Here is a 57,105-nt window from a genome sequence, read left to right as displayed (position 1 = left end):
GGCGGCGCTGGATGACGGAAAAGTTCATGGGGAAATGGTTGGCGCACCAGGCGTATTATCACACCGAACAGCAACAGATCGTCGATAACCCCGATCAGCGTATCGCGGAAGATCTCAACGTGCTGACCCAATATACCCTGTCGCTGTCGCTCGGGCTGCTCTCCAGCCTGGTGACGCTGTTTTCCTTTATCGACATTTTATGGCACGTCAGCGGGCCGATGACCTTCGCGCTCGGTCAGCACGCCATCACGCTGCCCGGCTATATGGTGTGGTTCGCGCTGCTGTATGCGGTGCTGGGATCGCTGCTGATCTGGTGGGTCGGCAAACCGCTGGTCATGCTGGGCTTCAACCAGGAACGGTACGAAGCGAACTTCCGTTTCGGCCTGATCCGCATCCGCGAAAATAACGACGCCATCGCGCTGTACCACGGCGAACCGCGCGAGGCACAGCAGCTGGGCGACCGTTTTGACACCATTCGCAGCAACTGGTGGGCAATTATGCGCATCACCCGGCGGCTGAACATCGCCACCAACTTCTACAGCCAGTTCGCCATCGTGTTTCCCATGTTGGTGGCCGCACCGCGCTATTTCTCCGGCGCCATTCAGATGGGTGGCCTGATGCAAATCTCCTCGGCCTTCGGTCAGGTGCAGGGTGCGCTGTCGTGGTTTATCGACGCCTTCAGCGATCTGGCGACCTGGAAAGCCTGCGTCAACCGTTTGGCCGGCTTCAACGCCGCCGTCGATCAGGTGCATCATCAGCCGCGCGGCATTCAGCTGCGGGAAGAGCCCGTCCATCCGTTAACGCTGGATAACCTCAGCCTGCACTTGCCCGACGGCCAACCGCTGCTGGCCGGCGCCGAGATGACGCTGCAACGCGGCGATCGCCTGCTGATCGTCGGCCCTTCCGGCTGCGGCAAGTCGACGCTGCTGCGGGCCATCGCCGGCATTTGGCCTTACGGCGCGGGCGCCATCGGGCTGCCGGCCAACGCCAATACCCTGTTCCTGCCGCAGCGCAGCTACATTCCGATCGGCACGCTGCGCGAGGCGTTGAGCTACCCGAGCCAGGCGACACAATACAGCGACGAGCAGCTGATGCGGGTGCTGGAAAACTGCCGGCTGAAACACCTGCAGCGCTGGCTGGATACCGCCGCCAACTGGAGCCACCGCCTGTCGCCGGGCGAGCAACAGCGGCTGGCGTTCGCTCGCGCCCTGTTGATTCGCCCGAGCATCCTGTTCCTCGACGAAGCCACCAGCGCGCTGGACGACGAAACCGAGCAACTGATGTACTGCCTGCTGGTGGATGAACTGCCGGACGTGACGCTGATCAGCGTGGCGCACCGCAACAGCGTGGCGAAGTACCACCAGACCTGCTGGCGCTTCAGCCGCAGCGAAGATCAACCGGCGCGCCTGGCACTGAGCCCGCTGCCGGTATAACCCGCAGAGCCGGGTGCTACCGCGCCCGGCGTTCGTTCAAATGCCGTCGGTCTGCACGTCTTCGCACTTCACTCGGCGGCGCTCATGCCACAGGCTGGTCAGGCCGCGTTTGCCGCACGCCAGCGCCACCTCGCGAAACTCATCCAGGCTCAACCCGTCGCGCTCCAGCATCATTTCCGCCGCCAGCTGCATATTGACGCCGGTGAGCACTTCGCAATCGCCCTGCTCATCCGCCAGTTCGCAGGCGCTGCGAAACGGCGAACCGCCGAGCATATCGGTCAGGAACACCACGCCGTCCGGCTGCATCACCGCCGCCAGCGCCGAGCGTAGGGCGTCCCTGAGCTGCGCGGTACTCATCTGTTCGGGGAAATCAACCGCCGTGCAGTACCGCTGCGGCCCCACCACCTGTTCCACCGCCTGCAACAGCCCGGTGGCAAAACCGCCGTGGCCGGTAATCACAATGCCTGGCATAGCTCGCTCCTCACAAAATGCCGATAAATTTGCCCACTACGCCAATCGCTACGGTGACGCCTATCAGCTTCACCGGTGAGAATCCGCGCTTCATCAGGAAGAAAATAAGCAGCGTGAAACACAGCGGCAATAAATTGGGCATCAACTTGTCCAGCACGTCGGTCTGCAACGCCACGCTGGCCTTGCCGGCATGCATCACCAACGGCGTGGACAGGTGCACATACGAGGCCACCAGCGCGCCAATCACCGTCATGCCGACGATCGACGCGGCGTGAGAAATGCGCCGGGTGTGGGTCTTCAACAGCGCCAGCGCGCTGGTGCCGGCCTGATAGCCGTAGTGCGCCAGCCCAAAACGCAGGCCGAAGTGGAACAGGTTGAACAGCAGCAGGAAGACGATCGGCCCGAACAGGCTCCCTTCCAGCGCCAACGAAGCGCCTATCCCGGCGCAAATCGGCAGCAGCGTCAGCCAAAACAGCGCGTCGCCGATGCCGCCGAGCGGCCCCATCAGCGCCACTTTCACCGCGCGAATGGTGGAGATTTTCTCCTTGTTCTGCTCCATCGCCAGCACCAGACCGGACAGGAAGGTGACGTCGAACGGGTGCACGTTGATAAATTCCATGTGCATCTTCATCGAGTTGGCCAGATCCTGCGGGTTGCGGTGGATCTTGCGCAGCCCGGGGATCAGCTGATACAGCCAGCCGCCGGCCTGCATGCGTTCATAGTTGAACGACGCCTGCAACAGCAGCGAACGCCAGGCCATGCGGTTGATGTCGCCGCGCGTCAGCGCTTCGGCGGGCTGGCTGTCCAGATAGTCGTCCTGCTCCACCTGGCTGGTGGCCAGCGCCTGCGCCATGCGTTGCTCGGCCTTTTGCGCCAGCAGATCGTCAGAATCGTTAAATGCCATCTTCGGCGTCCTCCTGCGGAGCGGGCCGGGCCGTCGCCTCTGCCGCGCCGCGTTGCGTGTTGAAGAAGTCGATCAGGGCGATCGCCAGGGCACCCAGCGCCACCGCCAGGATCGGCAGCTTGAGGAACGTGACCGAGATGAAGCCAAGGATAAAATAGGCCACGTAGGTTTTTTTCATCATCACCTTCATCAGCAGCGAGAAGCCGATCGCCGGCATCATGCCGCCCGCCACCGCCAGCCCGTCCAGCAGCCAACCTGGCGCCTTTTGCACCATGGCGCTGGCCGCATCGGCGCCGAAGTAAATCGGCAGGAACGCCACCACGAAATAGAAGATGAACAGGATGCTGATGCCGAGGTAATTCACCCGCTCAATGCCGCGCCAGTTCAGCTCTTTCACCATGCGATCGCAGCGGTGCATCATCGGCGAGAACAGCGTAAACAGCAGCGTGATGCAACCCTGTACCGCAATCGAGAACGGTACCGCCACGCCGATCGCCACTTTAGGATCGGCCTTGGTCAGAATGGCGAAGGCGGTGCCGATCACCCCGCCAATCACCACGTTAGGCGGTTGGGCGCCCGCCAGCGGCACCATCCCCATCCACACCAGCTCCAGCGTGCCGCCCACCAGCAACCCGGTGTAAACGTCGCCCAAAATCAGCCCCACCAGCGGCCCCATCACCACCGGCCGGTGGAAGTGGGTCAGACCGTCGAACAGGTCAACCCCCGCCAGCCCGGCCAACAGCGCAATCAATAACGCATCCGTCAACATGCTTTCCCCCAGGCTCAAAAGAGCAGTTTGCCGATCGCCTCACCCGCTTCATCCGGCACCCGGCGCACTTCGCACTCCACGCCCAGCGCCGCCAGCGCGCGAAACGCGGCCACGTCGCCGTCGTCCAGCGACACCGTTTTGTGCACCTGCCGCTTCCCCTCGGCGAAGTGCATATTGCCGACGTTGACGAAACGGATCGGCACCCCGCCGCGCACCAGCGTCAACACGTCCTGCGGTGTTTTGCACACCAGAAAAATCTTCTGCCGATCCGCCGCCTTGTGGATCACGTCGATGGTTTTCTGCAGCGTGAAGTAGCGGGTCTGCACCCCTTCCGCCACCACCATGTCCATCAGGTTCTGCTGCACCGGATCGGCGGCGGCCTCATCGTTGGCCACCACCACCAGGTTGGCACCGAGGGTATTGGTCCAGGTCACCCCCACCTGGCCGTGCACCAGGCGATTGTCGATGCGGGTCATTAAAATGTTCGGCATGTCAGAGGCCCTCCGGGTAACAGGCGGCGTGGTAATCGTCGAGCACCTGCGTCACTTTATGCAGCACCCACTCCTGCGGATCGGCGCTCAATTCGCCGGCATTCAGCGCCCGCGCCTGATCCGGCAGGTACTGGCTGAGCAGCGCCAGCGGCACCGGGCTGCGGCGCAGGTTGTCCAGCAAACCGTCGACCGCCTGTTGCACCTGCGGCTGCGGCCAGTAGTAACGCACCCGATCGCTCAGGCTGTAGTGGCGATCAAGATACTGCTGGTGCGGCGTGCCGTGGTAATAGCGGCTCCACTGCTGTGGCTGCTCGCGCATCACCTGCTCCAGCGTGGCGCACAGCTGCGCCGACTGGCGTTCCCCCAGCCATTCGCGTTCGATGCGATCGAGGGCGAACAGCGCTTCGCGCAGCGCGAAGGTCAGCGCCGGCCCCACCTTCAGGATGGCGAAGTGATCGCGCACCAATTGGCGGTAGGCCTGCGGCGGTTGGTAATCCGTAGAGTGCGCTTCATAGATCATGCCCGGCTGCCGTTCGATGAAATGGCTCAATGCGTCGGCACGCTGCGGCTGGTAATGCTCAACGCTGTGGTGATCGAACTCGACGCCCGGCTGCACCACCAGCGCAATGGTTCGCTGCCAGGCATCATTCAGCTCGGCTTTTTGCCAGGCGATACGATGCGTTTCCAGCGTTTGCTCCACCGCCTGCGGCGTGGTGACCTGCAGACCCGCCAGCGCCTCCTGCGCGCCGCCCGGCACCGGCACTTCGGTGCCGATCACATAGACCGGCGCTTCGCCGCCGCTCTGTGCCCAGGCCCGCTCCGCCACCGCGCACAGGCGCGCCGCACGCTCGGCAACCGTGGCATCCCCCAGGGGCGAGGGATCGCCGGCGCACGACATGGAACAATCGAGGTGAATTTTGCGAAATCCGGCGCGAACGTAATCGTCGATCAAGGTTTCCGCCAGCGCCATCGCCTCCTGAGCCGGGCGATCTTGCCAGGCGTTGGGCCCCAGATGATCGCCGCCCAGCCACACGCGCTCGCGCGCCAGGCCAGCCTCATCCGCCAGGCGCCACAGCGCATCGCGGAACTGGGCCGCCGTTTGGCCGGTATAGCCGCCGAACTGATTGACCTGGTTGGACGTCGCCTCTACCAATACCGGCGTGCCGCGCGCTTTGGCCTGCCGCAGCGCGGCCTTCAGAACCCAGGGATGGGCGGAACAGACGGAAAAGATCCCGACCGGCATACCGGCCTTGTGCTGCTCGACAAGCTGTAACAACTGCTGCATGAAGCCCCCATGCAGGCGCCCTGCTACCGATCGGCGATGATGACCTCCACGCCCAACTCGGTTAACGCCCGCTCGTAATCGTCCGGAAGACGGCTGTCGGTGATCAGCCGATGGATTTGTCCGGCTTCGCGAATCATGCAAAAGCTCTTGCGACCGAATTTGCTGGCATCCGCCACCGCGATAATCTCGCGCGCCACCTCGCACATCACGCGATTGAGGTGCGCCTCACCGGGGTGAGGCGTGGTGATGCCGGCGCTCAGATCGAACCCGTCGACACCCAAAAACAGCTTGTCGAAGCGGTACTGACGCAATTGCTGCTCGGCAGCCGGACCGTAGAGCGAGTAAGAGTTGCGGCGCACGCTGCCCCCCAGCACCATGACCTCCACCCCGTCGTTTCCCGAAAGCTCGTAGGCAATGTTCAGCGCATTGGTCATCACTACCAGATCGCGCCGCCCCTTCAGGAACGGCACAATCTGCGCGGTGGTGGAGCCGGAATCGAGGATCAGCGCATCGCCGTCGCGCACATAGCCGGCCGCCGCATTGGCGATCAGCGTTTTGACGTCGCGATTCAACCGCCCTTTGTCCCGCAGCGGCCGATCGAAAGCGAATTGCTGATTGAGCATTGCGCCGCCGTAAGCGCGCAGCGCACACCCTTTTCGTTCCAGAAAGCGCAGATCGTTGCGGATCGTCACCGTGGATACCGCAAACTGCTTACTGAGCTGTTCCACGCGCACGCTGCCGTGCTCGCATAACAGATCGATAATGTGTTCACGTCGCTTTGCGGTATTCACTGGCATGAGCTGCGGTCCTCAGGTTTCCGGCAACGCCGGGGAGAAGATGGCTTTCGCTCTACTGCGCTGGCATTACAGCAAAGCGAAAGCAATGAAATTGTGATCGGGCTTACAGCCCCGTTTTAGCAAAAAAATCGCCAAAAAACCTTTCGAATCGAAACAAACCGAAAATCAAAAAAGCGGAAAGGGGGAAAAGTGAAACGCCATGACGGGCACGAGCGCCGGAGGGCAACTGCGCGGGCAGCGGGAGAAGTGAAAGTGGAGTGGGCCCCACCTTGTGCCATGACTTTTAGTTCGCTCAGTGACCAGGATCACATAATGGGAATTATCCGGCGGTCGGCGGGGGAAAACCCCCGCCAGCCTACCGGGCAATCCCCTTGTCAGCACGAGCCATCTTCCCTACACTTGCGATCAGATATCGACCACTTGTCGGTACGTAAGCGTTAACGTCAATCAACGCATCACGCCATGCAGCGCTGATTGACTGCATGCCCTGGTGCGAGGAACTCATGCCGCAACCCGCTTCATCCCCAACGTCCACCGCGACCCCGCGTCGCCGTTTACATCGCCCTGTCCTGCTGATCGTCGGCATTATGCTGATCGCGGCCAACCTGCGCGCCGCCCTGACCAGCGTCGGCCCACTGTTGGAACAGATCCAGCAACAGCTGGCGTTGTCCGCCACCGCCGCCGGCCTGATCAACTCGTTGCCGCTGATCCTGTTCGCCGTTCTCTCGCCATTGACTCCGGCGCTGGCGAAACGCATCGGCATCGAACGCACCCTGGGCCTCGCCCTCGCGCTGCTGGTCTGCGGTATCGTGCTACGTTCCCTGCCGCAAGACGCCATGCTCTGGCCGGGCAGCGTCCTGATCGGCGCCGCTATTGCCTTCGCCAACGTGGTGCTGCCAACGCTGGTGAAAAGAGACTTTCCGCATCGCGCCGCCGCGATGATCGCCGCCTATGCGGCGGTGATGTCACTGGTTGCCGCCATCGCCTCCGGCCTGGCGGTGCCGCTGGCTGCCCTGGCCGGCCTCGGCTGGCGGTTCTCTTTGCTGTGTTGGGGTTTGCCCGCCTTGCTGGCGCTGCTGGTGTGGCTGCCGCAGCTGCGGCGCTCAGCCACCCCCGCCACCAAAGAACCGCAGCCGACGGAGCAACAGCGCTACCGTTCTCCCTGGGGCAGCGCGCTGGGTTGGCAAGTGGCGATGTTCATGGGGCTACAATCGATCGCCTTCTACACCATCATCGGCTGGTTCAGCGCCTTTGCCGCCAGCCACGGCACTTCCGCCCAGCAGGCCGGATTCGAGCTGTTTGTTTATCAGGTGGTCGCGATCGTCGCCAACTTTGTCATGGTGGTGATTTTGCCGCGGGCGCGCGATCAGCGGGCAATAGCGCTGGGCAGTTCCCTGCTGATCTTCATCGGCGTCGGAGGATTATTGGTGCAACCCGCCAGTTCCCTGGTGTGGCTGACATTTGCCGGGTTGGGGGCGGGGAGTTCACTGGTGCTGGCACTGTCGTTCTTTGGTTTACGCAGTCAGCATCATCACCAGGCGACGCTGCTGTCGGGTATGGCGCAATCCGTCGGCTATTTGCTGGCAGCGCTGGGGCCCACGTTGTTCGGCCTGCTGCACGATCTGACGGATGGCTGGCGTTTGCCGCTTATCGTCCTGCTTTGCCTGACCATTCTGCAAATGCTGTTCGGCGCACTGGCCGGCCGCAGCCGCGTGATTCGCTAGCGCCGTTGGGCGATGGGCCGCACCGGCTCAGGCGCGCTATCCTGCCACAAGTCTTCAATAAAGGCGCGTTGCTCATCGCTCAACACCCACGAAGGCGGAATTTTGGACTGCGCACGACGCTGTGCGCCCTCACGGTTTTTAGCCTGCTTTTTGTTCACAAGTCGCCTTCCTGCTTAACCTACTTAATTCAGTAACCAATAAATCACGGCGGCGATGAGTAGCCAGAACAGCCCACTCCCGATAAATACGCACAGCCATGCTTTACGTTTGATATTTGATCCATCCTTGCTCACCACAGCGCCCTCAACCAATAGATTAAACCATTCAAATTGAGATTATCGATCTATTTTAACGATCGATAAAGTCGTTTTTTCCTATGGCATTTTAAAAAACTGCTGCTACCCATAGACCTGCACTGCGGCCTCAGTAAGGACGGTACCGTGGATACCCTTGTTATCGGCAGCCGACAACGCGTATTGATAGGCGAACGAATGTGCAGTGTGCCACACCTTGCATGGTCAAAATTAAACCTCTGGTAAATAATTCAACAGTCAATTATTTGACTGGTCATAAGGCAAATCGGCAACAGACCGCGCTGAAGGGAGGAGAGAAAATGAAGCGACGTACTGAAATCCTGCGGAGGAGCACCGGCCCGTTTTGGTCTCGCCCGGGCCGGCGTGAGTTAACCGATTCTGCTGACGGAATCCCGGCTGGCGTGTTCACGCTCAATGCCGGTCAACTCGCGTAAATGGCCTGAGCGCATCTCAAGCAGCCGATCGGCATGTTCGAAATAGTGATCGTCATGGCTGATCGCAAACACCGTTTTGCCCAGCGCACGCAATTCAGGCAACAGCTCGCGATAGAAAATCCGCCGGAACTGCGGGTCCTGATCTGCGGCCCATTCATCCAACAGCAGGATATCGCGCTGCTCTGCCACCGCCAACAGCAGAGCCAGGCGTTTACGCTGCCCTTGCGACAGCTGCGGGTTAGTCACCCTAGTGCCGTCGAACTGCAGTTTGCTTTTCATATTCAACCGTTCGAGCCAGCCGGCGACCAATTCCGCATCAGGTTCACCGCCTTCCGGCCCTTGCAAGCGATCGAACTGATGAAAATCGGTGAAAATTGCCGAAAAAAGCCGACGGTAGTCCGGCATATCCGCCGCGGTTTGTGCGACGCCATCCAGAACGATGTGACCGCTCACCGGTTGATACAACCCGGTCAACAACATCGCCAGCGTTGACTTGCCACTGCCGTTGCCGCCGATCAGAAAGACCAACTCACCACGCCGCAGCGTCAGATTGAGCGGCCCGACGGCAAAACCGGGTTGCTGTTCCGTATCCGCATAGTGAAAAACCACGTCGCGAAGCTCCAGCGTCTGCCAGGAACGGGCGACGGCGGCAGGAAACGCCGCTTGATACTCGGCCAGGCGCAGCGTCTTCAGCTTGTTAAAGGCCACTTCGGCGCTAACCAGCGTCGGAAACGCCCCAACCGCCTGCAGTAATGGCGTGCGTAAGAACAGCAGCGTCAGTGAATAGGTGGCGGCCACCACCGAGTCCGCCCATCCCAGACTGTTAGCCATAAAGAACACCAGCCCAATCGCGCCTAACATCATGATATTTGACCAGTTGAGCGCACTCAAATGGAAGGTATCGGCGCGAATGATATGGTAGCGATAAGCTTGCGCATCGGGCTGATAGGTTTGTTCGTACAGCGCCTGCGCCCGCTTGCGGTTCAACATCAGTTCCTTACGACCGTCAATTACCGACTCATAACGGTGATAGAGACGCTCTTCCGATTCGCGCAAACTGGCCATATGACGATAAACCCGTGACACCAGGCAGCCACTGCCCACGACGGTCACCGCCACCCAGACCGCCGTCACCGCCAGCATTTTCGGCGATAGCCACCCCAGATAGGCTGCCGCCCCCAGGGTCAAAATCACCCCTTGTACCAGTTCAGGCAAGCGAACGAAGGCGACGGTGATATTGCGGATATCGCTGGACAGGCTCGCCAGCAATGAGGCGCTGCCTACCTGCTCGAGACGTTCAATATCGGTATCCAGGATGCGTTTCACCAACTGCCCACGCAGGCGATAGACGAAGTAATGGCCCAATGTCGTCAACGCCAATTGCGAGCCCAGCGTGACCGCCATCAGCAATGCCAGCAGGGCGAGAAACATTGGCAGCACGGCCAATGCATCGCCGCCGGCCTCCATCAGGTATTGATTGATAAATGCAATGATACCGATGCCTAAACCGGCGCTGGCCATGGTCAGCGCCATGACAGCCAGAAATGGCCAACGGTACTGGTGATAAACCACCCGTAGCAGTTCCATGAAAAAACCTCTGAAGTCGCGATCTGGCAGGCATTGTAAGCGGCGTGAGAATGAGATCAAGACGAATTCTCATCACAGTTTATCAAGCACCGCCCTGAGAGAGACGGTATCTCATGGCTGCCTGACGGATACAAACTCTCCACAGGGTTCTTACAGGACGCTAAATATTCGCTAATTAAATAACCTAACGAAACAAATTAAATAACCATATAAAATAAAAAATGCATTCACTTTAAAAATGAAAAAAGAGAAAAGAGAAAAAAATCCATCTATTCACAAATGAAATTATTTATTTCCTTTGCCGCCCATTATGCTCCAATGCTTTAATAAAACTTCATGATAGAAATCGCCAACATCAAAGACGCAGGAAAGAAAAATGAAAAAAAGGAAGTTTCTCAGTCAGGTTGAAATTGAGCAACTGATTGCTGCCGTGCATGAGGGGAAAAATAGCATTCGAGATCGTTGCCTACTATTAATGTGCTTTATTCACGGTTTACGGGTTAGCGAACTGCGTGCTTTACGCCTTGAGGATATTGATCTGACCTCCAATCGGATTCATATATCCCGCCTGAAAAACGGGTTTTCCGTTCAGCATCCGATCCAACCGCGAGAAAGACTGGCGTTGTTAAATTGGCTGGCCCAGCGGGCGAGCTATTCTGACGCAGAAGCGCCATGGCTATTCCTGTCGCGCCACGGCGGAAAAATATCACGTCAGCAGCTGTATCGATTAATGAGAATGTATGGCGAAATGGCCGGTATTAGCGTTCAGGTCCATCCTCACATGTTGCGGCACTCCTGCGGCTACGCCCTTGCGGATAAGGGAATCGATACGCGTTTGATTCAAGATTATTTAGGACACAAAAATATCCAGAATACGGTGATCTACACCGCGACCAACGTAGAACGATTCCGCGCAATCAGCATTTAATCTCACAATGAGAATAACTACGCGGGATCTCGTCCTCTGTTAAACAGCGCATCGAGTACGGTAAAAAACTCAGATGGGAAGATGCAGCCCGGCACGTCATCAACGGCCAACTCCAGCACGACTTTCAACGCCGAGCTGCTTTTCATGCCTCAGCGCCCGTGGCGCACGCCGCACTGGTTAAGCTAGCGGTAAACCTGCCGATAAAACATAACGCCATACCGTTTCATTAAAGCTAGGTACCCTTTGACCATTTCCCCCCCAATTGCCGCGTAATATTGCCGTGCAAAGAAAACAATTCGCTGTCATTCTTCACCTGCAGTTTACGCATGGCGCTGCATTTATGCGCGCTGATCGTCTTGATGCTGCGACGTTGCAACTCGGCGATTTGCCGCAGGCTCATACCGTTAAACAAAAAAGCCAAAACGTCGCTCTCACAGCGGGTCAATTTTCGCGTGGTAGTCGCCTCACCACTAACGGAAGGTGCCAGAACCCCCCCAATCTTCGGGCTCAACACACGTTCCCCCAGCAACACGCGATTAAAAAACTCCGCCACCAGCGGTAAAGCGTCATCTCTGGCAACGATGCTGACATTGTGCTGGTTCAATAAGTGCCCCAACTCTTCTGCATTCTGGCAACGGGTATAGACAATTACCCGCAATTCGGGCTGTTGCGCGCTCAGGGCAAGCAACGTTTCTCTGCCTTGAGCCACCGTCTCATCTTCACCGTCCATCTCGGTAATCAGCACGTCGGCCTGCTGATAGACCACGCTATCCGCCACCGCGCGGACGCTGGTTTCCTTTACGACGACTTTTGCCTGGGTTGGCAGCGTTTTTAAAAAACTCGCCAACCCTTCCAACGTTAATGGACATCTGTCCATTAACGCTATGTTCAGCGGTTGCTGACGCCATAAATGCATAATCTGCTCCTATGCTTGCTTACCCGAGAGGGCGTTCGCGCATGCCTAGCGAACAAAGGATGAACCTTGCGCAGCCATCCATTTCCCCTGAAGGTACAATTCCCCATCGCTGTAAAATCCCAACTTCAACATCGCATTGCGTTTATGGGTGCTGACGGTGCGTATATCACGGCACATCGTTAACGCCACGTTGGTTACGCTTTTACCGGAAAACAGCTGGGTCAACACATCCAACTCCTTCGCCGTCAGAGGCTTGTCGGCCGTCGCTTCATGCAACTGACGTTGACGCACTCGATGGCTGAAACTGCTGCAGCCCGTCAAAACCTGTTGGACGCAGTGAGTCAACGCAATAGCCGGTTCCTGCTTCAACATCAGGCCGCTGATGCCGGAGGCGATCAGTTGCCGTAGCAGCTTCGGTTCATCCAGTGCCGTACAAATGACTATCGCAGTGTCCGGTGAGCTTTCGCGCACTTCAGCGATCAACCGGAAGCCGTCCAATACCGATTCTGATTTACCGCACAACTCCATTACCAATAAGCGATGCGCATGCTGAGTGAATAAGGTTCTCAACGCCACCAGGTTGGTCACCTGCCGAACGTTGTCGGGCTGCAGGCCGCAGGACTCAATCAAGCGATTTCTCATCCCCAACGCCGTGATGAGACAGGGCTCCATGATGGCTACAGCCCCCGTCGTTGCATTACCGGCCGCCAAGGTCGTTTCAGAGGGATAAATACTATTCATATCATCACCTTAAATCTGTCGTTAGCATTCCATTGAGGACGGTCTTTTTGTCTACTGATAGACAAAAGTGACCTGCAGGACACCCTCTATCGAGCCAGGTGTAGAACCGCCATTGGTGCTGTATGCCCTCGCCCGCAAATTGAATTTGGCTTCATGCGTCGCCTGATTAACTGATTGGGTCATGTTCTTGCCATTACCCAGGTTTGCCCCCTGGTTGTTTTGCAATTCAATTTGTACCCGACGAGAGCTGCCGGTGCTTTTGTATAAGCTGGTGCTTTCCTCAGCGGCCGTCCCGCTGAAGGTCGCGACGACAGAGGTGGTGGTGCTCGGGCAATTTTTTAGCGTCAAAGGGAACTCCACCCAAGGGCTAAAGGCCCCGGAGGTCGCCAGAACAGCGGCGGAAATGTCATCCCCCAGATTGACCGAAACCGTGCCGTTCGCACCGTCGATTTCACAGGGCGCGGCTTTGATATTGCCGGTAATCACTATTTTAGATACCGCATGCGCCGCCGGGATCGTCAAAAGCAACATGCTGGCCAGCGCCAGGTTGCAGCCAAAACGATTAAACATTTTCACCATCGTCTGTTCCTTCTCGTAAAACGCAGGGGCCCGTCAGCCCGCTGCCGTTGAAATATCCGTTTATTGGATTTCGGCCTGAATGGTCGCCGTTGCATTGAACTGCCCCACTGAAGGAGCTTGCCCAGTGGTGTTGATCGGATAGATGCTGATCCGTGAACTGCCACTTTGGTTGGGATATTGGAAGTTATCGATTGGCAAGCGCCCGCTCTGAGGCCGAATCACATTGCCCTGCATATCCTTAATCATCACGCCAATGTCGCGATTGCTGGTCTTCAGCGCCTCTGGCATGCTGCCGTCAGCCTCGCCGCGGAATGACAGACTGACCTTGACGCCGGCAGAAATATTGCGACAGGCCAGCGTCAGCGTTCTCTCTTCTGGAGTAAAACGGGGCGGCATCGCGCCCTTGGTTTGGATATTCGAGGTCAAGATGTCGCCAAAATCGACCGTAACCGTTTGCGGGCTGATTTCACAACTCTGCGGCACAGTAACGGTGCCGCTCATTGATATCGTGGAGACCGGCACATCGCTTTTCACGCCACTCGCCACGGAGACGTAGGTGTCTACCAGGCGGGTGCTGGGGATGGTGGTCACGCCAACGAAAGGGCGGCGGAAATACAGATGAATTCGCCCGCGAGCGCCGCTGTTGTAGGGCGTGCTGGCACAGGATTCATCATCACCATCCATATCGGTCTTAAAATTAGACTCATTGGTGAACGGCGCGGCAATAAACTCATTGCGATATCCCGCCACGAAAACCTCGCTGGCAACGCCCAGGTATTCATTCAACGCGTAATACGTTAATCCCCCGCTGCTGAATACCGGCTCGCTCAGCAGCATTTTGGCGGTGACATAAGACGCCGTACGCGTCTGACATTCGCACTTCACCCGATAAGAACCGGGCAAATTCCAGTTACCGCCATCAGCATTCTTAATAATCCGCCCCACCACGTTTTGCGACGGGTCAGTTAAGACCGGGGAAAAAAGGAATGAAAACCCGTGGGTCCCCGAAATAGGGACACACTGCCCGAAAGCCGCCTGTACCTGTGGTGCGCCCAACGTTGCGCAGGCCAATAGCCCACCGACGATGATCCCTCGTTGAATCGATATTCCTGTCGCCATCATATGCACCTTATAAACACTGCCCGTTAACGAGACGAATCCCACCGCTCTCGGGCTGATTAGCCAATTGATAGTTGGCCTGACATTGCTGAGCCGCGTAATGGCCCCACTTCACCTGCAACCGCCCACTCTCCGCCAGGCCGGCCAGATAAACCTGGCCACCGTCGCCGACGATGGCTGCATTGTCAGAAGGGCTGTTGAGCGTGCTGACGGTGGCGCCGAATGGCACCGGATCGCCGCTGCGCGTCAGCAAGGTCAGCAACACGCGGGCTCCGACGTCCGGATTGAAGCGGGCGCGCACCACGGCGCCACGGGTTGGGATCACCGTTTGGCTGCTCAGCGTCATGTCGACATCCTCGGCGAAAGATTCACCGTCCAATCCAACGATGTTGCGCCGGTAAGGCGTCAGGTAAGGGACAACCGCATAGCCGCGCCAGTCGGTGCTGACCCCGGTTTGGTTCAGGACATCCACCCCTGAAGCGCCGGGCGCCTGCACCAACGCCACCGTGTCGCCCAGCGGCTGCGACAGCGTGACGCCGTTTTGATGCACCAGAACACCGCCCTGCACGCCGTAGTTCACCTGCTGGCGATAGCGATCGTAGCCATACCCCAGGTTCCACTCGGCGAGAGCGCCTTTATAGTCCGCCTGAATATTGCCGTTCGCCCCCACATCTCTGCCGGTATAGCCCTGACTGATGCTGTAGTTCAGGTTGTTTCCCGGCAGGGCAGTACCGCTCAACCCAAGGTTGTTGCTGGTGGCGCCATTGCGGCTGGCGTTCATGCTGTAAGTGGCGTAGCTGCCCGGTAACCATTTGCTGAGCGGTACGCTGACGTTGAAAGCCACGATATGGTCGCGAATACTGCTGCGATTGCCGTTACTGTCGTAGCCGTTCTGGCTGAACGTGTAATTCAGCCCGTAACTGACGGCTTCCCAGCTGTTGTTGTAGCTGAGGCTGACCGACTGCGAACGGCGATTGTCATTCCAGTAGTCTTCATTAAACAGGCTGAGCGACAGCGTTCCCCCCAAATCCCACAGGCTCTGGCTCATCGTCAGCTCGGCACGGCTCTTCTTGTGATCGTTATAGATAGCACTGTTGCCGCCGTAGCTCTCCAGCGCCTCTTGCAGGTTATAAAAGCCGCGCGTGGAGTAGCGATAACTGGCCAAGCTAAAGTTAGTGCCGGTCTCAATGAAGTTTTTACCGTAGCGCAGTCGCCATGATTGGCCCTGTTCCTTCGGCCGGGTTTCCTGTTTGGTCCAGGCTTGAGTGACATCGGCAGACAAGGCGCCCACCGCCCCCAGGTTCTGCCCCCACCCCAGCGCCAGAGACTGATATTTACTGGCTGCCTGCACGCCCCCATACAGCGTGGCCCCCCACGGCAAACCGTAGATCGCGGTCGCTTGGCTAAACGGACGTTCATCAACACCGCCGCCGTATGAACGGTATTTCCCGCTGGTCAGGCTGTATTTCAGACGCCCTTCGCGCTGCAATACCGGCACCACGGCATAAGGCACCACAAAATGCTGCTCCTGGCCGTCGGCCTCACGCACGTTCACATTCAGATCGCCGCTGCCGCCCGTGGGGTACAGATCGGTAATTTCAAACGCCCCCGGCGGCACATAGCTTTGATAAATCACATAGCCGTTTTGCCGGATCACGATTTGCGCATTAGTACGCGCGATCCCGCGCACCACCGGCGAATAACCTTTCATGCTATCCGGCAGGATGTCGTCCTCAGAGGCCAACTGCCCGCCGCGGAACTGCACGCTGTCGAACACATCGCTGGACGTTGTGCTGTCGCCCAGCGTCAGGCGGCTTTGCAACGCAACGATATCGCGCTGCAGATAGGTGTTGATTGAACGCCAGGAAGAAGAACCGCCGGTGTAATGGTTCCAGATCGAATAGTTACGCAGGCGCCAGGCACCCCAGTTGATGCCCGACCGCAGATTGAGGTAATAGTTATTGTTGTTTTGCCGTTCGCTGTCGCGCATCTGGCTATTGGCACCGCTGAAGTTGTAATTGACCAACAGCGCCGGTATGCCGGAGTCCCATTTATCGGGGGAAACGTAGTCACGCGCATTCAGACGCAGTGCCGCCTGCGGGATGCTCAAATTCAGCCTCAGCTGATTAAACAGAAATACCGCAGAGGCCTGCGGAATGGCCTGTGCCAGGTTGACGCAGCTATCCCCAGGCACCATCGCCGGAAACATGGCAACCCTCACGCCCAGCTCCGCCAATTTTTCCGTGCTGAAACAAGGCTGCAGCGTTTGCTTCCCGTCGGTCCCCGGCATAAGCCGAAACTCGACGTCCAGGCTGTCGATCTGTTCGCCGTTAAGGTAAAGATCGACCCGGTAGTTCCCGGGCGCCTGGCTGCTGTTCTCCTCAAACACCGAGAGATCGGCGCCGCGCAGCGCCGGATTATCAATTTCCAGCAGCGCCGGGTTGAAATAATCGCGAGCATAAGCCGTGCCGAGCGAGCTCAGCAGCGCCATTTGGCAAGATATCAGGCCGGCAAGAACCGATCGCGCTCCTGGTAAACCAATGCAATTCGGGTTATTCATCCTTTTAACTCCCTGTCCCGATTGGCTCGGCCCGACTAAAACCCGGTAAGCCGAACGCCTGCTCCAGCGTTATCACGGAGCAAAAAAATACGCACCGCGGCCCGGTTATAACGTGCTGGTGAAGGTCTGGCCGGTGCCGCCATAGTCGTTGATGATTTGCCAGCTCAGGCTGCCACCTGTGCCACTCGCCGTCGGCAACGGGAAACTGGCGCTCGCCTGCGGCGCTACCATGGTGTTGCCGGTAATGGCGCGGCCATTCAGCTTCAAATTGAAAAAGGTGAGGTAGTAGGGAGAAAGGTTGGTCACCTGCAAACGATCGCCATTGCGCCGCCATGTCACTTTACCGGCCGCCTCTTCCAGATTGCCGACGAGCCCCTGCGGGCGATAAATCAGCTTGATGCGGGTCTTGATCGCAATTTGCAGCGTGTTTTCTTTCTTTTCCACCGAAGGAATAGCCTTCACATTCAGCCAATACAGCGACTCTCTGTCCGTCGGTAAATTGCCGCCCGCACGTACCACGCGCAGCAGGTTATTTTGGCCTCCGTCTAAACGAAAGAGCGGCGGCGTGATAATAAAAGGCGCTTTCGCGCTATCGCCCTCTTGCGCATCGACCCAGGATTGGATCAGATAAGGCACCGCATCCGGATTGTTGATATTCAGAGCAGACTCTTTTTTACCGCCGTCATAGATGAGGCGCGTTCCACCCACTACCACGCCGGCCTGTACCGGAGCCCAAAGCGTCATCAACAACGCCGCCGTCAGCGCAAAGTATCCAGCTTTCATCTCTTTCTTCCCGTTCCCATCACCGATGAACAAGAGCCAGAGAACACGCCCTCTGGCTCATTTTTCTAACTGTTTCGCCGCCGTGACGGCATAGCCTTACTGATAAACGATGGTGAAGTTGGCCGTAGCGTTGGCGCTACCGACGGAAACGTCGTCATAAGCGAAATAGCGCGCGACAAAGCCCAGGGTGTTTTCTTTGTTCTCTTCCAGCGCATACACGCGGGAATCGTTGCCGATATTGAGCACGTTGCTGCCGTCGTCCAGCAGCTGTACGCCAATACCGCCCGCGACCCCAGCAGTGCCGGCGCCGGTCAGTTGCAACAGCCCGGACTGCCCCTGCACCTGAGTGCCGTCAAAACGCACGGTAGCGCCGGTGACGGTAGCCGGGCAGTTTTTCAGCACCAGGTTGAAGGCTTTGGCACCGGCGGTTTTAGACAGGGTGAATGCATCTTTGGCAATCTTACCCAGAGCGACCTGCTTGTTCTGGGAGTCTGGATCGACGGTGCAAGACTGATCGGTGATGGTGCCAGTGATATTCAGCGCGCCGTCAGCAGCAAATGCAGAGGGGATAAATGCGGACGCGGTCAATACAGCTACAGCCAACAGATTCTTTTTCATCCTACTTTCCTTAAAATTATGCATGGGTTTATTTCCGACATATCCTTAATGTCATTCCTTTTATTTAGCTCCATGAATGTGATGGGCCTTAACCAGACTGATTAATGGCTTCGGGTTTATTCACCCAAACGATTCATTTTGAACTAAAGTGACTCCTTTGGTTTTTAAAACCAATAAGAACCAATTTGACAGAATTTAAAACCAACTAATTGTCAAAGGGATAATAAATCAGACTAAAAAACCAAGGTGCAAACTCGATGATTTAAACCTGCGGATCTTTGATTAGGATTTTACTTAGATGAAGAGGGAGGGCGTGACACGAGAAAAAAACGCAATGCGCTGTTTTTAAACAGGATTAAGCTTAAAGCAGGAAAGAGAGCATGGGAATATTGACATTGTTTTTACGCGTCCTTACAGTATGTTTCAGTTTAGTTCAAAGTGACTCCTTAACGTTATTAACTTAAATCACACTTACCAAATTTCCTTAAAGCGCTGTGCATTGCTGGCGGTATAAATCACCGTATTTTGGATATTTCGGTGTCCGAGGTAATCCTGAATTAAACGGGTGTCGATACCGCGGTCCGCCAATGCAAATCCGCAGCCATGCCGCAGCATATGTGGATGAGCGTTGACCTCCAATTTAGCCACCTTGCTGTAATGGCGAATCAATCCGTAAATACGTTGGCGCGACAGACGGCCACCGCGGTTTGAAAGGAACAGCCACTCTTGATCGGCCCAGCGGTGTCGTTGACGCTTATCCAACCAGCGCCGCAAACATTGCCTTTCGCGCAGATAGAGCGGATGGACGGTGGAAAAGCCATTTTTCAACCGATGTACATAGATATTACCGCCTTCCAGATCGATATCCGATAAGCGCCATCCCCCTATTTCGCTGGCGCGGCACCCATGAATAAAACACATATATATCAAACAATAATCGCGTTCTGGATTCTTTCCCTGCAGCGTGACCTCAAGCAGTCTCTCCACTTCGGAAGGCGTCAGATGTTTACGATTAGACATACAACCTCATTACTTTGATCGGAAAAATGTGGCTGTCATTTTCCTTTTACATCACCACAATGGACACTCAGGGCAGCCCCTGGCTTATGGATAGGTTCCTGCATCCAGCGCGGAGTATAGCGGATTTGCCCAATGCGAACAGCGCGACAGCCGTTATTATCACGGGTGTCAACCGCTCCTGTGAGGCGCTATTGTGAATGGGCTCCGCAGATGCCCGGTATTATCACCGCACAGCTCCCTGTTTGCTTTAGCTTGCGTTATCACTACCGGGCACGATGTAGAGTCAGGTTGATAAATTAACCGGCAAAACAAAGAATACTCCTAAAAAACATCGCCATGTCATTAACACTCGCCATTAATCACACCGCAAAAAAAAGAATAAAAAACCACCGCCACGGATGCATATTCATCTGACGGATAAGCATTAATAATTATGGATATCGATAACAGAGTGAAACAGGAAGGATGAGGGATGAAATGGCAGTAACAACAGACGAAAAACCCAGGCTTGACCTCGACATGCGAGCGCCTGGGGGGATGAAATTATTGGCCGACTATTACGTGGCACAATTCGCCGAGGGTCAATTCAGGGTGATCGATAAACATTTCCGCAGTGAGCGTAATGCCGAATTCTCGCCGAACCGCCAGCATCAACTCCATATAATCCAGACTGTCCAGACCAAGCTGTTGCAGCGGCATATCTGCCGACAGCCGCGTTATCTCCACCCCTCTGGCTTCATGCAACATGCCGCAAATCGTTTCATATAACCGATGATACTTTTCCATACGCCCTACCGTTATTCATTGTGATAACCAAATACCAGCGCCGCATTGGCACCGCCAAAACCGAAGCTGAGGCTCATGACATGACGCAAACGACCGTGCCGATGCCCTTCGCGAATATAATCGAGATCACATTCGGGATCGGCGGCGTGCAAATGGCAGGTTGCCGGCATCACTTGCTGCTGTAATGCTTGCAGACAGACGATGGCCTCAAAGCTACCGGATGCGCCAAGCAGGTGCCCGGTATAGGATTTCGTGCTGGAAATCGGCGTGCGATAAGCATCGTGCCCCAGTGCCGCCTTGATCGCCTCGGTTTCGCTCACATCGTTTTGCAGCGTAGAGGTGCCATGCGCATTGATATAGTCGATTTCATGGCTGCCGAGCCCCGCCTGCTCCAAGGCCCGTTGCAGCGTTTTCACCTTGGCCTGAGGATCCTTCGATGGCGCGGTAAGATCGAAAGCGTCTGAAAAATTGCCGTACCCTTTGATCTCCCCCAGGATCCTCGCACCACGCGCTAAAGCCGCCTCCCGTTCCTCAAGGCATAACACGGCGGCCCCTTCCGCCAGGACGAAACCGTTGCGATCCCTGCTGAACGGGCAACTGGCTTTGGTAATATCCTTCTGCTCCCGGCTCAACAAACGCAACGCATCCATATTCCAGATCGCACCGTTGCCACTCAGCGACTCCGACGCGCCGGCCAGCATCATTGCGGCGCGGCCGCTGCGAATCGCCTCAAACGCATCGCCAATCGCGATGCCGCCGGTCGCACAGGCCGCCGCCGGTGAGCCTTGATAACCCCGTAGCAACCAATGCTGGCCGCACATGGCGGTCGCGATATTGGGCATCGCGTGAAAACAGCCAAACAGCTGGCCCAATCCGGATTGCAGATAGTCCGCATTGTTTTGCATGATCTCATCCTGCCCTCCCCAGCCGCTGCCGATAATCGCCCCGCACTCCAACGACGAATAAAAGTGCGCAGGCCCCCTGTAAGAGGATGAAAACGCCATTTCGATCGCCTCCGCGGCGGCGGCAAGCGCCAACCTGGCGAATCTGGGCAGCCGGCGGCTTACCCGCGCGGCAACGCCCTCCAGCGGCGGTTCGGACTCCAGCAAAGCAAAAAAGCGCGCGTGGATCCCCGCCGCCGATTTATCGTGATAACGATAGGCCAGGCGGCTGGCCATGATAGCCAGCCAGTTTTGCTGCGCGTTGCCTCCCAGCGCGGTGACGGCACCGTAACCGGTGACCACCACTCGTCTTATTTTCTCCATGCTTATTCTCCTTGCCCCGATGCGAAAGCCTCGTTGCCGCCCAGCGCCAGCCACAGCTGCATCGTGGCGTTCAGGTAGCGGTATTGCAGCGCCGACAGCGAATTTTCGCTGATCAACACCGTCTCTTGCGCATCCAGCAGCGTTTGCAGCGCGACGGAACCGGCCTGATATTGATGTCGCGCCAACGCCACGGCTTGCCGGCTCATCGCCAGATGCCACCGCTGGTTGCCGATTTGCCGCTGTGCTTCCAGGCGTTGTCGCATGGCGTTGTCCACATCGGCCAGCGCGCGGTAAACCGCATCGCGAAATTGAATCTCCGCCCGCTGCGCCTGCAACGCCGCTTTGTCGCTGGACAAGCGCATCTTGCGCCATTCGATAAACGGCAGCGTCAGCGTGGCACCCAGCGAACGCGAAGGTTCACTGAACCACCGGCGGAAAAGCCCGCTGCCGGCATCCAACCCGGCGTCCAGGGTCAGCGCCGGATAAAAACTCAACCTGGCCGCCTCCGCACCGGCCAGCGCCGCTCTCAGGCGGCGCTCTGCCGCCTGAACATCCGGCCGGCGTGCAATCACCGCCGCCGGCAGGCGCTGCGCGATAGCTACCTCTTCAAGCGGCAACGAACGCCGTTCGCTATAGCGCAGCAGCGGCGATCGCCCAAACAATAACGCCAGCGAGTTGCGCGCGTCTTCCCGCTGCCGCTCCAGCTCATGCAGCTGATTCTCTCTCGCCAACAGGTTTTGTTCCGCCTGCAACAGCTCGAATCGGCCAACGTCGCCCGCGGTGTGACGTGCCGCCACCAGCCGCAAAGTTTCACGCGCGATCGTCACCATCCGTTGCTGATGGATGACTTGCTGATTCAAATCGGCAATCTGCCAATACCCGCGCGCGGTAGCACCTATCAAGGTCAACGCGGTATTGCGCCGATCCAACGCCGAGGCGACGGCCAGCCATTCGGCCTGTTCACGAATGCGCGCCAGCTTGCCCCATAAATCCAGTTCATAGCTCAGAGAAAGCCCTGCACGGTAGCTTTCCTGCGGCGTAGTCGTGCCCCGTAGCGCTCGGGTATTGCGGCCACTCAGGCTGGCAGCCAGATCCGGCGTCAAATTGCCCTGCGCCAACCCGGCCTCCAACATGGCCTCACGCCACTGCAATCCGGCCAGCGCCAGATCCTGATTCGCGATCAGCACGCCGTCGATCAGCGCGGACAGTTGCGGATCATTGAAGTTTTCCCACCAGGCGATGCCCGCGCGCAGTGAACCGGAGCGTTCATCGACCACGCGCCACTGCGGCGGTAACGACGGTGGCGCCGTAGCGTCGATCGGCCGCCATCCGCAGGCGCTCAGCGACAGCATCACCAGCCCGCAAACCCAAAGTCGGCTCATTCTCGCGCCAGCGCCTCCACCGGCTGCAGGCGCGCGGCGGTGCGAGCGGGAAAGAACCCGAACCCGACACCGATCAACGCCGAGAATCCGCAGGCCAGCAGCAACGGCGGCCAGGTAAAGATCATCGTCACCTGCGGCGCCAATCCGCTCAGAGCCCCTTTAACCAGCGCGGCGCAGGCGATCCCCAACACGCCCCCCAGGCTGCAGATCACCACCGCCTCGATCAGAAACTGCCGCATAATGTCCTTCTCAGCGGCGCCCACCGCCAATCGAATACCGATCTCATGGGTCCGTTCCGTCACCGAGACCAGCATGATGTTCATTACCCCCACACCGCCCACCAGCAGCGAGATGGCGGCAATCACGGTAATCAGCAGCTGCATGGAGTCTGAGGCGCGTTGAATGGATTGCGTCAGCTGATCGTCGGTCAGGGTGAAGAAATCCCGCCGCCCGTGTTCTAGGATCAAACGCCGGGTCGCATCCCGCCCCGCCTCTCCCAGCGTCAGTTTCTCATTCACTCGCATCACAATGGATTCCAGCGGCATATCGCCGGCGATGCGGCCGGTCAGGGAGGTATAGGGCAGCCAGGCAAGCGGTTGAGAGCCGGCGTATTGGGCGCCGCGGCGCTGCGCGACGCCAATCACCCGATAAGGCACGCCCGCTATCAGCAATACCGCACCTAACGGATCTTGCCGAGAGGAAAACAGCGCCTGCTTTAACAAGGGATCAATCACCGCTACCGGTGCGCGCTCACTCAGATCCTGCGCGGTCAACAGGCCGCCGGAAAGCAGGCGAATGCCCTGCGTGCGGAAATACCCTTCGCCGACGCCCATCACGGCGAGTGGCACCTGTTTGCCTTCGCGAACGGCCAGCAGTTGGGTGCCGATCACCGGCGAAACGCTGTCGACGTAAGGCAGCGCCGCCAACAATGCAGCATCCCGCGCGCTCAGCGAACGCGCGAAATCAGGGCGCGATTTTTCCCACCCCAGACCTGGGCGAATCTCCAACGTACTGGTGCCAAGCTGGCTGATTTCATTGAGAATATTACGCCGCGTGCCCTCCCCGATAGCGATGGCGGAGACCACCGCCGCAATGCCGATAATGATGCCGAGCATCGACAACACGGCCCGGACCCGATGCCCCAGCAATGCCCGCCAGGCCATACCGACAGCCTCTTTCAGCGCCATACCCGGCGCCATGCGCTTCAGGGGGGCCGCCAGCGGTAGCGGCCGTTCGAACGTAGCAGGCTGTCGGGAGGCCTCATGGCGACGATCCGCGATGATCTCGCCGTCGCCGATCTCAATGATCCGCCGCGCCTGCTCGGCGATCCGCCGATCGTGTGTCACGATGACGACGGTATGCCCGACCGAGTTCAGCTCGTGCAAAATAGCCATCAACGCCTGACCGCTGGCGCTATCCAGTGCGCCGGTCGGTTCATCGGCCAAAATGATTTCCGCACCGTTCATCAGGGCGCGGGCAATACTGACCCGCTGCTGTTGTCCACCTGAAAGCTGCGCCGGACGATGACCGCCGCGCTGTACCAACCCGAGCCGAGTCAACAAATGCGCTGCCCGCTGGCGGCGCTCTGCGGCCGGCATGGCGGTATACAACGCCGGGATCGCCACATTCTCGCCGGCGGTCAGATAGGGCATCAGATGATAGCGCTGGAAGATAAAGCCGATGTGCCGGCTGCGAAGCTGCGCCAGGCGATCGCCGTCGGCTTGCCCAATCGCCACCCCGTTGATGTACACATCGCCCTGAGAAGGCTTGTCCAGACAGCCGATGATGTTCATCAGCGTCGATTTTCCAGAACCGGAGGCACCGACGATAGCGACCATTTCCCCCCGCTGAATGCGCAGGGAAACGCGCTTGAGGACCGCAATTTTTTGCTCCCCGGCCTGAAACTCACGCGAGACGTTATCCAACGCGATAATGGGCTCGGCGTTAGCTGACATGGCCTTCCTCCGCATCAGGCTGCTGCTCCAGCAGCACCCGTTCCCCTGGGTTCAGCCCTTCCAGCACTTCGGCATAGCGACGATCGCGGGTACCGATACGCACTCGGCGTACCACGGTCTGCTCCCCTTCCAACACCTTGACCTGATAGCTCCCTTCATCCAATGCTGCGCCCAGCGCAGCCATCGGCACCCGCACCACCCCCTGCGCACGTTCGGTAATGATAAATACCTGCGCCGTCATCGAGGTGCGCAGTCGACGTTCGCCGTTGGCGACGGCAAACACGCCGTTGTAATACACCGCCGCCGTTTGCTGGCTTGAATTCCTGCCCAGCGGGTCGGTTTCCAGCGCCTCCGCCGGCGCCTGCTGTATCGCGCCCATAGCCCCCTCATATCGGCGGTTGGGATCGGCGGCGACGTAAAACCAGAGCGGCTGCCCCATCTTCACCTGCAAGATGTCATTTTCCGATATACGGGTATGCACCATCATGGTATCCACGTCTGCCATCACCAAAATGGTCGGCGCGCTTTGCGACGAGACGATGGTTTGCCCTTCCTGAGTGACAATGCCCAGCACCTCGCCGTCAATAGGGGCGGTTATACGGGTAAAGGCCAGATTGGCCCTGGCGGTTTCCTGCGCCACTTCGGCCTGGACGATCTGCGACTCGTTCACTTTCAACTGCGCCAGTTGCGCGTCGCGCTGCGCCTGCGCTTTTTCCAAATCGCTGGCCACGCCGGCGTGGTCGCGCGCCAGCGCCCTTTGCCGCGTCAATTCCAGCTGGTACTGCTTCAGCTGAGCCTGACTCGCCAGTTTCTGCGCCTGCGCGCTGCGTAATTCGGCCTGTGACTTGCGCAACTCGTTAAGCTGCAGCGTCGGATCTATCTCGGCCAACAGCTGCCCCTGGGTCACCCTGTCCCCCTGTTTGACATACAGCTTTTTCAACTGCCCATTGACCTGTGCGCCAACGTTCACCTGCCGGATCGGTTTTAGAATACCGGTTGCCAACACGCTTTTTTCGATGTCACCGCGCTCGACGCGCGCCGTTTGCGGTGGTTGCGTGTCAGGAGGCCGATTCAGCAACGGCAGCCCGCCAGCCAACGCCATCAAAACGATCATCGCCAACGCCACTCGCCGCCAGCGTCTCTTTCCGGGCACGTCACTCCACCGCAGCACAATCATTCATCCTGACGTCGTCGGAAGGCTCGGCCAGCAGCCGCCCCTGCGACATGCGCAAGACCCGATCGAACAACGGCAACAGCCGCGGATTATGGGTGACCGTCACCAGGGTTTTACGATTTTCACGACAATGCGCCACCAGAGCCGACATCACCGCCACCGCGGTCTTTTCATCCAGATTCGCCGTCGGCTCGTCCAGCACCAACACCGAGCAATGGCTGTACATGGCGCGTGCCAGCAACAGACGCTGCCGCTGCCCCAGCGACAGTCCGGCATGGCTCTCCCGCACCAGGGCGTTCACGCCCCCCGGCAGCTGCGCCACCGCGTCCGCCAGCCCCAAGCTGCGCAGCGCCTGTTCCACTTGCCGTTGCTGGCCCGGCGACGACGGCGCGAACAGCGTGATGTTCTGCAACACCGAGGCATTGAACAGAATGTCCTCCTGGCTTTGCAGGAAGAACAACCGCTGCGCGGTGGCATTTGTCAGTACGCGCCCATCCAGCGCCAGCTCCCCCTGCTGCGGCGTCAGCAGGCAGGCGAGCACCTTCAGCAACGTGCTTTTGCCCGCGCCGGAACCGCCGCAAATGGCAATACACTCCCCCCGTTCCAGCGTCAGCGACAAATCACGCAACACCGGTTGGCCGGCGTCATAAGCAAAGGTCACTCCCCGATACGCCAGCCGCGTGTCAAAATGACTCACGCTTTCGTCCTCAGACAGGGCGCGAACGGATACCGCAGGAAACAGATCCCGCGCACGTTCATCGATGACGTGCAGCTGGTTTTTCTGCAAAACGGCAAAAAAGATCTTGCTGCTGTACGAGGTAAAGATTTCACGCAAAAAGCTGTAGGCGAAGAATGCCCCCAGGCTGAGCTCGCCCTCCTTGAGCAGCGGCAGCGCCAGCAGCATGAACAACACCATCTCCAGGCTGCCGATCAGCTGGTAAATGCTGCCCTTTATCTGCTCATAGATCTTTTGCTGCTGCAGGCAATTGAACAGCGAGCGGGCATGTTCGGCGAACCCTTCCTGCCGCTGACCGGCCAGGCCGGCGGATTTGATGGTCGAAAACCCCTGGATGGTTTCCAGGATGAAATCATTTTGCACCGCGCCTCGCACCTGCAACTGCTGGGTGTAATGCCGATCGCGGTAGATGGCCCACACGCTGACCGCCCCCATCAGCAGCACGCCGACAACCGGCACCAGCGCCAGCATTGGACTCAGGTAGCACATCACTGCCAGCGCGATGGCGCCGATGATCCAGTCGGTGCGCAGGCCGTTGTCCAGTTCGATCTTCTGGCCGGCGGCCATCTGCCAACTGGTGAAGCGGCTGAAAATCTCGCCGGGCGCGCGCTTACTGAAGAAGTTCAGCGAATTCTCCAGCAGGCGAGAGAACCCGGCGGCGCCGTGCAACAACACGAAATTTTTGATGAAACGTTCGGTGATAGTTCGCGCGATCAGCGCCAACGCCGTGGACGCCACGAACGCCAATAGATAGTAGGCATAGGGGAACGCGACCTCGCCGGCCATGGCGAACACCTGATTGATCGCGCTGGCGACCATCATCGGCATGATGAATAGCGTCAGTGAGATAAAAAACGTCATCGCCGCCAGGCGATAAATGCCGGCGATGCCGGCGGTATCCTTCAGGCTTAAACTGGCGAAAGTGCTCCGGCGGTCGCTACGCTGGGCCGGTGCGCCAGCCGGTATCTCATCGCGATCCAGCACCAGCGCATAACCGCTGATTTCCGCTTTCAGGGCAGCGTACGGCAGCAGTTGCTGCCCCAATGCGGGATTCATTACGCATACGTACCCTCCCTGGCGATACGCCAACAATACATAGTGGCCTGCGCCGTAATGCAAAATGGCCGGTAAAGGCAGCGCCGCCAGATCCCGGTGTTCAAATGCCACCGGATAAGCCGGTAGCGCCAGTTCTCCCAAAATGGTGCACAGCGCCGCCAGCGACGTGCCGTGCTGCGAGGCGGGATAACGCTCCCGCAGCTCCGTCAACGGCGCGCGAATGCCCTGAGTTTCCGCCAGCATGGCGATGCAGGCCAGCCCGCACTCATTGATTTCGCTCTGCAAGACCGGCGTAGGAAGGGTATTTTCCATACGTAGTGATATCCCTGACTTATTCGTTGATGAAAAATAAAGAGTGCGAATGCCATAACAGCCAATCATCCGCATGCCGCCGGAGGGTTCGCTCGACGAAAGCCGGCATGGCGCGGCCGACCTTATCTGCAGCGACCGGTTCTTCGATGTGAATGCGGATACCGCGATCGAAATAAAGCGAATAGCACACCACCTGAGCCCGTAACGCTCGGGACAGCCGAACGATGCCGCTGTGCAAATGCGCCGGCCGGCCGAACAGATGACAGGCCAATTTGGCCGAAGCATTCTGCTTGCTGTTCAGGGTGTAATCCGGCGTGATGTCCGGGAAGAGGATGATGTTGCGCCGATGTTCCGCCGCTTCCAGCATCGCCTGCGACAAGGTGCCGGCGATGTGCCGCGGATCGTCGTGAATCGAGCAATAGTCGAGCCGCTGCCGCCATTCGCCTTCCGGCGCCCGCCGCACAAATGCCTGTACATCGCCGGAAACGATCACCGTCGCACGCCCGGGATAAACATCCGCGCCGACCAGCGTCGCCAATACGTCGGAGACCGTATGCATCGGCGCCAACAGCACCGGCACGCCCGCGCGATGCAGCGGTTCCACGACCCGATTAAGCTGCGCGGAACAGCGCGCCAAATGATTCATCAACGATGCATTGCGGGCATGGACCGCCGCGATATCCAGCCACTGCCGCCGCTGCATCTGCCAGGCGAAGTCCAGATTGCCGTCGCCCAACAGGCTTTGGCGATTCGCCGCAGCGACGGCTTGCCGGTGGCGAAAGCGACGCTGCGGTCTGCTTCCCCTCAACCGCCGACGCACTTCCAGCCACAGGCGATAATCCACGCGCCGCAGCAGAGCACACGTCAGGCGGTTGCCCATCCCGGCCCCCGTTGCCGATAAGCGAGCCATCGCGTCCAGGCCGTTGCGCCAGGCCAAGTACCCCCGAACCGCGAGCAGGCGCATCAGGGGGCCAGCGGCTTATCGTGCTGCAACAGCGACAACAGCTGCTGACTGAAAGCGGAAAAGTCGCGATCTTGCAATGCCAGCCATTTACGGTTGACGATAAAGCTGGGGGTCGCGTTGACCTGGTAATAACGGCTCACTGCCGTCATATACGCCAACAGCTCTTTGACCCGCTCTGACTCTCTGGCCTGCTGATAGGCGGCCTCATCGATACCGTTGGCCGTCAGCCAGGCGCTGAGCTGTTTGTCATCCGCCAGGTTGAGGTTTTCTTTGATAATGGCGCGATAAGCGGCGGGACGATGCTGTGCTTCGATCCCCATGACCGTCAGCGTGGCGAACAGGGGCGCAAAGGCCGCCATGCCAGCCTGACTGTCGTCGCTAAGGTGCAAGCGCACCAATTTGGCTCCCGCCGGTAAACTTTTTTCCAGTTCGGCCACGCCGCTTTCGTTGACTTCACAATAGTGGCAGGCGTAAGAGAAGACTTCGACAATGGTATTATCGTCTTGCAACGGGCTTTGTTCTATTTTTTCCGGGGAGATAAAAGTCAGGTTTTCTGCCTCCGGCGATTGCATGACGTAATGTTTAAAATAAAACGCGGTCAAAAAAGAAGAGGCAAAAATAATAACAATCGTGTAGCTGATAAAAAGCAAGGGACGTTTATACATAATGGACGCATCCTGCGCATATATTAATACTCACCCAGCAGAGTGAATACATGAAAAAGAGTTGATACCGTAAATAATGAGAACGTGAAGACGCCTTTTTCGCCCGGTATCAGGCGGGACAGCGTGAACGCTGCCCGCCTGCCCACCGCTAATCTAAATGCAGGGGGTTAATCCGCATCAGCTTGGCGTGGTTGGGTTAGACGGGCAGCTCGCCACTGGCGCAGGATGATAAGTCTTTCTTACACCGCCAAACTTATCGGCGCAGGTGGTGACCAGTTGGCAGGTACGGTTATTGCCGCTGCCCACCCAGGCAAATTCCTTGGTACAAACAAAAGTACCGCCGACGATGTTTTCCGCTTCGGACAGATTGATCTTTTTCATTACAATATCCTTATATATATTAAAATATAAACACACTACCCATTACTCTGTCGGCAGACAGAGCAATTCTTCAATACATTTAAAAACCATTTACTAATAACAATGAGAGCGCTTCGTGAAAAAGCATAGCCATCTCAAACGAGCAGATCAATACAATTATTTACACTGCAAGGTAAAGTTAATCGAATAAGTAAGCCGTGAATGCGGGACTTTTCCAATTTAAATTAGGTTAAAAACCAGAAAAATAGATCAAAGCCTATTAAATCAAGAAAAACAAAAAAGGATAATTCTCAATAAAATGAAAGAAAAAATAAGAAAAATTCAGCTCTGACCAGTTGGAGGCGACGTGCGACACGCTGAAAAGATTGCTTCCTGCCGCGCCGGATTTACACTGGGGCAACAGGACTCTCACTCTCCAGGATGCCCATGCTCGCGACTCACGAATACGCCAACGACCTGATTCTGTTCGCCCTGATTGTCGACTGCGGCTCGTTCAGCAAGGCCGCGGAAAGCGCCGGCATCACCAGTTCGGTGGTCAGTAAACGCATCGGGCGGCTGGAGAAATCGCTGGGCGCCCGCCTGCTGTACCGCACCACGCGCAGCCTGACGCTGACTGAAAACGGCCAGGCGCTCTACCAACAGGCCAAAGAGATCGGCGCCAAAGTGCAGGAGGCCCTGTACGCCGTCAGCGAAAAGAGCGAAGAATTAACCGGCACCATCCGCATGTCGGTGCCGACCATTTCGGGCGAGCTGCTGCTGAGCGAGAGCGTGGCGGAGTTTTGCGCTCAGCACCCCAGCCTGAAGGTCGAGATGCGGCTGGAAAACCGCTTTGTCGATCTGGTGGAAGAAGGCATCGATCTGGCGATCCGTACCGGCACCATGCCGGATTCGAGCCTGATTGCGCGGCCGATCTTCGATTCCCGCTGGGTGATCGTCTGCTCGCCGGGGTACCTGGAAAGCCACCCGGAACCGCGCTGCGCCGAAGACCTGCTCGGCCACAACTGCCTGACCTACACCTATCAGGAGAGCGGCACCGCCAACTGGCTGATGAAACGGCCGGGGCGCAACGAAATCTACGAGTTGCAGGTTAACGGCAACCTGTCGGCTAACAATGCGCGGGCGATCCGCAAAGCGGTGATCGGCGGCCACGGCATCGCCATGGTGCCGCGCTGCATGGTGTATGAGGATTTGCAGGACGGCAAACTGACGGAGATCCTGGCCGGCCACTGCGGCAAAGTTTTGGGCATTTACGCCGTCTATCCTTACACCCGCAATCTGCCGTTAAAAACCCGTCTGCTGATCGAACATATCATCGGTTCCTACCAAAATATCGGCCATTACTTTTGAGTTTTCTTCTCTGATTATTTCCCCTCGGCCGCAAAAGACCGCGGGGATTATGGCATTTTTGGACATAATCTATTGAACATTACGGCTTAATTAATGTGATATCGCGCATTCATCACACATAAAAATCTTCTATCAAACTGATTTTAAAGCAGTTGATTTACCCCCTCCCGTCGGCCAATTTCCCACCGCCGGCACCATTCTCCGGTGTTAAAAAATTACCGCATGGCATCGTCGCCATCGTTGTGATTAGAATGAAAATGTTGCGGTAATTAACCTTTCAGCTACATATCTCTGCCCATAAAAATAATAACCCTGAGGATCTTATGCCCCTGCTTTTTAGTATTGCGCCCATCGTCCTACTGATTTGGATGATGACCAAAAGGAATGGCGTGCCCTCTTACCTCGCCCTGCCGCTGACGGCCGCCGTGGTGTATGCCGTCCAGCTCCTGTGGTTCGATGCCTCGCTGCGGCTGCTGCATGCCAATATCATCACCGCGCTGGTGTCGACGCTGACGCCGATCACCATCATCGCCGGCGCCATCCTGCTCAACAAACTGATGCAGGTAAGCGGCGCGGAAAACGTGGTGCGCCGCTGGCTGGAAACCATCAGCCCCAATCCCGTGGCCCAGCTGATGATTATCGGCTGGGCGTTCGCCTTTATGATTGAGGGCGCCAGCGGCTTCGGCACACCGGCCGCCATCGCCGCGCCGATTCTGGTCGGGCTCGGCTTCAACCCGCTGCGCGTCGCCCTGCTGACGCTGGTGATGAACTCGGTACCGGTCTCCTTCGGCGCCGTGGGCACCCCCACCTGGTTCGGCTTTGCCAATCTCGGCCTGTCGGACGCCAGCCTGCTGGAGATCGGCCGGCAAACCGCGCTGATCCACTTTATCGCCGGCTTCGTCATTCCTCTGCTGGCGCTGCGCTTTATCGTTTCCTGGCAGGATATCCGCCGCAACCTGCCCTTTATCCTGCTCAGCGTGCTGAGCTGCACCGTGCCTTATCTGCTGCTGGCCCAGGTGAACTATGAGTTCCCGGCGCTGGTCGGCGGCGCCATCGGCCTGGCGCTCTCGGTGCTGCTGGCGCGCGGCGGCCTCGGCCTCGCCCACAGCGACAAACCGCAGAACGCCGGGCAGGCGGTGCCGTTCTTGCAAGTGGTCAAGGCCATGACCCCGACCCTGCTGCTGATTGCTATTCTGATAGTGACGCGCGTCCACCAGCTGGGCCTGAAGGCGCTGCTCAACAACACCGCGCTGCTGTGGCAGGAAAACCTCGGCTGGCTCGGGGAGCTGCGCATCAGCCGGGCGCTGATCGTCGAACTGCAGCAGGTGCTGGGTACCACCGCCGCCGCCGGCTACAAAACGCTGTATGTCCCGGCGCTGATCCCGTTCCTGTTGGTGGTACTGCTGTGTATTCCGCTGTTCCGTCTGAATGGCAGCCAGGTGCGGCAAATGTTCAGCGAAACCGGCGGGCGCATCGCGCGGCCCTTTATCGCCCTGTTCGGCGCGCTGGTGATGGTTAACCTGATGATGCAAGGCGGCGACAACGCACCGGTGATCCTGATCGGTAAAGCGTTGGCGGCGCTGACCGGCGAGAGCTGGCTGCTGTTCTCGTCGTTCCTCGGTGCGCTGGGCTCGTTCTTCTCCGGTTCCAATACCGTGTCGAACCTGACGTTCGGCGGCATTCAGCAATCGATCGCCCAGAGCAGCGGTCTCGACGTCAATCTGACGCTGGCCCTGCAGTCCGTCGGCGGCGCCATGGGCAACATGGTCTGCCTGAACAACATTATCGCGGTCTGTTCGATCCTCGGGATCGGCAACGCCGAAGGCAAAATCATCAGAAAGACCGTACTGCCGATGCTGGCGTACGGCGGGATTGCGGCCGGTATGGCAGCGATCCTCACGCTCTGACTGAACACTCGTTATCGCAAGCAAGACAAGAAGGTAAACACTATGATCATCTCCGCGTCAACCGACTACCGGGCCGCCGCCCAGGCCAAGCTGCCGCCGTTTCTGTTTCACTACATCGATGGCGGGGCCTACGCGGAGCATACGCTGAAGCGCAATACCGCAGATCTGGCCGATATTGCCCTGCGCCAGCGCGTGCTACGCAATATGTCCGAACTCAGCCTGGAGACCACGTTGTTCGGCGAGCAGTTGGCGATGCCGGTGGCGCTGGGGCCGGTGGGGCTGACCGGTATGTACGCCCGCCGCGGCGAAGTGCAGGCCGCGCGCGCCGCGGCCAAAAAAGGCATTCCGTTCACGCTGTCCACCGTGTCGGTCTGCCCGATCGAAGAGGTGGCGCCGGCGATCGATCGGCCGATGTGGTTCCAGCTCTACGTGCTGAAAGATCGCGGCTTTATGCGCAACGCACTGGAGCGCGCCAAGGCCGCCGGCGTGAAAACGCTGGTGTTTACCGTCGACATGCCGGTGCCCGGCGCCCGTTACCGCGACGCCCACTCGGGGATGAGCGGCCCTAACGCCGCCCTGCGCCGCGTGCTGCAGGCGTTTACCCATCCGCAGTGGGCCTGGGATGTCGGCCTGTTCGGCAAGCCGCACGATCTGGGCAACGTCTCGGCCTACCGCGGCAAACCGACCAGCCTGGAAGACTACATCGGCTGGCTGGGCGCCAACTTCGATCCGTCGATTTCCTGGAAAGATCTGGAGTGGATCCGCGAATTCTGGGACGGCCCGATGATCATCAAAGGCATTCTGGATCCGGAAGACGCCAAAGACGCGGTGCGCTTCGGCGCCGACGGCATCATCGTCTCCAACCACGGCGGCCGCCAGCTGGACGGCGTGCTGTCGACCGCGCGCGCCCTGCCGGCGATCGCCGACGCGGTGAAAGGCGACATTACCCTGTTGGCCGACTCCGGCATCCGCAGCGGTCTGGACGTGGTGCGCATGATCGCACTGGGCGCCGACAGCGTGCTGCTGGGGCGCGCCTTCGTCTATGCGCTGGCGGCAGCGGGCGAAGCCGGGGTGGCCAACTTGCTGGATCTGATCGACAAGGAAATGCGCGTCGCCATGACGCTCACCGGCGCGAAATCCATCGCGGAGATCAACGCCGGATCGCTGGTCAGAAACGCCTGACTCACAGCGGCTGCACGCCCTCCGGGTAGGCGTTGTAGCTCATCTTGCTGATGAATGCCCCGGCCGGGGACACCAACACCCGGCCGGCGGCGTCCAGCCCGAGGAAGGTGCCGGTGCAGCGCCCGGAGATAAAATCGAAGAAGAACACCGAGCACACCGGGATAATCTTTTCCCGGAAGGTGAAGAGGAACATCTCATCCTCAAACTTGTAGTAGGTGGCGTAGTCCATGTCGCCATGGCCGAACTGTTCGCCGCGCAGGTTTTGCCAGGCGTAGCGCTCGGTGTTGACGTAGAAGTGCTCGTAGTAATGGTTGGGGCTGTAGACGTTCAGCGTGCGATAGCCGATCAGCTCGCGGGTCAGATGCGGCGCGATGCCGCCCGGCGTGACGCCTGCAATCAGCCCAACGTGGAAGCTTTGCTTGAGGCGAGACCCCTTTTCTACCGCATGTTCGGGCAGCAGCGTGCTGCGCACCAGCAGCGCCCGGCCGCTGTCGCGGTTGAGCACCAGCGTCAGGCATTCGTTGCCCGGCGACTGCAGCGGAATATTGAAGAAATAGCGTGCGGCGGAGGTTTGCACCTCTTCGTAAGCGTCCTCGCCGCTCTCCCCGCCCCAGGCCCACAGCACCCGCTGCCGATCGGCGCTGAAACGCAGCGTGATTTCTCCGCCGTCTTCAAAGGCGATCTGCAGCGTTTTGCCGCGCCAGTCCTGAGTGCCCGACAGCCGGTTGGTGTCGATACCGCGTGCAAAATCGTCGTAATTCTTCCAGTCCGGCTCGGCATTTTGATTCAGTACGGATGGTTCTGCTGACATCTTCGCTCTCCTTGATTGAATGGGATAAAACCGTCTTAAGCGTCGGCGACGCCCGCCGGTTTCACCGCTCTGCGGCTCACCACCGCGGGTGCAGTTTCATCGAGAAAACAGCTCAGTACGCCGGCGCAGACCGCGCCGGCAGCCGCCAGCCACATCACGCTGACCAGGCCATAGCGATCGGCGATCAGCCCGGCGATAAACGGTGCCAGACAGCCGCCAATCACCTCGCCGATCCCCATCACCAGCCCCAACGCGGTGGCGATACGGGCCGGCGACACCGTTTCAGACGGGATGGTGGCCATAAACAGCGTGAAGCAGCCGAGGCCGGTATAAGACAGGAACACCAGCACGCCCAGCAGCCACGGGTTATCGACGTAGCTCAGGAACAGCGGGCAGCATACCGCCAGCAATGAAAAGAAGATCAGCGTCGGCTTGCGGCCGAGGCGATCGGAAATCGCCGGCACCGCTACGCCCCAGAACACCCAGGCGGCGCCGATGGCGCTCATGATGCCGCCCATCGTGCCTTCGCCGAAGCCGCGGTCGGTCACCAAAAAGTTGGGGGTGAAGGTAATGATGATCATGAACCAGGTGACGAACACGCAGGAAATCAGAATGCACAGCGCCACGTTCTTGATTTTGAACAGCTCGCCGTAAGCGCCTTTGTTCGCCGCCTTACCGGCCGCCGGCGCGGCGATAAAGGCGGGATCTTTTTTGCCGTTCACATAGCGATAGATCAGCCACGCCAGAATGATGCCCGGCACGGCGGTCAGGTGAAACGCCATGCTCCATCCCCACTTCTGCGCCAGATAGATGATCAGCGGCGGCGCGATAATGCCGCCCAGCAGCCCCGGCGCCGCGCCCTGGATCAATCCCATGTTGAAACCGCGGCGCTGCGGCTGCGATTTTTCCACCATCAACGACTGTGCGATCGGCAAAACCGGCCCTTCGGCGATCCCCATCAGCGCACGGAAGATCAATAGCATGGCAAACCCGCTGACCAGCCCCGACAGTGCGGAGAACAGTGAAAACACCAGGATCGACAGGATCAACATCGGTTTACGGATATTAAAGCGATCGGCTATCGCCCCCAGCCCCGCGCCGGATAGCGCCCAAGTCAATGCCAGCACCGCCGACAGCGTGCCGAGATGCACGTTGCTGAGCTTGAGGTCGGCGGCAATCATCGGAAACAGAAACGAGATGGTCAGACGATCGACGAACACGCAGCCGAAGACAAAAAATAAAATAATCAGCAACCGGTTCTCTTCACTTAATGCGCGGCGAGGCCCTGGCAATGTATTCATAGCGTCATTTGTCCATAAGTTAACTTATGAATGGCAAGCCGCCATGGCATAAGTATGTTAAGCGCTCGGCCAAGAGAGAAATTGGCCCTCCGTCACGACAACAACTCATTAACATGTTAATGACATAAAATTATCGTAAGCCGACGGTCTGTCAACCGGCGCGTTCTTAGAGACGAATGAAGTTTTTATCCGGTACTATTTTAAAATTGCATTATCACAATCAGATATTTTATTCCTTTGTTTTTACAGACAATAAAATAATAACGGGTATTTTCCCGCGGTTAAAAACGCCCATTTTCACGCCAGCGGCGAATAATCTCATCATTCACTCTTTAGGTTTATTAATTGGTTATCCACTTTCAGTGAGCTATAGGCAACATTCGGATTCGTTTTTATCTATTGAATCATTTCGTTTTGTTTCATGGCCGCACAACAAAATAACTCTTACGAGGGAAAGGCTATTGGCAGGGTTACATCATTTCATCTGGACAATAACAAAAGCGCAGAGCGTGACGTAAATCACGGCAATCATGCCGTATCCTGCAAAGTCATTGTGCTCGTAACAGCAATTATCTATTGCGATTAGGGCTGTTTATCTCAATTAATCGCCATGCAACACTTCGTGCCATCGTTCGACACCGCGCCGCAAGGCCTGAGACGGAGTGACACATGAGCATCGAAAAACTAACCCGGGAGCCGCTTTCCATCGGTATTGAGCTGCCGTTGGACAATGATTGGTCCACCAGCGGGCAGCTGAAACGCCAGCAGGACGGGCGACCGTTCGGCGTGCCGGACATGAGCGAACACGCTGCGCGCATCAAGCGGGCCGATGAGCTCGGCTTTCGCGCCGCCTGGGTTCGCGACGTGCCGCTGTACGATCCGGACTTCGGCGACGCCGCACAGGTGTTTGAAACCTTTACCTACCTCGGTTATCTGTCCAGCCTGACACGCAATATTCTGCTGGGCACCGCGGCCGTGGTGCTGCCGCTGCGGCAGCCGTGGCTGGTGCGCAAAGCGGCTTCTACGCTGCAAACGCTGAGCGGCGATCGTCTGCTGCTCGGCGTCGCCAGCGGCGATCGCCCCGTGGAGTACCCGCTGTTCGGCGCCGATTACGCTGCGCGCGGTGAAAGCTTCCGCACCAGCGTCGGCATTATCAAAGGTGAAGCCGACAGCGCGCTCCAGCCTGGATTGCGCCTGCTGCCGGCCACGCCGCCACCGCCGCTGCTGGTCGCCGGGCTGGCGCAACAAACGCCCGAGTGGGTGGGGAAAAATATGGATGGCTGGCTGTCGTATCCCGGCACGCCGGCGGACCATGTTTCGCGGGTCAAACTCTGGCGTAACGTGGCCGGTGACAAACCCTACGTCAGCTTTATTCATCTCGACCTCACCGATAACGCCGACGCGCCGATTCAGCGCCATCGCTTCGGCATCAAGAGCGGCCGCAATGGGTTGATTCAGGAACTGAGCGCCATGCGTGACGCCGGGGTCAACCACATCGGCCTGCACTTCCGCCGCAACCAGCGGCCGCTGGAAGAGACAATGCAGGAGATAGGTCAGCTGGTGTTGCCGGAATTCCATCGCGCTTGACGCCCGCTTTAACCCGCTATTCCAACCTGAGCGCGCCTTTGCCCCGTTACCGGGGCTTTATTTCCGCCACTGCTATTTCATAGCAACTCAGTCTAATCCCTGCGGCCAAACGGCGGCATGATGATGGGGAAACGAGCCACCATGAGGAATGTGCAATGACGGCAAAACTGACAGAAGCGGGCTTTTGGCGCAAAACCGCCGACTCTTCATCGCTGCGAGAACCGCGCGTATTGATCCGGGTCTACGTCGACGAAGGCGAGATTGACCGCGCCATCACGTTTTACGCGCAGTTGCACGGCGTGGAAGCGGATATGCGTTTCGACTTTCCCGAGCATCGGCTGGTGCTGGCGGCGGTGGGGCCGTTTCTTATCCTGGAAGGCGCGGAAGAAAACCTGCGCCCTTTTCGCAGCACCGTCGGCACGCTGCTGGTCGATGATATTTATCCCTACCACCAGCGGCTGCTGGCGGCCGGAGCCGAAATCTTCTTCGGCCCGGTGGAAGTGCCCACCGGCGCCTGTTTCAATGCGCGCCTGCCGGACGGCACGATTGTCGAGTACGTGCATCACCGGCCGCGCGCGGACGAATAAACCGCCTCAGGGGATCGCCGGCGTCATGGCGTAACCGCGCAGATCCTTGCGCAGGCTGACCATGTACAGCACGATCACCGCCGAGAACGGCAGGCCGCACAGCACCACCGCGGTCTGCATCGCGCTGAAGCTGCCGGCGTACAGCAACCCGGCGCACACCAGCGTGGTGACCGCCGCCCAGAACACCCGCAGCCAGGCCGGCGCGTCATCGTGCGCGGAACCGCCCTGGCAGGAGAGGTTAGCTATCATCAGCGTGCCGGAATCGACCGGCGTCAGGAACAGCACGAAGCTTATCACCACCACGAAACCGGCAGTCAGCTGGGTATAGGGCAGGTATTCAAACAGCTTGAACACCGCCATCGGCGGATCGCTTTGCGCCACCTGGCCCAGGATCGCCTGCCCGCCCTCCAGCACCAGGCTGATGGCGGTATTGCCGAAGATCGACAGCCACGCCAGCGTGAACCCGAGCGGGATCAGCAACACGCCGAAGATCAGCTCACGGATGGTACGGCCTTTGGAAATGCGGGCGATAAACAGCCCGACGAACGGCGCCCACGCCACCCACCAGGCCCAATAGAACAGCGTCCAGGCGCCCTGCCACTGGCGCGCCTTGCCATACAGATACATATCGAAGCTGCGGCTGACGAGCGAGGCCAGATAATCCCCGAGGTTCTGCAACATGCCGTTGAGCAGGTTCAGCGTCGGCCCGGCCAGAAACACGAACAGCAGCAGCAGGCACAGGAAGCCGACGTTGATGTTCGACAGCATGGCAATGCCCTTCTCGACGCCGGTGACCGCCGCCAGCGTGGCCACCACCATCATCACCACGATCAGCGCCAGCAGTACGCCGGTGCTTTGCGGGATGTCGAACAGGTAAAACAGCCCCGAGTTCACCAGCAACGCGCCGATCCCCAGGTTGGTCACCATCGAGATAACCGTCACCAGAATGCCGAAACTGTCCACCAGATGGCCGACGCCGCCGTGGATGCGCTCGCCGAAGATCGGGTACAGCGCCGAACGCAGCGCCAGCGGCAAACCGCGACAATAGGCGAAATAGGCGAGCGCGGTGGCGATCAGCGCGTACAGCGCCCAACCGTGCAGCCCCCAGTGCAAAAAGGTGAGCGCCATCGCCTGTCGCGCCGCCTGCACGCTGCCGCCGCTGCCTTCCGGTGGCGACAGGAAGTGATCCAGCGGCTCATAGGCGCCGTAATACACCAGCGCAATACCGATGCCCGACGAGAACAGCATCGCCACCCACGAGGGGTAGCTGAACTGCGGCGGCTCGTCATCCTGGCTCAGGCGAATATGGCCAAAGCGCGACAGCGCCAGCCAGAACACGAACGCCATGCAGGCGACCATCAGCAGCATGTAATACCAGCCGAACACATCGGCCACCCAGCTTTGCGCAACATTCAGCCACTGTTTGCTGGCGGCGGGAAACAGCACGACCAGCGATCCCAGCAGCAGGATCACCGCCGCCGAGCCGAAAAATACCGGGACATTTAATCTGACAGGTTCTTCGTCAAGCGATGGGGGAGTTTTCATTGTCATTGGCAGGCTTCCATGATGCGAAAGACAGACGATTTAAATGCAACTTTTGGTTAATATCTTATCGTCATTTATTTGACATTTTCGCAGCATATAGAGTATTGATTGACCGTTCAATCAATCAAATTCAAAGTGTGATTTGCCTATCAGTTGAGGAAAATATGTACCGCAGAGACATTCCTGAGCAGCGCAAGGAGCAGCTGATTAACGCCGCCTTCGAGACCATCAACGTTGTGGGGCTGGCTGGCGTCACCCTGTCGCAGGTGGCGAAAGAGGCCGGGCTGTCGACCGGCATCGTCAGCCACTATTTCGGCGATAAAGAAGGTTTGTTGAGCGCGACCATGCGCAAGATCCTGCGCGATCTGCGCGACGCGGTGGCCGAGTGCCGCACTCAGGCGGCAAGCGACAGCCAGTCGCAGCTGTGCGCCATCATTCAGGGCAACTTCCACCCCAGCCAAACCAACGCCATTTCCATGCGCGCCTGGCTCGACTTCTGGGCCGCCAGCATGCATCAGCCGGTGCTGCGCCGCCTGCAGCGCGCCAACGATCGGCGACTCTATTCCAATATTTGCAGCCAGTTCCGCCGCGAGCTGCCGCTGCAGCAGGCGCGCGACGCAGCGCGCGGGCTGGCGGCGATGATCGATGGGCTCTGGCTGCGCGGCAGCCTGGCCGGGGATGATACCGATCTGCAGCAGGATTACCGCATCGCCTGCGACTACGTGATACAACGGCTCAAGGCCGCGCCATCGGCGGGGTGAACGGCAGCGTCAGTGCGGTTCCTGCTCTTCGCTGTACTGGGTTTGCCACATGGCGGCGTAGCGGCCGTTCGCCGCCAGCAGCGTCTCATGCCCCCCGCGTTCGACGATCTCCCCCGCCTCCAGCACGATGATCTCATCGGCGTCCACCACGGTGGAGAGCCGGTGGGCGATCACCAGCGTGGTGTGGTTGCGACTCACCTCGCGCAGGTGCCCCTGGATTTCGCGCTCGGTCTGGGTATCCAGCGCGCTGGTCGCCTCGTCGAACACCAGGATGGCCGGATTTTTCAGGATGGTGCGCGCGATCGCCACCCGCTGCTTTTCACCGCCCGACAGCTTCAGCCCGCGCTCACCCACCCGGGTGTCGTAACCGTCAGGCAGGCCGACGATAAAATCATGGATATGCGCCAGCCGCGCCGCCCGCTCGATTTCTTCATCGCTGGAGCCGGTTTTGCCGTAACCGATGTTGTAGCGCAGCGTATCGTTGAACAGCACCGTATCCTGCGGCACGATGCCGATCGCCTGCCGCAGGCTGGCCTGGGTCAGCTGGCGAATGTCCTGGCCGTCGAGGGTAATGGCGCCGCCCTGCACATCGTAGAAGCGGAACAGCAGGCGCGACAGCGTGGACTTGCCCGCGCCGGAGGCGCCGACCACCGCCACCGTGTGGCCCGCCGGAATGGTAAAACTCACCTGCTTGAGGATTGGTCGGCGCGTGTCGTAACCAAAGCTGACCGCGTCGAATCGCACTTCGCCGCGATCGAGGCGCAGCGGCTGCGCATCCGGGCTATCGACGATCTCACGCTTTTCCTGCAGCAGATCGAACATATTCTCCATGTCGATCAGCGCCTGGCGCACCTCGGAATAAATAAAGCCGAAGAAGTTCAGCGGCTGATACAGCTGCAGCAGGTAGGCGTTGACCAGCACGAAGTCGCCAACCGTCATCGTCCCCTGGGTAATGCCCTGCGCCGCCATGGCCATCATCACGATCAGCCCGATCGAGATAATGGCGGTTTGCCCCAGGTTGATCGCGGTAAAACTGAATTGGTTCTTGATGGCGGCGTATTCGTACAGCCGCCGCGACAGATCGAAACGCTCGGCCTCGAACTCTTCATTGCCGAAGTACTTCACGGTCTCATAGTTCAGCAGGCTGTCGATGGATTTGCTGTTGGCGTCGGCGTTGGCCTTGTTCAGCTCGCGGCGAAAACGGGTGCGCCAGCTCACCGCCAGCACGGTGAACAGAATGTAGCAGCCGACCGTCGTCAGGATCGCCAGCGCAAACCAGCCGTTCAGCATATGCCACATGATTGCCGTGACCAGCGTCAGCTCGAACAGGATCGGCACGATGGAGAACAGCAGCCGCGACAGCACCGTGGACACCGCCTGGGTGCCGCGCTCGATGGATAGCGACAGCCCGCCGGTCTGACGCTCCAGATGGAAGCGCAGGCTCAGCGCATGCAGCTGGCGAAATACCCGCACGCCCAGCAGGCGCGTGGCGTTCTGGCTGACGTGGATAAACATCACGTTGCGCAGCTCCTCAAACAGCGCGCCGCCCACCCGCGCCACGCCGTAGGCGATAATCAGCCCCAGCGGCACCGCCAGCATTTTCGCCGTCTCGCCGCTCAGCGCATCGACCATTGCTTTGTAGGCCAGCGGCACCAGCGTGGTGCTGACCTTGGCCGCCACCATAAACACGAAGGCCACCACCAGATACCCCCGCAGGCGCGGGTTGTCTTTCGGCCACAGGTAGGGCAGCAGGAATTTCAGCAAACGGGAACGATCCATCATGTAATATTCATCTTCTCGGTCGTGCTCGCGGCGCACGGCCGCGTGGGGGTTATGAGTTTAGCCTGGCCGACGGCGAATGCCGCAGCCATCCCGTTTTCCTGCGGTGGCAACTCAGCATCATCCGTCAGGAGAAGCGGCGGCGACTCGGGCAAAGTTCAGGCATGGAGGAGACAATCACATGACCCACACGTATGCAAAGCGCTTTGCGCAGGTCTTTGACTATATCGACCGCCACCTGGACGAGGCGCTCACCGTCGAAAAACTGAGCGAAGTGGCCCATTTTTCGCGCTTTCATTTTCAACGCCAGTTTAGCGCGTATTGCGGCATCTCGGTGTGGCGTTATATCCAGTGGATGAGGCTTAAACGCGCCTCTTACCGCCTGGCGTATAACCCGCTGGAGCCGGTGATTGACATCGCGCTGGACGCCGGTTTTCAAAACCCGGAGTCCTTCAGCCGCGCCTTCAAACAGGCGTTCAGCCAAACGCCGAGCCAGTTTCGCAAACAGCCGGCCTGGATCGATTGGCAGCAGCGCTTTCCCGAGCCGAAACACAAAAGGAAACAACCCATGAAGGTAGACATTGTCGATTTCCCTGCCACCCCGGTGGCGATGATCGAACATAGCGGCCCGCCCGCGCTGGTCAACGAAACCGCCGCACGCTTTATCGAGTGGCGCAAAACCAGCGGCCTGTCGCCGGTCAGAAGCAGCCGCACTTACGGCATCGCCCCGCACGATCCGGCCATCACCGAAGCGCAGGACTTCCACTTCTTCATTTGCGGCGAGGTCACGGCGCCGATCCCGGAGGACAACGCCTTTGGCGTGGTGAACGGCACGCTGCCGGCCGGGCGCTGCGCGGTGCTGCGCCATCACGGCTCGCTGGATGGGCTCTCGGAAAGTGCCCACTATCTGTACCGCGAGTGGTTGCCGGCCAGCGGCGAGGAGCTGCGCGATTTTCCGCTCTATTTCCACTACCACAACTTCGTGCACGAGGTGGCGGAATATGAACTGGTGACCGATCTTTACCTGCCGCTGAAATAGCTGACATCTGGCTCCGCAAGGAGCCAGATTGACGTTAACAGGACGGCGATGAACCTTGCGGCGGCAGATAACGCTGCGGATCGAGTGCGGTAGCGCGATAGCGGATCTGGAAGTGCAGGAACACCGAATCGGTGCCGGTGCTGCCCATGGTGCCGATCTTCTGCCCCGCTTTCACATCCTGACCGTTGCGCACCAGCGTAGTGTCGTTGTGCGCATAGGCGGTAATAAAATCTTCGCCGTGCTTAATCATGATCAGGTTACCGTAGCCGCGCAGCTGGTTGCCGACGTACACCACTTTGCCCTTGGCGGAAGCGTAAATCGGCTGGCCGCGTTTGCCGGCGATGTCGATGCCCTTGTTGCCACCATCTGAATTGGAGTAGGCCTGCACGATCCGGCCGCTGGTCGGCCAGCGCCAACAGCGGGCGGCGCCCGGCGGCGGCGTCTGCTTGGCGATCGCAGCGGAAGACGAAGAGGTTTTACGACGCGTGGCGGCGGTTTTGGTCGGCGCGCTGCCGCTCAGCCGCAGTTTCTGCCCCACTTCCAGGCTATAGGGCGGGCGTATCTTGTTGATTCTGGCCAGATCGCTGACTTCGCTGTCGGTGATCCAGGCGATGTAGTACAGCGTATCGCCCCGTTTGACGGTGTAGGACTTGCCGGTGTAGGTGCCCTTCGGCAGTTTGTCGTAGTCGCGGTTGTAGGCATTTTTACCCGAACACCCGGCCAACAACAGCCCCAATGTCAGACACGCCGCGATGCGGCGCCACCCAGCCCATTTGCTTCCTGTGCTCAAATCCAGTCCTCGGTCGTCTTTTCGGTTCTGATACCCGTCAGCCGCACAGTGTAACATTTGCGCCGGATCAGTCAAAAACCCCCAGAGGGTCTATGCTAAACAGGTAAGGATGACTGATTAATTACCCAACGACGAAATGGAGTACTGTCATGTTGAACCTCGACCGCAATAATCTGCCCCTCCTGAGCGAAGAACTGCTCAAAAAGCAACGCACCACCCTGCTGATCATCGCTTTCCTGCTGCTGGCGGGTGGCATACTGTGCCTGGTCAATCCTTTCGCCTCCGGTGCGGCGCTGAGCATCGTGGTCGGCATCCTGCTGCTGTTGAGCGGCGCCGGGCTGATTATCGCCATGATCGCCAACCGGGCGCAGAATACCTGGCCGATGATCGGCGGCATTCTGCTGGGCGTGGCCTACCTGATTATCGGCTATGTGTTCATCACCAGCCCGCTGGCGGGCATTCTGGCGCTGGCGGTCTACCTCGCCGTGCTGTTCGCGCTCGGCGGCATCGCGCGCCTGGCGGCGGGCTACATGCGCCGCGGGCTGCCGGGCAACTGGCTGCAGTTCGTTATCGGCGTGCTCGATTTGATCATCGCCTGGATGCTGATCGGCTCAGGCCCGGCGGCGTCGGTCACGCTGGTGACGGCGATCGTCGGCATCGAGATGCTGGTCAGCTCCTTTGCGCTGTTCCAGGCGGCGAATCTGTTTAAACGCGCCTGATCGTAGCGGCCCGCCGCCGGCGGGCCCTCATCCTCTCCCCCGTTTGCAAACACAACGAGGCGATACCCCCTCGGCTTGTCCGTGGTTATCTTCATCGGTAAGTGCCAATATAGGCGCAGACAAGGGAGCTGAAACCGATGACAACCCATTCCAACCCGTTGAACTCGCGGGAAGTCTGCCTGCAATTACGCCACTTCAATCAGGTAATCGGGCAACAATGCCGCAATATGGCGCGCCAAAAAACCACCTGCCCGTGCTGCCTGACGGACATCGCCACCGGCTGCGATGCCGGTATCAAACTGTGTGGGCAGCAGCTAGCCAAACCCAATCCGCAAACCCCGTTATTCCGGCAGATTCGCAACTTGCTGCTCGACCTGCGCGCAGAAGCGATAGGGGTTCACAGAATCGACGCCCTGAACCGCACCAATAACGAAATATCCTGGCTGTTGCGCGAGCTGTATTTCGAGACGTTCTGAACATAAGGGCCGCGCGCCCATCGCTTAACGTCAATCGGCGCGGCTATCATCCGCGCCGAATCATGGCGACCCCATTCTCATCTCCCCCTTATTCTCCCCCTTTTAGCGCGGGCGTTCATCCAGCTTTACGACCGCCGTCACACCTCGCCACCGCCAAATTGCGTTGGTTATAGAGTCGTCTACAATTCAATCGAATTACCCCCTACAACATCAGAAATTATTATTATTAGAGGTGATTATGTTACAGAAACACGAAAACGTAATAAGTATGACTGTACTAAGCCCGCAAGCCACCCAACAACTGATGCCTTCGTTTTCTTCCTTGCCCCACACGCAACACGCCGACGGCAAATATCGCCTGCGCCGTTATTCGGTCGTCAAATACCTCAACCCCAACGTCGCCGAAGTGGGTCCTCGTACCTTTATGCAATCCGATCAGATAAACCATTTCCAGGGCAACGTGGTGCGCCGCTTCGAGCCTATCGACAGCGCCGTGCTGCAGAGCGCCGGCATGGCGGAGATGTGCAACCTGTTTGCCGAAAATAACGAACTGCCGGAAGGCGCCGAGATAGAGATCCACCAAATGCGCGTGGTCGCCATCCAAAAAGATACGCTGGTGGCGCCGGAAGGCATTCACCAGGACGGTTTCGACCATATCGCCATGATCGCCATTCACCGGCACAACATCGTCGGCGGTGAAATCATGCTGTACGACGACAGCCACCACGATCCCTTCTTTAAAAAAGCGCTGGCGGACGGTGAAGCCGTGCTGCTGGCGGACAGCAAACTGTGGCACAACGCCACGCCGATCAACGCCGTAAGCCCGAACGAAGAAGGCTATCTGGATCTCTTCGTCCTCACCGCGCGGGGAGAGAAAGCATGACCTTTACGCCCGAGCTCGCCCGACGCCAGTTCAGCGCCCTGTCTCAGCACATCGACGGCAAACCGGCGATCTTTTTCGACGGCCCCGGCGGCGCACAGGTTTCACGGGGCGTGCTGGAGAAAATGACGGACTACCTGGGGACATACAACGCCAACCTGGGCGGCCACTACTTCTCCAGCCGGGTCACCGGCGAGGTGATGGGCCAGGCGCGGGAATCGGTGCGCGCCTTGTTAAATGCGCCTTCGCCCGACAACATCGTCTTCGGCATGAACATGACCACGCTGACCTTTCATCTCAGCCGTATCATCAGCCGCGACTGGCAGGCCGGCGATGAGGTCATCGTCACCGCGCTCGATCACTACGCCAACGTCTCCAGCTGGCAGCAGGCCGCCGCAGACAAGGGTGCCGTGGTGCATCAGATACCGCTGGAGAGCGCCGACTGCGCATTGGATGCCACGAAAGTGTGTGAGCGCATCAATGCCAACACCCGCCTGGTGGCGGTCAGCTACGCTTCCAACGTCACCGGCAGCATCGTCGATATCAGCGCCATCGTCGAAGCCGCGCATCGGGTCGGTGCGCAGGTGTATGTCGACGCCGTGCACTATGCGCCGCACAACCTGATTGACGTACAGGCGCTGGGCTGTGATTTCCTGGTGTGCTCCGCCTACAAGTTCTTCGGCCCGCACGTCGGCATGGCCTACATCGCGCCGCAGTGGCTGCAGCGCCTGCGTCCGTACAAAGTCGAGCCGGCCACCGACGTTGGCCCCGGCCGTTTCGAGACCGGTACTCAGAGCTTCGAAGCGCTGGCCGGCGTCGCGGCCGCTATCGAGTATCTGGCGCAGTGGGGGACGCCGGGCGCGCCGTTAAGGCAGCGTTTGCAGGAGAGCTTCGCCGCCTACCACCGGCATGAAGAGGCGCTGTGCCGCCACTTTTTGCAACGGCTGCAACAGCTCGACGGCGTGCGGCTCTACGGCCATTCACAGGCGGACAGCGCGCGCCGCACGCCGACCTTCGCCCTGACCTTCAGCGGCCATACGCCTGACGCAATCGCCCGTCACCTCGGGCAGCACAACATCTGCGCCGGCAGCGGGCATTTCTATGCGCTGGGCCTGATCCAGCAGTTGGGGTTACAGGACGGCGGCGTGCTGCGCATCGGCATGATGCACTACAACACCCAAGGCGAAATAGACACGCTGTTTAAGGTGATCGCCGAAGATATCCTCAGTTAACTCGCCACATCGGCCCGCTCACCTTATTCAGCGGGCCATCGCGGCACGCTGGGGGTAGAATCAAGGGAATTTTATTTTAGAAATGGATTTTTACTTTGCGAAAATATGCAGTTATCGCCGCCGCATTGATGATGTCTTCCTGTGCCACGCCGGAGAAATGGGAAGCGCAAACGGCAACCCCAACGCCCCTTGAAGCGGCCAGAACCCACTGCCGGCAAGAGGCCGAACAGCGCTATCCCGTGAACCTGTCTTTGCACGCCAGCTCGCCGACCTTCTCCTCCATGACGATCAACGGCACGGAGATCCCCAACGCCGGTGGCGGCGCTTTCCCCTCGGACAGCAATGAAATGCGCAGAACAGAATTCGTTAATGCCTGCATGAAATTGGAAGGATGGGAAAATAAAAATAAGGTGACGGGATTATTGGCATTTTTATTTAACTAACGGCAACACGGAATAACTCGGAATTACCGCGCTCAGGCAGCGGTAATTCCGCCCTATTGACCGGCACCGACAGCCTGACTATTTTGCTACGATATAACAGGTTACACCTCTCCTCCATTCAGGGCGATAATCAAACAAATGGAATAAATCAATTTATGAGTGAGAAAGCCCCCCCCCTAAAAAAGCCGCAGAGCCATATCAACAAAGCGGTATTCTTCACCTCTGCAGTCCTCATTTTTCTTCTGGTCGCGTTCGCCGCCTTTTTCCCCGACGTCGCCGACAAGAACTTCAAGCTTCTGCAGCAACAAATTTTCACCAACGCCAGCTGGTTTTATATTTTGGCCGTGGCGCTGATTTTGCTCAGCGTGACGTTTCTGGGGCTTTCCCGCTACGGCGACATCAAACTTGGCCCCGATCATGCGCAACCCGATTTTCGCTACCACTCATGGTTTGCCATGCTGTTTTCAGCGGGGATGGGCATCGGCCTGATGTTCTTCGGCGTGGCAGAACCGGTTATGCACTATCTCTCGCCACCGGTCGGCACGCCCGAGAGCGTCGAGGCGGCCAAACAGGCCATGCGCCTGACCTTTTTCCACTGGGGGCTGCACGCTTGGGCGATCTACGCCATCGTGGCGTTGATTCTGGCCTTCTTCAGCTATCGGCATGGCCTGCCGTTGACTCTGCGCTCTGCGCTTTATCCGATCATCGGCGACCGCATTTATGGCCCTATCGGCCACGCCGTCGATATCTTCGCCGTCATCGGCACCGTATTCGGGGTCGCGACCTCGCTGGGTTATGGCGTGTTGCAGGTCAACGCCGGGCTTAACCACCTGTTTGGCGTGCCGATCAACGAAACCGTTCAGGTGATCTTGATCGTGGTGATTACCGGGCTAGCCACCATTTCCGTGGTTTCAGGGCTGGAGAAAGGCATACGCTTTCTGTCAGAGCTGAACCTTGGCCTGGCGCTGTTGCTCCTGGCCTTGGTCCTGCTGTTGGGGCCAACCGTCCTGCTGTTGAAATCCTTTGTGGAAAATACCGGCGGCTATCTGTCCGAGCTGGTCAGCAAGACGTTCAACCTGTATGCCTACGAGCCAAAATCCAGCAACTGGTTAGGCGGATGGACGCTGCTCTACTGGGGGTGGTGGCTCTCCTGGTCGCCTTTTGTCGGTATGTTCATCGCTCGGGTTTCCCGCGGCCGAACCATCCGCGAATTTGTCACGGGCGTGTTGTTCGTCCCGGCAGGCTTCACCCTCATGTGGATGACGGTGTTCGGCAACAGCGCCATTTACCTCATCATGGAACAGGGCGCGACAGACCTCGCCACTACGGTACAGCAAGATGTGGCGTTGGCGTTGTTTAACTTCCTGGAGCATTTCCCGTTCTCCAGCGTGCTTTCGTTTATCGCCATGGCGATGGTGATCGTCTTTTTTGTCACGTCCGCCGATTCCGGCGCCATGGTCGTAGATACGCTGGCTTCGGGCGGCTCCAGCAACACGCCGGTTTGGCAACGCATTTTCTGGGCGTCGCTGATGGGCATCGTCGCCATCGCCTTGCTGATCGCCGGGGGGCTCAGCGCGCTGCAAACCGTCACCATCGCCAGCGCATTGCCGTTCTCGGCCATCTTGCTGATATCCATTTACGGTTTGCTTAAGGCGCTGCGCCGCGACCTGACCAAGCGCGACAGCCAAAATATGGCCACCATCGCCCCCACCGCCGCCCGCAACCCCATTCCCTGGCAGCGCAGGCTGCGCAATATCGCCTATCTGCCAAAACGCTCGCTGGTTAAGCGCTTTATGGATGAGGTTATCCAACCGGCCATGACGCTGGTGCAGGAAGAGCTGAGTAAACAAAACACGCTCAGCAGCATCAACGCCACTGCGGAAGACCGCATTCGTTTCGAGGTCGATTTGGGCGATGAGCTTAACTTTATCTATGAAGTCAGACTGCGCGGCTACAGTTCGCCGACGTTCGCTCTGGCCGGGCTGGATAACGATGAACAGCAAGCCGAGCAGCACAAGTATTATCGCGCGGAGATCTACCTGAAAGAAGGCGGCCAGAACTACGATGTCATGGGCTGGAATCAGGAGCAGTTGATCAACGATATTCTCGACCAGTACGAGAAACACCTGCATTTCTTGCATCTGGTGCGCTAAAGAGCGACATGCCGTCCCCAGGGGCGGCATTTTTTTGCCCTGCTTTCCTCACCACGGCGCTGATGATGCTGGTGGGATGGCGGACAACCAGTGATAACGCTTACAGGGGCAAAGGATTGGGTTGGGGTAATCTTTCGGAGAATCAGGATGTTTTCAGGAGGGAATGCTGGAGCGGGTGAAGGGAATCGAACCCTCGTATGCAGCTTGGGAAGCTGCCGTTCTACCATTGAACTACACCCGCATCGGTGTGCGACAGGCATTATAACCGGTTATCGGCGGCGGGCAAGCGGAGATGGCGCGTAACTGTCGATGTTTTAAGCGGTTAGGTCCGGCGGGCGAAAAAAAACCGGCGCAGTTGCCTGCACCGGTGGTTTCACGCTAAACGGAATTATTTCTGTGGGCGCATCGCCGGGAACAGAATTACGTCGCGGATGGTGTGGCTGTTGGTGAACAGCATCACCATACGGTCGATACCGATGCCCAGACCGGCGGTCGGCGGCAGGCCGTGCTCCAGCGCGGTGACGTAGTCTTCGTCGTAGAACATCGCTTCGTCGTCGCCGGCGTCTTTAGCGTTCACCTGATCGGCAAAGCGCTGCGCCTGGTCTTCGGCGTCGTTCAGCTCGGAGAAGCCGTTGCCGATTTCACGGCCGCCGATGAAGAACTCGAAGCGGTCGGTGATTTCCGGGTTCACGTCGTTGCGGCGCGCCAGCGGCGACACTTCAGCCGGGTACTCGGTGATGAAGGTCGGCTGAATCAGATGGCTTTCCGCCACTTCTTCGAAGATCTCGGTCACGACGCGGCCCAGACCCCAGCTCTTCTCAACCTTGATGCCGATAGATTCGGCGATGGCTACCGCTTTGCCCATGTCGGCCAGGTCAGCCAGATCGGTTTCCGGACGGTATTTTTTGATCGCCTCGGTCATGGTCAGCTTCTCGAACGGCTTGCCGAAGTCGAACACTTCGTCGCCGTACTGCACCTGAGAGGTGCCCAGCACTTTCTCGGTCAGGGTGCGGAACAGGGTCTCGGTCAGCTCGATCAGGTCTTTGTAATCCGCGTAAGCCATGTAGAGTTCCATCATGGTGAACTCTGGGTTGTGACGCGGAGAAACGCCTTCGTTACGGAAGTTGCGGTTGATTTCGAACACGCGCTCAAAGCCGCCGACCACCAGACGCTTCAGATACAGTTCCGGCGCGATGCGCAGGTACATGTCGATATCCAGCGCATTGTGGTGCGTGATGAACGGACGCGCGGACGCGCCGCCCGGGATCACCTGCATCATCGGGGTTTCGACTTCCATGAAGCCGCGTTCCACCATGAAGTTACGGATAGCCGACATCACCTGCGAACGCACCTTGAAGGTGTTGCGCGATTCTTCGTTGGCGATCAGATCCAGGTAACGCTGGCGGTACCGGGTTTCCTGATCCGCCAGGCCGTGGAATTTATCCGGCAGTGGGCGCAGCGCTTTGGTCAGCAGACGCAGTTCGGTGCAGTGGATCGACAGTTCGCCGGTCTTGGTTTTGAACAGCTTGCCGCGCGCGCCGAGGATATCGCCCAGGTCCCACTTCTTGAACTGCTCGTTGTACACGCCTTCAGCCAGATCGTCGCGCGCGACGTACAGCTGAATGCGGCCGCCCACGTCCTGCAGCGTGACGAAGGATGCCTTGCCCATAATGCGGCGGGTCATCATGCGGCCGGCGACGGTCACTTCTACGCCCAGCGCTTCCAGCTCTTCGTTGTCTTTATCGCCGTACGCGGCGTGCAGTTTGTCGGAGGTGGAATCGCGACGGAAGTCATTCGGGAACGCAATGCCGTTCTCACGCAGGCCGGCCAGTTTCTCGCGGCGGGACTGCAGTTCGTTATTGAGATCCAGCGCCTGATCGGCGCCCTGTACTTGTTGTTCAGACATTTCTATTCCTCATAACCCGGCTTTCAAACTTGCCTCAATGAATTTATCCAGGTCGCCATCCAGTACGGCCTGCGTGTTACGCGTTTCGACGTTGGTGCGCAAATCCTTGATGCGGGAGTCATCCAGCACGTAAGAACGGATTTGGCTGCCCCAGCCGATGTCGGACTTGTTGTCTTCCATCGTCTGCTTATCAGCATTTTTCTTTTGCATCTCAAACTCGTACAGCTTGGCTCGCAGCTGTTTAAACGCTTGATCCTTGTTCTTATGCTGAGAACGATCGTTCTGGCACTGCACCACGATGTTGGTTGGCAGGTGAGTAATACGTACGGCGGATTCGGTTTTGTTGACGTGCTGACCGCCCGCACCAGAGGCACGGTACACGTCGATACGCAGATCCGCCGGGTTGATTTCGATATCGATATCGTCGTCCACTTCCGGATAGATGAACACCGAGCTGAACGAGGTGTGGCGACGGCCGCCGGAGTCGAACGGGCTCTTGCGCACCAGGCGATGCACGCCGGTTTCAGTGCGCAACCAGCCGAACGCGTAGTCGCCGATGATCTTGATGGTGGCTGATTTCAGGCCCGCGACGTCGCCGTCGGATTCTTCGATCACTTCGGTCTTGAAGCCCTTGGCTTCGGCCCAGCGCAGATACATGCGCAGCAGCATGCTGGCCCAGTCTTGCGCTTCGGTGCCGCCGGAACCGGCCTGGATATCCAGGTAGCAGTCGGCGCTGTCGTATTCGCCGGAGAACATGCGGCGGAATTCCAACTGATCCAGCTTGCTCATCAGTTGATCCAGCTCGGCGACCGCTTCGTTGAAGGTTTCTTCGTCGTCGGCTTCCACCGCCAGTTCCAGCAGCCCGCCGACGTCTTCGCCGCCCTGCTCCAGCTGATCGATGGTTTCAACGATGGCTTCCAGCGCGGCGCGCTCTTTACCGAGCGCCTGTGCGCGCTCCGGCTCGTTCCAAACGTCCGGCTGCTCCAGCTCGGCGTTGACTTCTTCTAGGCGTTCCTTCTTGGCATCATAGTCAAAGATACCCCCTAAGAACCGCAGTCCGCTCGGACAGGTCCTGAATTCGGTTTTTTACCGGGTTAATTTCAAACATGGTTTCGTTCTTTTACGTTGATGTCGTCGATGGCGGAATGCCATTGGAACCGCTAATTCTAACGGATCCGGGCGGCAGTTTATAGCGAGTTGGTCAGTTTTTGTGGCGATCGGGAAGGATGCAGGGGATTGGAGAGCCCAATCCCCGAATTGTGTTCAATTTCGCCTCAGCGCGGCCAAAGATGCTGGATCAGCAGCTGCACGTTGCGGTTGCCGCGAAACTCGTTGACGTCGAGCTTGTAGGCCAGTTCCACCTCGCGCACGCTGCTGTCAGGCCACAGCGTGGTGTCCACGTTGAACGCGATGCCGTCGAGCAACGGGCCGCCGCCGAGCGGCTCCACCATCAGCTTCAGGTGTTTCTCGCCCACCAGCCGCTGCTGCAGGATGCGGAACTTGCCGTCGAAGGTCGGTTCCGGGAACGCCTGGCCCCACGGGCCGCCCTCGCGCAGCAGCTCCGCCGTCGTCAGCGACAGCTCCTGCATCGCCAGTTCGCCGTCGGACCAGATCACCCCTTCCAGCATCGCCGGATCGAGCCATTCGCCCACCAGCTCGCCGAAACGCTGGCGGAACTCGTCGAATTTGGCCTCTTCCAGCGACAGCCCGGCCGCCATCGCGTGGCCGCCGAACTTCATCATCAGCCCGGGGTTCAGCATATCCAGCCGCTCCAGCGCATCGCGCATGTGCAGGCCGGGCACCGAACGGCCGGAGCCTTTCAGGATGCCGTCACCCGCCGGCGCGAACGCGATCACCGGGCGGTGGAAACGCTCTTTGATACGCGAAGCGAGGATGCCCACCACGCCCTGGTGCCATTCCGGGTGATACATCGCCAGCCCGTAAGGCAGCTCGGTGCTGGTGCGCTCCAGCTGATCGCACAACTGCAGGGCTTCCACCTGCATGCCCTGCTCTATCTCGCGTCGCGTCTGGTTCAAGGCGTCGAGATCGTTGGCCAGCATACGCGCCTGCGCAATGTCGTCGCTCAGCAGCAGCGCCACGCCGATAGACATGTCGTCCAGCCTGCCGGCGGCGTTGAGGCGCGGGCCGAGGGCGAAACCGAGATCGTTGGCCGCCAGTTGGCGGGCGTCGCGGTTGGCCACCTCAAGCAGCGCGCGGATACCCGGTCGGCATTTGCCGGCGCGAATACGGTTTAATCCCTGATACACCAGAATACGGTTGTTGGCGTCCAGCGGTACCACGTCAGCCACGGTGCCGAGCGCCACCAGATCCAGCAGTTCCGCCAGATTGGGCATCGCCAGCGCGCGCTGTTCGAACCAGCCGCTGTCCCGCAGCCGGGCGCGCAGCGCCAGCATCAGGTAGAACGCGACGCCTACCCCCGCCAGCGATTTGGACGGGAAGCCGCAGCCACGCAGGTTGGGGTTAACGATCGCTTCGGCCGCCGGCAGGGTCTCGCCCGGTAGGTGGTGATCGGTCACCAGCACCTGCATGCCTTTGGCGTGCGCCACATCGACGCCGGCGTGGGAGGAAATACCGTTATCGACGGTGACGATCAGCTCCGCGCCGCGCGCCGCCGCCTGCTCCACCACTTCGGGGCTCAGGCCGTAACCGTCTTCGAAACGGTTAGGCACCAGATAATCGACGGCTGCGCCGCCCATGCTGCGCAACGCCAGCACCGTCAGCGCGGTGCTGGTGGCGCCGTCGGCGTCGAAATCGCCCACCACCATGATGCGGCGGCCGTCGGCCAGCGCCTGTTGCAACAGGCTGACGGCGTCGTCGATGCCGTCCAGCTGTTGCCAGGGCAGCATGCCTTTGACGCCGCGTTCCAGCTCTTGCTCAGCCTGCACGCCGCGCAGGGCGTAAAGCCGACGCAGCAGCGGCGGCAAACTGGCGGGCAGATGCGTGTCGTCCGCCGCCGGGCGGCGGCGTAGTTGCGTTTTGATACTCACCGGCGATTAACCACCGGCTTTGGTGGCGGCCTGGTGCGCATCCAGCATGGCGGCCATCTCTTTCGGCCCCTGATAGCCCGGGATCATCATGCCGTTTTCCAGAATGATGGCCGGCGTGCCCTGAATGCCGAACTGCACGCCCAGCTCGTAATGCTTGCTGATATCGGTTTTGCAGGTCGCCGGAGAAACGGCATCGCCCTTCATGGCGGCGTCGAACGCCTTGGCCTTGTCGGCGGTACACCAGATCGACTGCATGTCTTTTTCAGCCTGGGAAGCCAGCCCCTGACGCGGGAACGCCAAGTAACGCACGGTGATGCCCAGATCGTTGTACTCTTTCATCTGCTGGTGCAGCTTATGGCAGTAACCGCAGGTGATGTCGGTGAACACGGTGATCACATGTTTCTCTTTCGGCGCCTTGTAGACGATCATTTGATCTTTCAGCGCGTCCATCTTGGTGCTCAGCAGTTGGTTGGTCACGTTGACCGGCTCTTTGCCGCTGACGTCAAACAACGGGCCCTGCAGGATATGCTTGCCGTCTTCGGAGGCGTACAGCACGCCGCTGTCGGTCAGCACGGTTTTCAGGCCATTGACCGGCGAAGGCTGCACGTCCGCCTGCTGGATACCCAGGCTGGCGAGCGCTTTTTTGATCGCCGCGTCATCGGCATGGGCGGCACCGGTCACCGAAGCCACCAGCAGTGAGAGCAGCATTAAACCTTTTTTCATTGTTCCAATCCTTTCGAACCCGCCGCTCAGGCGCGCGGGTGATGCTGTTGATGTAGCTGTTTCAGTCGTTCGGTCGCTACATGAGTATAAATTTGCGTGGTCGAGAGATCGCTGTGCCCTAACAACATCTGTACGACACGGAGATCGGCCCCATGGTTCAGCAAATGGGTGGCGAACGCGTGCCGCAACACGTGCGGCGACAGACGTTCGCTGTCGATGCCCGCAAGGATGGCATAGTGTTTGATGCGATGCCAGAACGTCTGTCGGGTCATTTGCTGGCAACGGGTGCTGGGGAACAGCACATCCAGCGTCTGGCCGTTGACCAGCCACGGGCGGCCGTGTTCCAGATAGTTTTCTATCCAGTAGACCGCCTCTTCACCCAGCGGCACCAGCCGCTCCTTGTTGCCCTTGCCGATCACCCGCACCACGCCCTGGCGCAGGCTGACGTCGCTGATGCTCAGCCCCACCAGTTCGGAAACCCGCAGCCCGGTGGCGTACAACACTTCGAGCATCGCCTTGTCGCGCAGCTCCAGCGGTTGATCGACGCAGGGCGCCTGCAGCAGCGCATCGACCTGCGCCTCGCTCAGATCCTTAGGCAAACGCTGCGGCAGTTTGGGAGACGCCAGTTGCGCGGTGGGATCGTCGGCGCGCAGCTTCTCGCGGTACAGGTACTGAAACAGGCGGCGCATCGCGCTCAGCAAGCGCGCGGAGCTGGTAGCCTTGTAGCCGCCGTCCACCCGCTCGGCGAGAAACGCCTGCAGATCCAACGCCTGCGCCTGC

53 protein-coding genes and 1 tRNA gene (2 of these 54 running past the window's edge) are annotated in these 57,105 nt (G+C 58.8%); 16 read left to right on the top strand and 38 right to left on the bottom strand.

What is annotated here, in order from left to right; translation table 11 throughout:
• On the top strand, positions 1–1,433 hold the 3' portion of the coding sequence (locus FUU19_RS17775; RefSeq protein ID WP_141966881.1) for an ABC transporter ATP-binding protein/permease. It extends 295 nt beyond the left edge of the window; 1,433 of the gene's 1,728 nt are visible here — the last part of the coding sequence; the start codon falls outside the window, past its left edge; the stop codon is at positions 1,431–1,433.
• 36 nt (positions 1,434–1,469) lie between these two features.
• On the opposite strand, the gene agaF is transcribed toward FUU19_RS17775, so the two are convergent.
• The 6 genes from agaF to agaR are packed head-to-tail and all read right to left on the bottom strand — an operon-like array spanning position 1,470 to position 6,150.
• The gene (gene agaF / locus FUU19_RS17770; RefSeq protein ID WP_141966879.1) at positions 1,470–1,904 is read right to left on the bottom strand and encodes a PTS galactosamine/N-acetylgalactosamine transporter subunit IIA; all 435 of its coding nucleotides are present in this window, start codon (positions 1,902–1,904) and stop codon (positions 1,470–1,472) included.
• A 10-nt stretch (positions 1,905–1,914) separates the two neighbouring features.
• Complete coding sequence (locus FUU19_RS17765; protein ID WP_025304087.1) at positions 1,915–2,808, bottom strand: PTS system mannose/fructose/sorbose family transporter subunit IID; 894 nt, start codon at positions 2,806–2,808, stop codon at positions 1,915–1,917.
• Positions 2,798–3,577, bottom strand: coding sequence for a PTS N-acetylgalactosamine transporter subunit IIC (gene agaW / locus FUU19_RS17760; protein ID WP_019455697.1), 780 nt, complete (start codon positions 3,575–3,577; stop codon positions 2,798–2,800). The genes FUU19_RS17765 and agaW overlap by 11 nt, the downstream gene beginning before the upstream one ends.
• A 14-nt stretch (positions 3,578–3,591) precedes the next feature.
• Positions 3,592–4,068, bottom strand: a complete 477-nt coding sequence (gene agaV / locus FUU19_RS17755) for a PTS N-acetylgalactosamine transporter subunit IIB (protein ID WP_019455696.1) — start codon at positions 4,066–4,068, stop codon at positions 3,592–3,594.
• A 1-nt stretch (position 4,069) separates the two neighbouring features.
• Positions 4,070–5,353, bottom strand: a complete 1,284-nt coding sequence (locus FUU19_RS17750) for a D-tagatose-bisphosphate aldolase, class II, non-catalytic subunit (protein WP_230507286.1) — start codon at positions 5,351–5,353, stop codon at positions 4,070–4,072.
• Positions 5,354–5,376: 23 nt separating this feature from the next.
• The gene (agaR, locus tag FUU19_RS17745) at positions 5,377–6,150 is read right to left on the bottom strand and encodes a transcriptional repressor AgaR (RefSeq protein ID WP_004931804.1); all 774 of its coding nucleotides are present in this window, start codon (positions 6,148–6,150) and stop codon (positions 5,377–5,379) included.
• 503 nt (positions 6,151–6,653) lie between these two features.
• Here agaR and FUU19_RS17740 point away from each other — a divergent pair.
• On the top strand, positions 6,654–7,874 hold the full coding sequence (locus FUU19_RS17740; protein ID WP_141966873.1) for a CynX/NimT family MFS transporter: 1,221 nt from the start codon (positions 6,654–6,656) through the stop codon (positions 7,872–7,874).
• Here the strand turns inward: FUU19_RS17740 and FUU19_RS17735 are convergent.
• From FUU19_RS17735 to FUU19_RS17725, 3 genes are all read right to left on the bottom strand, one after another.
• Positions 7,871–8,032 carry a hypothetical protein gene (locus tag FUU19_RS17735; RefSeq protein WP_185742262.1) on the bottom strand — a complete coding sequence of 54 codons (162 nt, stop codon included), beginning with the start codon at positions 8,030–8,032 and terminating at the stop codon, positions 7,871–7,873. The two genes, FUU19_RS17740 and FUU19_RS17735, sit on opposite strands and share 4 nt — an antisense overlap.
• A gap of 24 nt (positions 8,033–8,056) precedes the next feature.
• Positions 8,057–8,170, bottom strand: a complete 114-nt coding sequence (locus tag FUU19_RS17730; RefSeq protein ID WP_049288145.1) for a YmiA family putative membrane protein — start codon at positions 8,168–8,170, stop codon at positions 8,057–8,059.
• Between the two features lie 386 nt (positions 8,171–8,556).
• Complete coding sequence (locus tag FUU19_RS17725) at positions 8,557–10,209, bottom strand: multidrug ABC transporter permease/ATP-binding protein (RefSeq protein WP_141966871.1); 1,653 nt, start codon at positions 10,207–10,209, stop codon at positions 8,557–8,559.
• A gap of 376 nt (positions 10,210–10,585) precedes the next feature.
• Between FUU19_RS17725 and FUU19_RS17720 the strand changes: the two genes are divergently transcribed.
• Entirely contained in the window at positions 10,586–11,137 is a 552-nt protein-coding gene (locus FUU19_RS17720) for a tyrosine-type DNA invertase (RefSeq protein WP_141966869.1), read from the top strand.
• A 17-nt stretch (positions 11,138–11,154) separates the two neighbouring features.
• Here FUU19_RS17720 and FUU19_RS24700 read toward each other — a convergent pair whose 3' ends face one another.
• The 18 genes from FUU19_RS24700 to FUU19_RS17635 form a co-directional block, all read right to left on the bottom strand.
• The gene (locus tag FUU19_RS24700; protein ID WP_255703205.1) at positions 11,155–11,283 is read right to left on the bottom strand and encodes a hypothetical protein; all 129 of its coding nucleotides are present in this window, start codon (positions 11,281–11,283) and stop codon (positions 11,155–11,157) included.
• 86 nt (positions 11,284–11,369) lie between these two features.
• Positions 11,370–12,053: a LuxR C-terminal-related transcriptional regulator gene (locus FUU19_RS17715; RefSeq protein ID WP_197834311.1), complete on the bottom strand. Its 684-nt coding sequence runs from the start codon at positions 12,051–12,053 to the stop codon at positions 11,370–11,372.
• A gap of 45 nt (positions 12,054–12,098) precedes the next feature.
• Positions 12,099–12,794: a LuxR C-terminal-related transcriptional regulator gene (locus FUU19_RS17710; RefSeq protein ID WP_230490987.1), complete on the bottom strand. Its 696-nt coding sequence runs from the start codon at positions 12,792–12,794 to the stop codon at positions 12,099–12,101.
• A gap of 51 nt (positions 12,795–12,845) precedes the next feature.
• Positions 12,846–13,373: a fimbrial protein gene (locus FUU19_RS17705; protein ID WP_141966862.1), complete on the bottom strand. Its 528-nt coding sequence runs from the start codon at positions 13,371–13,373 to the stop codon at positions 12,846–12,848.
• A 60-nt stretch (positions 13,374–13,433) separates the two neighbouring features.
• Entirely contained in the window at positions 13,434–14,492 is a 1,059-nt protein-coding gene (locus tag FUU19_RS17700) for a fimbrial protein (protein WP_230490986.1), read from the bottom strand.
• 10 nt (positions 14,493–14,502) lie between these two features.
• A complete protein-coding gene (locus tag FUU19_RS17695; RefSeq protein WP_230490985.1) occupies positions 14,503–17,052 on the bottom strand; it encodes a fimbria/pilus outer membrane usher protein in 2,550 nt (849 codons plus the stop codon).
• Positions 17,053–17,157: 105 nt separating this feature from the next.
• Positions 17,158–17,835 carry a fimbrial biogenesis chaperone gene (locus FUU19_RS17690; RefSeq protein WP_230491020.1) on the bottom strand — a complete coding sequence of 226 codons (678 nt, stop codon included), beginning with the start codon at positions 17,833–17,835 and terminating at the stop codon, positions 17,158–17,160.
• A 96-nt stretch (positions 17,836–17,931) separates the two neighbouring features.
• On the bottom strand, positions 17,932–18,453 hold the full coding sequence (locus tag FUU19_RS17685; protein ID WP_141966856.1) for a fimbrial protein: 522 nt from the start codon (positions 18,451–18,453) through the stop codon (positions 17,932–17,934).
• A gap of 471 nt (positions 18,454–18,924) precedes the next feature.
• Positions 18,925–19,473, bottom strand: coding sequence for a tyrosine-type DNA invertase (locus FUU19_RS17680; RefSeq protein WP_044030581.1), 549 nt, complete (start codon positions 19,471–19,473; stop codon positions 18,925–18,927).
• A 543-nt stretch (positions 19,474–20,016) separates the two neighbouring features.
• Positions 20,017–20,259, bottom strand: coding sequence for an acyl carrier protein (locus tag FUU19_RS17675; protein ID WP_230490984.1), 243 nt, complete (start codon positions 20,257–20,259; stop codon positions 20,017–20,019).
• Between the two features lie 11 nt (positions 20,260–20,270).
• Positions 20,271–21,524: a beta-ketoacyl-[acyl-carrier-protein] synthase family protein gene (locus FUU19_RS17670; RefSeq protein ID WP_230490983.1), complete on the bottom strand. Its 1,254-nt coding sequence runs from the start codon at positions 21,522–21,524 to the stop codon at positions 20,271–20,273.
• Between the two features lie 2 nt (positions 21,525–21,526).
• Positions 21,527–22,906 (bottom strand): efflux transporter outer membrane subunit, encoded by a 1,380-nt coding sequence (locus tag FUU19_RS17665; RefSeq protein ID WP_230490982.1) that lies wholly within the window; start codon positions 22,904–22,906, stop codon positions 21,527–21,529.
• Positions 22,903–24,861 carry an ABC transporter permease gene (locus tag FUU19_RS17660; protein ID WP_230507284.1) on the bottom strand — a complete coding sequence of 653 codons (1,959 nt, stop codon included), beginning with the start codon at positions 24,859–24,861 and terminating at the stop codon, positions 22,903–22,905. Before FUU19_RS17660 ends, FUU19_RS17665 begins: the two co-directional genes overlap by 4 nt.
• Positions 24,851–25,975, bottom strand: a complete 1,125-nt coding sequence (locus FUU19_RS17655; protein WP_255703209.1) for an efflux RND transporter periplasmic adaptor subunit — start codon at positions 25,973–25,975, stop codon at positions 24,851–24,853. The genes FUU19_RS17660 and FUU19_RS17655 overlap by 11 nt, the downstream gene beginning before the upstream one ends.
• 40 nt (positions 25,976–26,015) lie before the next feature.
• A complete protein-coding gene (locus FUU19_RS17650) occupies positions 26,016–28,139 on the bottom strand; it encodes a peptidase domain-containing ABC transporter (RefSeq protein WP_230490981.1) in 2,124 nt (707 codons plus the stop codon).
• Between the two features lie 19 nt (positions 28,140–28,158).
• Complete coding sequence (locus FUU19_RS17645) at positions 28,159–29,103, bottom strand: ABC transporter (protein ID WP_308381506.1); 945 nt, start codon at positions 29,101–29,103, stop codon at positions 28,159–28,161.
• On the bottom strand, positions 29,103–29,768 hold the full coding sequence (locus FUU19_RS17640) for a DsbA family protein (protein WP_230507275.1): 666 nt from the start codon (positions 29,766–29,768) through the stop codon (positions 29,103–29,105). The genes FUU19_RS17645 and FUU19_RS17640 overlap by 1 nt, the downstream gene beginning before the upstream one ends.
• A 177-nt stretch (positions 29,769–29,945) precedes the next feature.
• Positions 29,946–30,149 (bottom strand): DUF4762 family protein, encoded by a 204-nt coding sequence (locus FUU19_RS17635; RefSeq protein WP_141966842.1) that lies wholly within the window; start codon positions 30,147–30,149, stop codon positions 29,946–29,948.
• Positions 30,150–30,575: 426 nt separating this feature from the next.
• On the opposite strand from FUU19_RS17635, the gene FUU19_RS17630 reads away from it, so the two are divergent.
• The 3 genes from FUU19_RS17630 (at position 30,576) to lldD (ending at position 34,585) form a co-directional block, all read left to right on the top strand.
• Positions 30,576–31,496, top strand: a complete 921-nt coding sequence (locus tag FUU19_RS17630) for a LysR family transcriptional regulator (RefSeq protein ID WP_197781397.1) — start codon at positions 30,576–30,578, stop codon at positions 31,494–31,496.
• A gap of 323 nt (positions 31,497–31,819) precedes the next feature.
• Positions 31,820–33,403 carry an L-lactate permease gene (locus tag FUU19_RS17625; protein WP_141966838.1) on the top strand — a complete coding sequence of 528 codons (1,584 nt, stop codon included), beginning with the start codon at positions 31,820–31,822 and terminating at the stop codon, positions 33,401–33,403.
• Positions 33,404–33,445: 42 nt separating this feature from the next.
• Positions 33,446–34,585, top strand: a complete 1,140-nt coding sequence (lldD, locus tag FUU19_RS17620; RefSeq protein ID WP_230490977.1) for an FMN-dependent L-lactate dehydrogenase LldD — start codon at positions 33,446–33,448, stop codon at positions 34,583–34,585.
• Between the two features lies 1 nt (position 34,586).
• Here the strand turns inward: lldD and FUU19_RS17615 are convergent, their stop codons facing one another.
• Together FUU19_RS17615 and FUU19_RS17610 are read right to left on the bottom strand one after the other, a co-directional pair.
• Positions 34,587–35,396, bottom strand: coding sequence for a MoaF C-terminal domain-containing protein (locus tag FUU19_RS17615; protein WP_230490976.1), 810 nt, complete (start codon positions 35,394–35,396; stop codon positions 34,587–34,589).
• 35 nt (positions 35,397–35,431) lie between these two features.
• Positions 35,432–36,697 carry an MFS transporter gene (locus tag FUU19_RS17610; RefSeq protein ID WP_230490975.1) on the bottom strand — a complete coding sequence of 422 codons (1,266 nt, stop codon included), beginning with the start codon at positions 36,695–36,697 and terminating at the stop codon, positions 35,432–35,434.
• Positions 36,698–37,366: 669 nt separating this feature from the next.
• Here FUU19_RS17610 and FUU19_RS17605 point away from each other — a divergent pair.
• Both FUU19_RS17605 and FUU19_RS17600 read left to right on the top strand, forming a co-directional pair.
• On the top strand, positions 37,367–38,284 hold the full coding sequence (locus FUU19_RS17605; protein WP_230490974.1) for a TIGR03571 family LLM class oxidoreductase: 918 nt from the start codon (positions 37,367–37,369) through the stop codon (positions 38,282–38,284).
• Positions 38,285–38,439: 155 nt separating this feature from the next.
• Positions 38,440–38,871, top strand: coding sequence for a VOC family protein (locus tag FUU19_RS17600; RefSeq protein WP_230490973.1), 432 nt, complete (start codon positions 38,440–38,442; stop codon positions 38,869–38,871).
• 6 nt (positions 38,872–38,877) lie between these two features.
• Here FUU19_RS17600 and FUU19_RS17595 read toward each other — a convergent pair whose 3' ends face one another.
• The gene (locus FUU19_RS17595; RefSeq protein WP_230490972.1) at positions 38,878–40,422 is read right to left on the bottom strand and encodes a BCCT family transporter; all 1,545 of its coding nucleotides are present in this window, start codon (positions 40,420–40,422) and stop codon (positions 38,878–38,880) included.
• 158 nt (positions 40,423–40,580) lie between these two features.
• On the opposite strand from FUU19_RS17595, the gene betI reads away from it, so the two are divergent.
• Entirely contained in the window at positions 40,581–41,177 is a 597-nt protein-coding gene (betI, locus tag FUU19_RS17590) for a transcriptional regulator BetI (protein ID WP_197834322.1), read from the top strand.
• Between the two features lie 9 nt (positions 41,178–41,186).
• On the opposite strand, the gene FUU19_RS17585 is transcribed toward betI, so the two are convergent.
• Positions 41,187–42,956 carry an ABCB family ABC transporter ATP-binding protein/permease gene (locus FUU19_RS17585; RefSeq protein ID WP_197813463.1) on the bottom strand — a complete coding sequence of 590 codons (1,770 nt, stop codon included), beginning with the start codon at positions 42,954–42,956 and terminating at the stop codon, positions 41,187–41,189.
• Positions 42,957–43,137: 181 nt separating this feature from the next.
• Between FUU19_RS17585 and FUU19_RS17580 the strand changes: the two genes are divergently transcribed.
• Positions 43,138–43,995 (top strand): AraC family transcriptional regulator, encoded by an 858-nt coding sequence (locus tag FUU19_RS17580; protein WP_060435024.1) that lies wholly within the window; start codon positions 43,138–43,140, stop codon positions 43,993–43,995.
• 34 nt (positions 43,996–44,029) lie between these two features.
• Here FUU19_RS17580 and actS read toward each other — a convergent pair whose 3' ends face one another.
• A complete protein-coding gene (actS, locus tag FUU19_RS17575) occupies positions 44,030–44,785 on the bottom strand; it encodes an amidase activator ActS (protein ID WP_225529544.1) in 756 nt (251 codons plus the stop codon).
• Between the two features lie 149 nt (positions 44,786–44,934).
• Here actS and FUU19_RS17570 point away from each other — a divergent pair, with 149 nt between their 5' ends.
• The 6 genes from FUU19_RS17570 (at position 44,935) to FUU19_RS17545 (ending at position 50,688) form a co-directional block, all read left to right on the top strand.
• Positions 44,935–45,504, top strand: a complete 570-nt coding sequence (locus FUU19_RS17570) for an HdeD family acid-resistance protein (RefSeq protein WP_033644791.1) — start codon at positions 44,935–44,937, stop codon at positions 45,502–45,504.
• Between the two features lie 137 nt (positions 45,505–45,641).
• On the top strand, positions 45,642–45,980 hold the full coding sequence (locus FUU19_RS17565; RefSeq protein ID WP_141966820.1) for a hypothetical protein: 339 nt from the start codon (positions 45,642–45,644) through the stop codon (positions 45,978–45,980).
• Between the two features lie 268 nt (positions 45,981–46,248).
• The gene (locus FUU19_RS17560; RefSeq protein ID WP_230490971.1) at positions 46,249–46,863 is read left to right on the top strand and encodes a 2OG-Fe dioxygenase family protein; all 615 of its coding nucleotides are present in this window, start codon (positions 46,249–46,251) and stop codon (positions 46,861–46,863) included.
• Complete coding sequence (locus FUU19_RS17555; RefSeq protein ID WP_230490970.1) at positions 46,860–48,092, top strand: cysteine desulfurase-like protein; 1,233 nt, start codon at positions 46,860–46,862, stop codon at positions 48,090–48,092. The genes FUU19_RS17560 and FUU19_RS17555 overlap by 4 nt, the downstream gene beginning before the upstream one ends.
• Before the next feature lie 95 nt (positions 48,093–48,187).
• Positions 48,188–48,535: a hypothetical protein gene (locus tag FUU19_RS17550; RefSeq protein WP_225529547.1), complete on the top strand. Its 348-nt coding sequence runs from the start codon at positions 48,188–48,190 to the stop codon at positions 48,533–48,535.
• A gap of 155 nt (positions 48,536–48,690) precedes the next feature.
• Entirely contained in the window at positions 48,691–50,688 is a 1,998-nt protein-coding gene (locus tag FUU19_RS17545) for a BCCT family transporter (RefSeq protein WP_230490969.1), read from the top strand.
• A 167-nt stretch (positions 50,689–50,855) separates the two neighbouring features.
• Here the strand turns inward: FUU19_RS17545 and FUU19_RS17540 are convergent.
• The 6 genes from FUU19_RS17540 to xerD form a co-directional block, all read right to left on the bottom strand.
• Positions 50,856–50,929, bottom strand: a tRNA-Gly gene (locus tag FUU19_RS17540).
• A 147-nt stretch (positions 50,930–51,076) separates the two neighbouring features.
• Positions 51,077–52,594, bottom strand: coding sequence for a lysine--tRNA ligase (lysS, locus tag FUU19_RS17535; RefSeq protein ID WP_004931697.1), 1,518 nt, complete (start codon positions 52,592–52,594; stop codon positions 51,077–51,079).
• Positions 52,595–52,603: 9 nt separating this feature from the next.
• Positions 52,604–53,702, bottom strand: a protein-coding gene (gene prfB, locus FUU19_RS17530; protein ID WP_096242572.1) for a peptide chain release factor 2 whose coding sequence is annotated in 2 segments (ribosomal slippage) — positions 52,604–53,626 and positions 53,628–53,702 — 1,098 coding nt in all. Because the reading frame shifts where the segments join, the coding sequence is not laid out codon by codon here.
• A 166-nt stretch (positions 53,703–53,868) separates the two neighbouring features.
• Positions 53,869–55,602, bottom strand: a complete 1,734-nt coding sequence (recJ, locus tag FUU19_RS17525; RefSeq protein ID WP_141966814.1) for a single-stranded-DNA-specific exonuclease RecJ — start codon at positions 55,600–55,602, stop codon at positions 53,869–53,871.
• A gap of 6 nt (positions 55,603–55,608) precedes the next feature.
• Positions 55,609–56,325: a bifunctional protein-disulfide isomerase/oxidoreductase DsbC gene (dsbC, locus tag FUU19_RS17520; protein WP_197834326.1), complete on the bottom strand. Its 717-nt coding sequence runs from the start codon at positions 56,323–56,325 to the stop codon at positions 55,609–55,611.
• Between the two features lie 26 nt (positions 56,326–56,351).
• On the bottom strand, positions 56,352–57,105 hold the 3' portion of the coding sequence (gene xerD / locus FUU19_RS17515; RefSeq protein ID WP_033654130.1) for a site-specific tyrosine recombinase XerD. The gene runs 146 nt beyond the window's last position; the window shows 754 of its 900 coding nt (coding positions 147–900); the start codon falls outside the window, past its right edge — the gene reads right to left on this strand; its stop codon occupies positions 56,352–56,354.

The organism is Serratia montpellierensis (assembly GCF_020858655.1).
Classification (GTDB): Bacteria; Pseudomonadota; Gammaproteobacteria; order Enterobacterales; family Enterobacteriaceae; genus Serratia; species Serratia montpellierensis.
This window is presented reverse-complemented; position numbering and strand designations above follow the sequence as displayed.

Excerpts from the sequence above, each read along its gene's own strand:
- FUU19_RS17555 (WP_230490970.1), top strand. The coding sequence starts at position 46,860 with ATGACCTTTACGCCCGAGCTCGCCCGACGCCAGTTCAGCGCCCTGTCT.
- FUU19_RS17630 (WP_197781397.1), top strand. The coding sequence starts at position 30,576 with ATGCTCGCGACTCACGAATACGCCAACGACCTGATTCTGTTCGCCCTG.
- FUU19_RS17570 (WP_033644791.1), top strand. The coding sequence starts at position 44,935 with ATGTTGAACCTCGACCGCAATAATCTGCCCCTCCTGAGCGAAGAACTG.
- FUU19_RS17625 (WP_141966838.1), top strand. The coding sequence starts at position 31,820 with ATGCCCCTGCTTTTTAGTATTGCGCCCATCGTCCTACTGATTTGGATG.
- FUU19_RS17635 (WP_141966842.1), bottom strand. The coding sequence starts at position 30,149 with ATGAAAAAGATCAATCTGTCCGAAGCGGAAAACATCGTCGGCGGTACT.
- FUU19_RS17710 (WP_230490987.1), bottom strand. The coding sequence starts at position 12,794 with ATGAATAGTATTTATCCCTCTGAAACGACCTTGGCGGCCGGTAATGCA.
- FUU19_RS17705 (WP_141966862.1), bottom strand. The coding sequence starts at position 13,373 with ATGGTGAAAATGTTTAATCGTTTTGGCTGCAACCTGGCGCTGGCCAGC.
- FUU19_RS17640 (WP_230507275.1), bottom strand. The coding sequence starts at position 29,768 with ATGTATAAACGTCCCTTGCTTTTTATCAGCTACACGATTGTTATTATT.
- FUU19_RS17600 (WP_230490973.1), top strand. The coding sequence starts at position 38,440 with ATGACGGCAAAACTGACAGAAGCGGGCTTTTGGCGCAAAACCGCCGAC.
- FUU19_RS17720 (WP_141966869.1), top strand. The coding sequence starts at position 10,586 with ATGAAAAAAAGGAAGTTTCTCAGTCAGGTTGAAATTGAGCAACTGATT.
- FUU19_RS17645 (WP_308381506.1), bottom strand. The coding sequence starts at position 29,103 with ATGCGCCTGCTCGCGGTTCGGGGGTACTTGGCCTGGCGCAACGGCCTG.
- dsbC (WP_197834326.1), bottom strand. The coding sequence starts at position 56,325 with ATGAAAAAAGGTTTAATGCTGCTCTCACTGCTGGTGGCTTCGGTGACC.
- FUU19_RS17545 (WP_230490969.1), top strand. The coding sequence starts at position 48,691 with ATGAGTGAGAAAGCCCCCCCCCTAAAAAAGCCGCAGAGCCATATCAAC.
- betI (WP_197834322.1), top strand. The coding sequence starts at position 40,581 with ATGTACCGCAGAGACATTCCTGAGCAGCGCAAGGAGCAGCTGATTAAC.
- lysS (WP_004931697.1), bottom strand. The coding sequence starts at position 52,594 with ATGTCTGAACAACAAGTACAGGGCGCCGATCAGGCGCTGGATCTCAAT.
- FUU19_RS17560 (WP_230490971.1), top strand. The coding sequence starts at position 46,249 with ATGACTGTACTAAGCCCGCAAGCCACCCAACAACTGATGCCTTCGTTT.
- FUU19_RS17670 (WP_230490983.1), bottom strand. The coding sequence starts at position 21,524 with ATGGAGAAAATAAGACGAGTGGTGGTCACCGGTTACGGTGCCGTCACC.
- FUU19_RS17695 (WP_230490985.1), bottom strand. The coding sequence starts at position 17,052 with ATGAATAACCCGAATTGCATTGGTTTACCAGGAGCGCGATCGGTTCTT.
- FUU19_RS17725 (WP_141966871.1), bottom strand. The coding sequence starts at position 10,209 with ATGGAACTGCTACGGGTGGTTTATCACCAGTACCGTTGGCCATTTCTG.
- FUU19_RS17585 (WP_197813463.1), bottom strand. The coding sequence starts at position 42,956 with ATGGATCGTTCCCGTTTGCTGAAATTCCTGCTGCCCTACCTGTGGCCG.
- agaW (WP_019455697.1), bottom strand. The coding sequence starts at position 3,577 with ATGTTGACGGATGCGTTATTGATTGCGCTGTTGGCCGGGCTGGCGGGG.
- FUU19_RS17685 (WP_141966856.1), bottom strand. The coding sequence starts at position 18,453 with ATGAAAAAGAATCTGTTGGCTGTAGCTGTATTGACCGCGTCCGCATTT.
- FUU19_RS17610 (WP_230490975.1), bottom strand. The coding sequence starts at position 36,697 with ATGAATACATTGCCAGGGCCTCGCCGCGCATTAAGTGAAGAGAACCGG.
- FUU19_RS17615 (WP_230490976.1), bottom strand. The coding sequence starts at position 35,396 with ATGTCAGCAGAACCATCCGTACTGAATCAAAATGCCGAGCCGGACTGG.
- lldD (WP_230490977.1), top strand. The coding sequence starts at position 33,446 with ATGATCATCTCCGCGTCAACCGACTACCGGGCCGCCGCCCAGGCCAAG.
- FUU19_RS17675 (WP_230490984.1), bottom strand. The coding sequence starts at position 20,259 with ATGGAAAAGTATCATCGGTTATATGAAACGATTTGCGGCATGTTGCAT.
- agaF (WP_141966879.1), bottom strand. The coding sequence starts at position 1,904 with ATGCCAGGCATTGTGATTACCGGCCACGGCGGTTTTGCCACCGGGCTG.
- FUU19_RS24700 (WP_255703205.1), bottom strand. The coding sequence starts at position 11,283 with ATGAAAAGCAGCTCGGCGTTGAAAGTCGTGCTGGAGTTGGCCGTTGAT.
- agaV (WP_019455696.1), bottom strand. The coding sequence starts at position 4,068 with ATGCCGAACATTTTAATGACCCGCATCGACAATCGCCTGGTGCACGGC.
- FUU19_RS17690 (WP_230491020.1), bottom strand. The coding sequence starts at position 17,835 with ATGAAAGCTGGATACTTTGCGCTGACGGCGGCGTTGTTGATGACGCTT.
- FUU19_RS17660 (WP_230507284.1), bottom strand. The coding sequence starts at position 24,861 with ATGTCAGCTAACGCCGAGCCCATTATCGCGTTGGATAACGTCTCGCGT.
- FUU19_RS17750 (WP_230507286.1), bottom strand. The coding sequence starts at position 5,353 with ATGCAGCAGTTGTTACAGCTTGTCGAGCAGCACAAGGCCGGTATGCCG.
- FUU19_RS17650 (WP_230490981.1), bottom strand. The coding sequence starts at position 28,139 with ATGGAAAATACCCTTCCTACGCCGGTCTTGCAGAGCGAAATCAATGAG.
- FUU19_RS17605 (WP_230490974.1), top strand. The coding sequence starts at position 37,367 with ATGAGCATCGAAAAACTAACCCGGGAGCCGCTTTCCATCGGTATTGAG.
- FUU19_RS17665 (WP_230490982.1), bottom strand. The coding sequence starts at position 22,906 with ATGAGCCGACTTTGGGTTTGCGGGCTGGTGATGCTGTCGCTGAGCGCC.
- agaR (WP_004931804.1), bottom strand. The coding sequence starts at position 6,150 with ATGCCAGTGAATACCGCAAAGCGACGTGAACACATTATCGATCTGTTA.
- FUU19_RS17715 (WP_197834311.1), bottom strand. The coding sequence starts at position 12,053 with ATGCATTTATGGCGTCAGCAACCGCTGAACATAGCGTTAATGGACAGA.
- FUU19_RS17565 (WP_141966820.1), top strand. The coding sequence starts at position 45,642 with ATGACAACCCATTCCAACCCGTTGAACTCGCGGGAAGTCTGCCTGCAA.
- FUU19_RS17680 (WP_044030581.1), bottom strand. The coding sequence starts at position 19,473 with ATGTCTAATCGTAAACATCTGACGCCTTCCGAAGTGGAGAGACTGCTT.
- FUU19_RS17595 (WP_230490972.1), bottom strand. The coding sequence starts at position 40,422 with ATGACAATGAAAACTCCCCCATCGCTTGACGAAGAACCTGTCAGATTA.
- FUU19_RS17580 (WP_060435024.1), top strand. The coding sequence starts at position 43,138 with ATGACCCACACGTATGCAAAGCGCTTTGCGCAGGTCTTTGACTATATC.
- FUU19_RS17655 (WP_255703209.1), bottom strand. The coding sequence starts at position 25,975 with ATGATCGTTTTGATGGCGTTGGCTGGCGGGCTGCCGTTGCTGAATCGG.
- FUU19_RS17765 (WP_025304087.1), bottom strand. The coding sequence starts at position 2,808 with ATGGCATTTAACGATTCTGACGATCTGCTGGCGCAAAAGGCCGAGCAA.
- FUU19_RS17700 (WP_230490986.1), bottom strand. The coding sequence starts at position 14,492 with ATGGCGACAGGAATATCGATTCAACGAGGGATCATCGTCGGTGGGCTA.
- FUU19_RS17740 (WP_141966873.1), top strand. The coding sequence starts at position 6,654 with ATGCCGCAACCCGCTTCATCCCCAACGTCCACCGCGACCCCGCGTCGC.